A 50,223-nucleotide genomic window follows, 5' to 3' on the forward strand; every position below is an offset into this window, starting at 1 on the left:
GTTGGGTCCGATGCAGTTCTTGCCGGGGACGTGGGGTGTGTATGGGGCGGACGGTAATGGGGACGGGGTGGCCGATCCGCATAATGTGTTCGACGCGGCGTTGGCGGCGGGGAAGTATTTGTGTTCGGGGGGTTTGGATCTGCGGGAGCCGTCGCAGGAGTTGCGTGCGGTGTTGCGGTACAACAACTCGATGGCGTATGCGGCGAATGTGCTGAGTTGGGCGGCGGCGTATCGGACCGGGGGTTCGCCTACGCAGGTGCGCATCTCGCCGGACCTGATACCGCCGGGAGCGGCGGCCCCGGTGGATCCTCGTTCCCCGATGACTGCGGTGACCACGGCGGTGCCCGCACCCGTGGAGTCGCCGCGGGCGCCCGCGCCCGCGCCGCGGCAGCAGGCGCCGACGCAGGTGATGCTCACGCTTCCCGGTCTGCCGCCCATTCCGTGCGGCATCTTCTGCCCGCCGCCGCCACCGGTGAATCCGTGCGTCGCGCAACCTGTTCCCGCGCCGATGCCGCAACCGGGGCAGCCCGGCATGGCGCGCACACCGCTCGCGCCCGGGCAACCGTACGGCGCGGCGCCCGGGCAGCTACCCAGCCCCGGCGCGAACAGCCCCGAAGCGGACGGCAACCCGACCGGCAACGCCGGACCCGCCGACGCCCGTGGCGCCGAGTGCACGCAACCCGAGACCGAGGCCGCCACCGGCCCCGCACCTGTCGCCCCGGAGCCGAACACCGGACCGCGCGACTCCGAACCCGCTATCACCACACCGCCCGCGCCGGAACCCGAGCCGGTGCCCGACGCCGAACCCGCGCCCACACCGACACCGCCGCCCGGAATCACCCTGCCGTTCGGCATCGTCATTCCTCTTCCGGGCCCACCCCCGCCCCGCCGGCGGGCTGACTCCGTCCCCTCCGGTAACCCGCAGGTTCTCGCGGCGCGCGCTCTGCGCCCAGCCGACGGTCCATCCACGGTGGGCCGCGGCGCCGGTCGCAGGGGGCGAAGAGGAGTTGGTCCGGGACGGGCGATGCCGCGACGTTCGCAAACGTCTGAGCGCGACGCCATCCGGCCTGATTGCGCCGTAGTTCTGGGGGTCGTCGTGCCGAGGCACAGTGACGTCGCCGTCGCGTGGGAGATCGTCCCGGGAACGGCGTCGAAGGATTTCGTCACGATTGGGCCCATATCGCGACGCTGCCTCGAAGCCGTATCCGGACCGCCCGAACCGACGTATTCTGATCGGTAGCTATCGCGTGGCATCTGCCAGCGGCGCCGAGGAGACCATTCACCTCCGGGCACGCCCGCGCCTACCGGTCAGGGCTTGCCGTCGTGGTCTTCGAGGGCGTCATCTCGTGCGGCGGACGTTCGGCGAGCGTGTGGCCCGGATCCGAACCCGGGCCGATCGTCGGCGACCGCCGTGCCGAACCCCGTCCGAGACCGGTCGAGCAGAGGTGATCCCATGAGGGCCACAGTCGGAATATCAGCAGAACAGGCCGTGGTGCGCGGGGTGATGCTCTCGTCCACGGCGCAGCGAGGCACCAGGCCGGACGTGCTGCGGGAGATCGAGCAGCCGGTCGAGCACTCGACCGCCGCATCGGTGGCCGCCACACTCGAAGCGTTGACGGCCGAGGCCGAGGGCGGCACCGAAATCGATGACGTCGCCGTGGCGTACCGAACCGTTGCGGAGCGGCGAGCAATCGTGTCGCAACTGTCATCGGCATCGTGGCGATCGTCGTCGCTCGTGTCGGCGAAGGCAGCGCTGCTGGCGATGATCGAGGACCTCCCCGGCCTGGCGCAGTACGGCACCGTGCTGGTGCTCGAGCTGGTCGGTTACCACACGTCCTATCTCGTGACCGGTCCGGAACGGAACGGAATTCTCAGCTGCGGCGGGTGGTCGTCCGGTGTCGTCGACGCCGATACCGCGGGCCTGGCGATCGATCGAATCCGGTCGGCGGTGGCGGCGGATGGGCTGCTGCCCGACGCCGTGGTCTTGTGCGGCTCGTCGGCGGGTGACCCGGACGTGGTCGCCGCGGTGCGGCTCGCGCTCGCCGTACCCGTCATGGTGGCGCCCGACCATGCCAACGCCGCCGCCTACGGCGCGGCGCTGGTCGCGGCCGCTCCGTTCCGGAGCGCACCGGCGGCACCGGCGGCGGCCGGTCGCCGCCATGGCGGCCGTGTGATCCTGGCCGGAGCGGCCGCGGCCGCCCTGCTGGGCGGAGCGGCGATCGCCGTCGTGCAGGCGCGCGAGGACCGCCCGGCCGATGCCGCGATCGGCGGGCCCGCGCAGGCGCCCGTTCCCGGCGCTCAGCTCGCCGAACCGAATCCGGCGGCGGTGCCCCCGGCGCCCGCGGCCGAGCAAGCCCCGGTGGCCGTGTTGCCGGAACCGGCAGCCACTCCCGAGCCGTATCCCGAACCGCCGATCCCACCGCCACCTCCGCCGCATCCGGCGGCGGAGGCCCAGGTGCCCATCCCGCCCATCCCGCCTCCCGTACCACCGCCCGCGGAGCAGCAACCGCCGCCGCACCCGCGCAATCCCACCCCGACGGAATCGCTCGAACCGACCGTTCCGGCGCCGGCCACCGCCGCCGCGCCCGACGACACCTACCTCTTCCCGGGCGAGTCCCCACCGCCTCCCTGGAACGCCGACCAGGCCACCGTGCAGGCGTGGTGGGACAACCACTGGAAATTGAAGGAGAGCTGGCTGCACGGCCGCTGATACATATCCCCTGAGACGCGCTCGCGCCGAGCCCGTTCCCACTTCCGGCGCGGGGACCCTCGGCGCGACTCGACTTTCGACACGAATATCGACAACGACACCACGCGCCAGGAGACCTGGCGCAGACCGTCCGGGTCCGGGCGGGTGCGCTGGAGTCACTACCCGGGCGGCAACACGGGACTGCTCACAGCCGGATTCGACGATCCGGCGCGGGCGTGGATCGTCATCGACGTGTCCTGGGATCACCACACCGGCCAGGACCTGTTCGACCAGTGGTGGCAAGCGGCGCCCCTGTGAGGCGGCGCCGGGCACCGGCGGCTCCCGCCGACGGTGGATAAGCTGGCCGGGTGAGCGCACCAACGGCCGACTCGGTCGCTATCGTCGACGATCTGGAGTCCGTCACGACCCGAGGTCCGGAAGACGATCCCGCGGCGATCGGCCTCAGCCGCGCCGACGTGGAGTCCCTGTGGGAGTCGGTGCAGGCGTGGTACCGCCTGGGCAGCACTCCCGCGATCCAGGTCTGCCTGCGCCGCGACGGCAGGATCGCCCTGAACCGCGCCATCGGCCACGGCTGGGGCAACGCGCCGGGTGACGGGCCGGAGGCGACGCGCGTCCTGGCCACTCCCGACACGCCGTTCTGCGGCTTCTCGACGGCGAAGGGCGTGGCCGGTGCGCTGATGTTCATGCTCGTCGAGCAGGGTGCTTTCGCCCTCGACGATCCGGTGTCCGGCTACATCCCGGAGTTCGCGGCGAACGGCAAGGCCGCCATCACGATCGGTCAGGTGCTCTCGCATTCCGCCGGGATCCCTTTCGTCCCGGCTCCGTATCAGGGCGTCGACCTCGTACTCGACGAGGAATTGGCCGTGCGCGCGCTGGCCGATCTGGTCCCGAGCTGGAAGCCGGGACGTTTCCGTGTCTACCACGCGCTCACCCTGGGATTGGTGCTGCGCCTGCTGGTGCGGCGCGCGACCGGCAAGCGGATGCGCGAGCATCTCGCCGAGCAGGTGCTCGAGCCGTTCGGATTCCGCTGGACCAACTTCGGCGTGCGACCCGAGGACCTCGGCAAGGTCGTGCCGAGCGTGAAAACCGGTCCGGCTCCCTCTCGGACGGCGAGCTATCTGGCGCGCAAGGCGGTCGGCGGGCGAATGGACCGTGCGTCGCGCGCGGCGACCGACGCGTTCCTCACCGCCGAGTTGCCCTCGGGCAATCTGATCACCACCGCGTCCGAGTTGTCGCGGTTCTACGAGATTCTCGTCCACGGCGCCCCCGACGGCCGCCGCATCGTCCGGAGGGAGACGCTGGAGGAGGCGGTGCGCCCGGCGCGCTGGATACCCGGTGTCGCCGGACGCGTCAGCCGAGCCGGCTTCGAACTCGGCGGGCGCAGGTCGAAATTCGGCCGTGACACCGGATCGCATTTCGGGCGTAGCGGATTGACCACCCAGTACGGCTGGGCCGACCCGGCTCGCGGGCTGTCCGGTGCGATCCTCACCAGCGGCAAGGCCACCACCGATACCGAGCGACCGTGGCGGCTGGTCGCCCAGGTCTCCGCCACGGTGCCTGCCGGCCGGTAGCCAGGGCGAGGTGCCCGGCCGGATCGATCGCCTCCACCAGTGAGAACACCTTAGCCATCCGAAGGATTTAGTCTGTTAACTCGCTTGTTGCCAACCCGTCGGGTTGTGCTAGCGCTAGCGGAACAGACTGACCCGTCGGCTCTTTGGCGGTGAAAGCGTTGGTGTTGATGAGGATTGACCATGACGTGGCGGTGAGCGGATCCCGTCACGAGATGTTTCCCGACGAACGCGGGCGGTTCGGCGTGTTCGGCGGCAGATTCGTTCCCGAGGGCCTGATGGCCGCGCTACTGGCCTTGGAGGACGCCTACCGCCTCGCCTGCGCCGACCCGGATTTCGTCGCCGAATACCGGGAGCTGTTGCGCGACCGCGTCGGCAGGCCCACGTTGCTGCACCGGGTACCGCGGTTCGGGGAGTTGCTGGGTGTGCCGGGCGCCCGGGTGTATCTCAAGCGCGAGGACATGGCCCACACCGGCGCCCACAAGATCAACAACGCGCTCGGGCAGGCGTTGCTGGCCCGGCGGATGGGCAAGAAGCGGATCGTCGCCGAGACCGGCGCGGGGCAGCACGGCGTCGCGGTGGCGACGGTGTCGGCGATGCTGGGATTGACCTGCGTGGTCTATATGGGCACCGAAGACATGCGGCGCCAGGCGTCGAACGTGGTGCGGATGAAGCTGCTCGGCGCCGAGGTCCGGCCGGTGGACAGCGGTTCGCGGCGGCTGAAGGAGGCGATCAGCGAGTCGGTCCGCGATTGGGTGGCCGATGTGGACACCACCCACTACCTGTTCGGCACCGCGGCGGGACCCGCGCCGTATCCGCGGATCGTGCGTGATTTCCAGACGGTGATCGGGACGGAGACCAGGTACCAGATCGCACGCGCCGAGGGCAGGATGCCCGATTACGTGCTGGCCTGTGTGGGCGGCGGCAGCAACGCCATCGGGGTCTTCCATCCGTTCGCCGACGACCCTCGGGTGGCGCTGATCGGTGTGGAGGCCGCCGGGCTCGGGGTGGAGACCGGCGAGCACGCGGCGACCCTCTGCATGGGCAGCCCGGGTGAGATCGACGGCTCCTACAGCTATCTGTTGCAGGACGAGGACGGCCAGATCGCGCGCACCCACAGCATCGCCGCCGGACTGGACTATCCGGGCGTCGGTCCCGAACTCAGCCACCTGAAGGACAGCGGCCGGGTGCTCTACCGGGCCGCCACCGACGCGGTCGCCCTGCGCGGCATGCAGGCACTCAGCCACACCGAAGGGATCCTCGCCGCACTCGAATCCGCTCACGCCGTCGGCTATCTGATGGAGATGGCGGCGCGCGGCGAGATCCCCGCGGACTCGCTGATCGTGCTGTGCCTGTCCGGCCGTGGTGACAAGGATCTCGCCGTCGCCGCCGACCGGCTCGGTGTGGCGTGACCGCTGCTATCGTCGGAAACGCCCATGGCGCCGGAGAGGGACCGCGCGCTACACCCGCGCCCGAGGACGAGCCCTCTTGAAGTATGTGCCCCGCCTGCTGTTGTTCCTGGCGATTCCCGCCGTGCTGTTCCTACTGCCCTGGTGGACGCTGGTAGCCGCACCCACCGCGGAATCCGGCCCGCTGTTCTGGCTGGGTTCCGCGCTGTTCCTGCTCGGATTCGTCGGCTTGCCCGCGTCGATGTTCCTCGGTCACGGACCGGCCCAGTCGGATGCGGCCTCGATCGTCGGCGACACGTTGCTCGGCGCGATGTGGGTGCTGTTCAGCTGGTCGGTACTCGGCAATCTCGCGCGCGCCGGACTGACGGTCGCCGGGGTGGCCGACCCGGCTCGCTCCCGGATCGTCGCGGTAGGTGTGCTCGCGGCCGCGACGGTGCTGGTGGTGTGGGGTGTGGTCGAGGCGCGCCGGGTGCCGCGGGTGCGCACCCTGGAGGTGTCCATTCCGGGTCTGGGCCCCGCGCTGGACGGACTGCGCATGGTCGTCGTGACCGACACCCATTACGCCGCGCTCGACCGGCTGCGCTGGTCGGAACGCGTGGTCGAGGTGGTCAACGCGCAGCGGCCCGACATCGCCTGTCACGCGGGCGACCTCGCGGACGGATCGGTGGTGAAGCGGCACGCGCAGGTGGACCCGCTCGGCAAGGTCGAGGCCGAACTCGGCCGGTTCTACATCACCGGCAATCACGAATACTTCGGTGACGCCCAGGGCTGGATCGACCACATGACCTCGCTGGGCTGGCAACCGCTGCACAACCGGCACGAAATCGTGCGCCGCGGCGACGATCAGCTGGTGATCGCGGGCATCGATGATCCCACCGGCATCGCCTTGCCCGGGCACGGTCCCGACCTGCCCGCCGCGCTCGCGGGAGCGGACCCGGACGCGCCCGTCGTCCTGCTCGCCCACCAGCCCAAGCAGATCGCGGAGGCCGCGGCGGCGGGTGTGGCGCTGCAGATCTCCGGTCACACCCATGGTGGCCAGATCTGGCCCTTCCACTATCTCGTTCGCCTCGATCAGCCCGTCGTCGCCGGGCTGAGCCGCCACGGCGAGCGCACGCAGCTCTACACCAGCCGGGGGACGGGCTTCTGGGGGCCGCAGCTGCGGGTGTTCGCCCCGAGCGAGATCACGGTGCTGATCCTGCGTTCGGAGCCCGCGAGCGCCTGAGCGCCCGTGGCTGCCGGGGCGAGCTCGTCAACGGTGGCCGCGGTCGGCGCCTGCTCGACCGGCGGCGTCGGACGCGGGCGCCGGCGCAGGCGGATGGCCGGGACTCCACGCCTCGACGACCCCCGGAATGCCGTCCTGGACGACATAACCGGCTCGTGTGTGGATGGGCGCGCCGGGATGGCGGACGTAGGGAACGACGCGAAAGTCGTTGCGCCATATCCGGTGGTCGAGTTCGACCCGGACATAGCCGCGTTGCGCGTTGAAGAACTTGACGTCCGGGTTCGCCGCGAGCAGCCTGCGGCCTTTGTCGCTCAGGTCGGTTCCGTCGCCGTTGCTGGTGATCGAGGTGCCGGTGAATTCCGCCGCCACGACCGGTGATCCCGCATCGGTGTAGTCGCGCCGCAGGTCGGCGGCCTGGTTCTCGTGCCGGTCGCCGGTGATCACCACCAGGTTCGCGGCACCGCGGGTCGCCGCGGCGTCCAGTACGGCGTTGCGGTCGGCGACGTAGCCGTCCCAGGCGTCGGTGGAGACGCTGACCTGCGGGCCCGGGTCGGAATCGTTCTGGCTCATACCCACCTGGTTGCCGAGGACCTGCCAGCGCGCGGGGGAGCGGGTCAGGCCGTCGATCAGCCAATCCCGTTGCTGCGCACCGAGGATGGTGCGGCCGGGGGAGAATCGATCGGTGCAGCCGCCGACCACGGCGCCGCCGCATGCCTGCGGTGTGCGGTATTGGCGGGTGTCGAGCATGGTGATCTCGGCCAGATCGCCGAACCGGAAGCGGCGATGCAGCCGGATGCCCGCGGCGGACGGCAGCTGTGCCAGGCGCAGTGGCTGGTGCTCGTACATGGCCTGGAAGGCGGCGGCGCGGCGGCGGCGGAACAGGGCGGGGACGCGCCAGATGTCGAGACCGATGCCGGGCGCGCCTGCGGCCCAGTTGTTGTCGACCTCGTGATCGTCCATGGTGACCAGCCACGGGAACGCCGCGTGCGCGGCGCGCAGCGGCGGCTCCGATTTGTACAGCGCGTAACGCAGCCGGTAGCCGGGCAGGTCGACGGCCTCGTCGCGGAAGTTCGGCCCCATCGTGACCCCCGCCCGCCCGCGCACCCACGCCCGCTCGTAGATGTAGTCGCCCAGATGCACGACCAGATCCAGATCTTCCCGGCTCAGGTGCTCGTAGGCGGTGTAGTAGCCGGAACTCCACGACTGGCAGGAGGCGAAGGCGAAGCGCAGCCGCGCCAGGGCCTGCCCAGGCGCCGGGGCGGTGCGGGTGCGCCCCACCGCAGACATCGCCGAGCCCACCCGGAACCGATAGAAGTACCAGCGATCCGGCGCCAACCCGTGCACCTCCGGATGCACGCTGTGGCCGAGTGCGCGGGTGGCCACCGCCGACCCGCGCGCCACCACCCGGCGGAACTGCTCGTCGTCCGCCACTTCGTAATCGACCGTGACCGGATCCACCGGCATGCCGCCGAGGCCGTCCGGCGCCAGCGGGTCCGGTGCCAGCCGCGTCCACAGCACCACACCGTCGGGTGCGGGATCGCCGGAGGCGACGCCCAGCGCGAATGGATCGCCGAGCCGGCGCGGGGCGGGAAACCGTGCACTGCTCGCCGCCGCGGTCCCCGCCAGTACCGCGACCGACCCCGCGGCGCCGACTCGGAACAGTTCCCGACGTGAGAGAGCCATACATCAGCGTAAGGCCGCGCCCGAGGACGGGAAGGGGCCGCGAGCGGCGCTCCGGCGTCAGAGCAGCCCGCCCCGGCGCGCGTGGTCGAGGGCCTCGACCCGGGAATTGGTGCCCAGCTTGCCGTAGATGCCGCGCAGGTGCGTCTTGACGGTATTGACCGAGACACCCAGGTCCGCGGCGATCTGCTGAGCGGTGCGGCCGGAGGGCAATTGCTTGAGCACGGTCATCTCGGTGTGGGTCAAAGCCGGGTAGGCGGGCCTGCGGCGCGCCGCGGGGTGACGCCGGATCGTCGCCGCGAAGCTCTCCGCCCGGCCGAGCCGGCCCGCGTAACTGTCCAGCAAGGGCATCGCGGCGGGCACGTCGAGGAACGGCCGCAACAGCCGGTGGGGCGTGGCGGAACCGAGCGCGTTCTCCAGTGCGGTGAGGGCTTTGGCCGGCGCCCTGGACTCGTGTTGCGCCGCGGAGTACAGCAGCCATCCGGTGACGGCGCTGACCGGACGCAGGTCGCCGGCACGGTCGAGCAGCGGTTCGAGGACGGCGCAGGTCGCCTTGCGGCGATCGGCGGCGGCGTGCAGCGCCGCATCGGCCAACCGCATCTCGGGAAGCTCCCCGACGATGCCGCGGGCGCGTTCGACCAGCAGTTGCGCGGTCCTGGCGTCGTGCACGCGCAGCAGCGCCCACACCACCGGCAGGATCAGGCTGCCCGTCGTGGCGGGCACCGTCTTGTGCTCCAGCAGGACCAGCAGGCTGCGACGCAGCGCGTCGACCGCCGCGGACTGCTCCTGGGCCCGCTCGAGATCCAGCAAGCGGCCTATGACGTGGCCGCGCCATCCGGCGGCAGGGCCGCATGATCCGTCGTGATCGGCCCGCTCGGTGAGAACGGACGCGATCTGCGCCGCCTCGGGCGTCTCGCCTTGCAGGTAGGCGCCGTAGGCGGCCACCGACGTCGCCTGGACGGCGTCGGTCGTCCCCAGCAGCCCGTGTTCCTCGGCGATCGCCAGCGCACGTGCCGCGCGCTCGCGCATCGCGGTGGCGGCGTCGACGGCGTCGGCGGCGAAGGCCAGCCGGGTCAGGGCACGCAGCACCAAGCGGGGGCGGCCCGCGTGCTCGGCGAGTGCGAGCGCCGAGTGCAGCAACTGTTCGCCGCGAGCGACGGCGCCACCGGCGACGACGGCGGTGGCGATCTGGATCTCGGTGTACGCGTCGAGATCGGGGTCGCCGGTCGGCGAGACGCGGTCCGGGAAACCGGGGAGGTCGGCCCCGGTGGTCGCCGCGACGTCGATCGTCGCGGCGAGGGTGAGTGCGTCGAGCCGTTCGGGCGAGGCGAAGGAGATCTTGGCGGCGCGCCGCGCCGCAGCGGTGTCCAGGCACGCCACCGCGGTGGCGGTGCTGCCCGTGACGAGGGTGTCGACGACGCGCACCAGCCACAGGAACGGATCATCGAGCAGAGCGGGCGCCGAACGGGCCAGTTGATCGAACAGCGTCGCGCCCCTCCCGTCGAGAACCATGCGCAGCGCACACGTGGACAGGAATTCGCCCAGCTGATCGCGGTCCGCGCCCGCGAGCTGATGCGCAAGCGCGGCGGAGGGCAGCCCTGCGGACCGCAACCAGCGGGCCGCCCGGCGATGCAGTTCCGCGCACAGGTCCGGTCCGAGACGGCGGGCTTCGGTGAGGAAGTGGGCGCGTACCAGCGGATGACAGGAGAACCAGACCTCGCCGTCGCGCACGTCGGAATCGAGCGGGAAGTCGATCCGATCGAGTTCGTGCAGACAGTGCCCCGCGCCACCGCCGAGGAGTTCGTCGGCGAGCTGTTCGGTGAACGAAACCGGGATGCTGGTGTAGGTGAGGAACCGGCGCAGTGCGGGCGGCAGCGCCTCGATGAGCTCGCTCATCAGGAAATCGGCGACCGCGCGCGCCGGGCGCGCGAGAACGGTGAGCGCAGCGGATCGGTCGTCGGATCTCGCGGCCAGATGGGTCGCGGCGATGCGCACGAGGGCGGCCCAGCCCCGGGTCAGGGCGTGCAGGGTCGCGAGTTCGTCGCCGGTGAGCTCGCAGCCGTGGTCACGGCACAGCGCGTCGATCTGCGCCGGGGTGAAGGCGAGTTCACTCGGACCCCACCGGGTCAGTCGCGAATGCAGCTCGAGCACGTGCCAGCGCAGCGGCGGAGCGAAGCGGGCGCACAGCACCGTCGTCACGTTCGGCGGGGCATGCTGCAGGAAGTGCTCGATACCGGCGAGCGCGAGCGGATCGGTGAGCAGATGGGCGTCGTCGAGCACGAGAACCGTCGGCGTCGTGCGCGCGGCCAGCGTGTCGGCGAGCGCCGCTGCCTGCGCGGCCGGCGGGCCGGGGCAGGTCGGGTTCGCGATCTCGAAGCGGGCGTGCAGCACGGTCCACAGCGTCGTCGCGTCGTCGAGCTGCTCGGTGACGGTCACCCAGGCCACATCGGAGGTACCCGCGGCGTGCCGGGCGGCCCAATCGGCCACCAGTACCGACTTCCCGGCCCCGGCCGGTGCGCAGATCAGCAGCACGTGTCCGTCGCGGGTGCTCGACACGCCGTCGGCGGCGGCGTACAGATCGAGCCGGGGGATCGGGGTGAACGGCAACGCGGGTATCTCGGTGACGGATTCCGCCGCGGCGGGGATGGGGCGTAGAGCGGGGACGTGCGAGGTGGTCACCGTGCCTCCCGGGCCGTGTGCTGACAGATCACTACCACGCCTCGGTAGCGGAACTTACCCGGTGTGTAGTCCGCCTGATCGGATCGTGTGTGGTCGTTATGGAATTTTCATTTCGGGTGGCCGCGAAATATCGGAGTCACCCGAAACGGGTGAAGTGCCGGACGGTGGGACTGGTGGACATTCGGAAGACGCCTGTCCACTATTCCCCGAGAAAGGGGGCGACCGATGACGCACATGACCGAACCGGAGCCACACCCCGTCCGCCGTGGCATCGCGGCGGGTACGTCCATAGCGGCCGCGATCCTGTTGCTGACCGTCGGTGTGCTGTCGATCTTCGAGGGGATCTCCGCCGTCGCCGCGGACGACCTGATCGTCGTCGGCGCCGACTACGTCTACAAGTTCGACACCCCGACGTGGGGCTGGATCCACATCGTCATCGGCGTTCTCCTGGTCGTCGCGGCACTGGGTTTGATGACCGGCGCCATGTGGGCGCGGGTGGTGGCGATCTCCCTGGCCGCCCTGTCGATCATCGCGAACTTCATGTGGGTGCCGTACTACCCGGCATGGTCGCTACTGGTGATCGCGTTGAACATTGTCGTGATCTGGGCGGTCGCCAATTGGCGGCCGGAAGCCATCTGAGCGGACCGACATTCGCGGCCGCGCGCCTGCGCTCTCGGCCGGTACGAACTCCGCCGAACCGGCCTTCGGAGCGCCTCGCACCTGAAGCATGGCGCGGTGCCGGTCAGCGGGTTCCGGCTGGAGTGGGAGCCGGCTCGGCACTCGCGGTAGGGCGATACTGTTGCGGCCGCAGCATTCCGGCGAGCAAACTTGGTGATCTCTCGCAGAACTCGGGGTTTCCGCTGCCACCATAGGTGAGGTTGTGGTATCCACCTTCGAGATCGCACTACGAACTCGAAGGGACGCCAATGCCCAGCAAGCCCCCGCTCGTTCTTCTGCACGGTGTCACGATGTCCGAACGGGTGTGGGACGACGTCACCCCCTTGCTCGCCGCCCGGCACGAGGTGATCACGCCCACCGCACTCGGCCATCGGGGCGGGCCGCCCGCCCTGCGGCGCCCGGCGCGGGTCGAGCATCTGGTGGACGACATCGAGCAGCGGCTCGACGCGCTGGGGCTGCGCCGGGTGCACGTCGCGGGCAATTCGCTGGGTGGCTGGGTGGCGATCGAATTGGCCCGTCGCGGTCGAGCCGAGTCCGTCTGCGCGCTCTCACCGGCGGGGTTCTGGGAAGCCGGGGACGGAAGCCGGTCGGCCGCGACCCGCCGCATCGCCCGGGAGGCGGTCACCGGGCGGCTGCTGGGTTTTCTCGCCCCGTTGGCGCTGCGCAGTGCGGCGGCCCGGCGAATCGCTCTGCGCAACATCGCCGTGCACGGTGATCGCATCAGCTCGGCGCAGGCCCTGACCTGCTTACGCGACCTGCTGGGATGCACCGTCACCGCCGATCTGCTCGGCACCGACGAGCAGATCGCCGCGCTCGACCCGTTGCCGTGCCCGGTCACGGTGGCCTGGTCGGAACACGATCGTGTTCTTCCCGAACACGTCCACGGGCCGATCGCCCGGACGCGGCTGCCCGAGGCCGTGTTCGCCATCCTGCCCGACACCGGTCACGTTCCGATGATCGATGACCCGCGGCTGGTGGCACAGACGATCCTGACCACCACCAGCGTCACCACCGCTGAGGCGCCCTAGGCCTTGCGCGTTCCGCGGCGTAGCGCCCACGGGACGGCGACGGGCTCGCCCGGTCACACGTCGAGCAGGTGCGGCAATCCGGCGCGATACCGATCGGCGTCGATGCGTTTCCACGGTTCGAAGACCGGCAGGGACGCCAGCGGGAAGACCGGTACCCGGGGGGCCGGGTCGTCGGCGGCGTCGAGGATCGCGTTGGTGGCGGCGCGCCCGGATTCGTTGGCGCCCTCCATCGTGGCGAGGTCGATGTGGTTGCGTACGTGATCGCCGCCGAAGAACAAGTTCGGAACGGCGCAGTGGGCCTGCGGCCGGTGGTCGTAGGAGCCGACGGTGTTGACCAGCAGCGGAGTCTCGTTGTGCACGCCGTTCGCGGTCCAGGTGACTCCGGGGTCCAGATGCCAGGAGCGGATGTCCTCGGGACGCAGCCATCCCGTCCCGGTGTTGAGCCACTCCGTGAGCTGTGTCCACACCTCTTCGGCGATCTCCTGCGCGGAGCATTGTTTGGCGGGCCGGTGGAAGCGGATGCCGGGGGAGTCCCAGTCGGAGATGTCCACCGAAAGGCATTCGCGCACCGTACCGTCGCCGTAACGGGTGGCGAAGTCGCCGACCCACATGGGCGCTTGGCGCAAGGCGGTGAGCGCCCACGGGGAGCCGAGGGCGGCGATATGGCCTTCCGGCAACTCGGTGGGGTTGGCGAGGTAGTACTGGATACCGACCATCCAGTCGGTCCGCAGCTCCCGCATGCCCGCCAGATGCGGGTCGGCGTCGAGGATGTCGTCGGTCAGCAGCGTGACCGCCTTGTCCACCGGCATCGCGCACAGATACCAGTCCGCGGTGACCACGGTGGAGCGGCCGCCGGGATCCGTCAGTGTCGCCGAGGCGATCCGGCCGTCGCGAAGCTCCAGCCGTGTCGCCCGCAGGCCCGGCACGAATTGCACGCCCCGCGACCGCAGATATGTGACCCAGGGGTCGATCCACGCTTCGTTGGTGGGACGGTTGAGAATACGGTCGATACCGGCGGAGTACTGCGGGATCGCCCCGGTCCCCGCCAGCACCAGGGCCTCCCCGATGGTGCCGATCGTGCGCGCCGAACTCAGCTGGGGTTTGGCCGCCACGGTGATCCGGGTGAGGGCGCTGACCAGGTATTCGCGATAAGCCGGTGACTTGCCTTCGGCGCGCAGGATCTGCTCCCACGTCACGTATTCCCACTGCCCGAAACGCCGTTCGGTGCAAGAGGTGAACCAGACGGACATCTGTTTGGCGAAGAATGCGAGCTCGGCCGGTGGCAGTTCCGGAATGAAGCCGAACGCGCCGATCAGCGTGCTCTGCAACCGCTGCGGGTTGATCTGGTCGAGGCCCCCGAATTCGACCGGCGCGTAGATCGGCGGCCTGCCTCGGAAACCGGCGACGGTGCCCTCGACGCGGACGAGGTTGCCCGCGACGCCATCGGGATTGCCGGGGAAGGGAATGCGCCGCATGGTGTCCGGAAGGTTCTGATAGCAGCCGGGAAAGAACCGGAAGCCGTGCTCGCCGGGCAGGTCCGAACGGCCGTCGGTGCCGGTGCCCGGCACACCCATGCTGCGCGCCTTACCGCCGAGGAACGCCGGTTCGTACACGGTGACCGCGTATCCCCGTTCGATCAGTTCGTGGGCCGCCGACAGCCCGGCGACGCCACCGCCGAGCACCGCGACCGATTTTCCTCCGGTGCGCAGCGCGGGCGTTCGGCGTGGTCCGGGCGGTGCGGCGTGCGCCGGGGCGGCGGTGAGGGCCAGTCCGGCCGCGAGCGTGCCGCGCAACAGGTCGCGGCGGGTGAGGTCGATGGTCGGCCGAGGACGCGGGTCATGCATGTCGATCTCCTGAAGATGCCGCGAGAACGCGCCGCGGCGGCCGGGACTGGGTGGCGTCGGAGGGGTCGGGGCGCGTGAAGGCGCACGCTTCCCTCCGTTCGGAGACTGTGTCGCGGCATTCGTCCACCAGATTCGCCAGGACCGGCCAGGGGGCGCGCCACGATGCGCGCAATGCTCCCGCCGTGAGCGCCGCCGCGCGTGCGGGAGTGAAGACGTCTTCGGGAGCCACGGTGCGCGAGAAGATCTCGGTGACCGCGTCGGCGAGCGCGGGGTCGGCCGCGGCCCTGCGGTAGAGCTCGATTTCCAAGGGACGCATCGCCGTACCCCGGGCCAGCCGATTGGTCCACTGGTAGACGCTCAGGCATTCGTGATCGCGCGACCGTTCCCACGCGGCCAAGGCGGTGTCGAGGTGCTCTGTGTCGTCGAGGGCCGCGGCGGCCAGTTCGCCGAGCAACCGGCCGTAGCGCAAGGCATCCCGGATGCCTTGCGCCGTCACCGGATCCTTGAAATGGCCCGCGTCCCCCGGCAGCGCCCAGCCCGGCCCGGTCGAGCGCCGGAAGTAGGACGCCAGTCCGGTGGCCGAACGCACCCGCCCGACGCGGCGGCAATCACGCAGGCGCAGTTGAAGTCCGGGCAGGCGCTCGATCGCCTCCTGATACCTGCGCTCGGCGCGCCCGCCACCCGGTTCGGCGGGCCGCGCGGGCGGCTGGACGAGGCTCAGCAGCAAGCCGTCGTCGCAGGGGAACGCGGTGCCGAGATCGGGACCGTTTCGCCATTGGGCCGCGATGTGCCGCTGGTCGGCCGCGCCGTCGTGCCAGTAGGCGAACAAGCAGTCCCGTCCGCTCGGTGCGGACAGTCGGGGCCGGGTGGCGCCGACGAGCCGGGCCACCGTACTGCGGCGGCCGTCCGCCCCGACGACCAGGCGGGCACGCACCTCGTGTTCGCCGCTTCCGTCGGAATAGCGAACGCCGGCGCAGCGATCCCCCGACCACAGCAGATCGGTGACCCGCGCGCCCTCGCGGATTCGTGCTCCCGCGTCCACGGCGGTGGCCACGAGCGCGGCGTCCAGCCCGGTCCGCCGCACGCACATCGCGTAGTCGACACCGTCCGCCGGCGTGAAGGACGACCGGACCGCATAGCCGCCGGCGTCGGCGAAGGCCGTGGTCAGCGGGGGCGCGCCGAGCCGGAGGACGCGGTCGAGGGCGCCCGTGCGATGCAGTTCGGCCAGGCCGCCGGGCCACAGCAGGTGCGTCGAGAGGGTGTCGGAGGGAAAGCGCGCCGAGTCCAGCGCGAGCACGTCGCGCCCGGCTCGCGCCAACGCGATGGCGGTCGCGGAGCCCGCGCACCGCGCGCCCACCACGACCACGTCGGTGTTCTCGATTGCCGGGGGAGAAGAACCGCGCATGCCCGAACACCTCGGTCACATAGTCTCGGACACTGTGTCCGATCGATGGTGAGCGGTGGGTGCCCGAATGTCAATATCGGTGCCGTGTCGGCAGAATGGGGGAACGCACCCGACCGGCACAGCCGAGCACGCGGCCACCGCGCCGCAGAGAGGACCCGGATGCCCTCGCTGACCCGTGTCCCCAGAAACGCACGCAAACCGGTCGACGATCGGCGCGCGGACTTCGAGCGACGCGTCCTCGCCGCAGTGGAGGAGCTGCTCGCCGACGGCACGCCCTACACCGAGATCGCCGTCCACCGGATCGCCGCCGCCTCGCAGTCGGCGAGGTCGACGTTCTACCGGTATTTCCCGGACAAGAGCCGGCTGCTGATCCGCATGGCCGAATTGGCCACCGCGGATCTGTTCGAGGCCGCCGAGCGCTGGTGGATCACCGAGCACACCGGGCGGCAGGCCGGTGTGGTGGCGGCCGTGCGCACCATGATCGCGGGGTTCCGCGAGCACCGGTCGCTGCTGCTGGCGCTGAGCGAAGTCGCCGCATACGACCGCGACGTCGGCGCGTATTGGCGCGGCCGGGTCGCCTCGTTCGTGGCGGTGGTGCGATCGCGGCTGGAGACCGACCGCGCCGCGGGCCGGATCAGTCCGGCGATCGATCCGCAGGCCACCGCCGTCGTGCTGACCTCGATGGTGGAACGCGCGATCGCGGTGAGCTTCTCCTCCGGCTCCGGGGTCACCGACGACGCGCTGGCGGAGGCGCTGGGCCGGGCGATCTGGTTGACGGTGTACGGCGACGCCCCGTCGGGCTGACGGAACACCCGGCGGCACAAGCGGATCCATTGCTACAGTCGCGCCCATGACACAATCCGGACAGCCCCTGCGGATCGGCATCCTGGGCGCCGCCCGCATCGCGCCCGCCGCCGTCGTGCGACCCGCCGGGGCGAACGCGGACACGGTGGTCGCCGCCGTGGCTGCCCGCGAGCCGGAACGCGGGCGGGCGTTCGCGCGCGAACACGGCATCACGCAGGTCTTCGACAGCTATGCCGCGCTGATCGCCGCGCCCGACATCGACGCGGTCTACAACCCGCTGCCGAACGGTCTGCACGGCCGGTGGACGAAGGAGGCGCTCGCCGCGGGCAAGCACGTGCTGTGCGAGAAGCCGTTCACCGCCAACGCCGCCGAGGCCGAGCAGATCGCGGCACTGGCCGCGACGTCGGACCGGGTGGTCATGGAGGCCTTCCACTACCGCTACCACCCGATGACCAGGCGGGCCGAGGAGATCATCGCCTCCGGCGAACTGGGCGAGCTGGTGCGGGTGGACACCGCGATGTGTTTTCCGCTGCCGCGATTCTCCGACATCCGCTACGACTACGCCCTCGCGGGCGGGGCGCTGATGGACGCAGGCTGCTACGCGGTGCACATGGCCCGGGTCTTCGGCGGCGAGAACCCGGAGGTCGTCGCGGCCACCGCGAAGTTGCGCGGCCCGCACATCGACCGCGCGATGAGCGCCGAACTGCGCTTCCCCTCCGGGCACACCGGGCGGGTGCGCTGCTCGATGTGGTCGTCGGACCTGCTGCGCATCGGGGCGCGCGTGCTGGGCGAACGCGGTGAACTGCGGTTGCTCAATCCGGTGGCGCCGCAACTGCCGCGCAGGCTGTCGGTGCGTTCGCAGGGCGGCAGGCGCACGGAGAAGCTCTCGCGCCGCAGCACCTACGCCTATCAGCTCGACGCCTTCGTCGCGGCGGTGCGGCACGGGGAGCCGGTGCTCACCTCCGCCCAGGACGCGGTGGCGACGATGACCGTCATCGATGCGATCTACGCGGCCGCGGGCCTGCCGTTACGGCAACCGGCCTGACGCGGCGGCCGCGATCGCCTCGGTGTAGACCGCCACCAGTCGTTCGGTGAACCGCGACTGCAGGGTCCGGCCCGCGTGGCGTGCCAAGACCTGGCGCATGGCGGCGAGCCGGTCCGGCTGAGCCGCCAGCAGCCGCAGCGCTTCGGCGAGCGCGGCCGTCGAGGCGTCACGGGCCCGGAATTCGCCGCCCTCGGGCACGGTTTCGGTGACGTCGGGGTCGCAGTGCAGCACGGGAAGACCCACCGCGACCGCCTCGAGCAGCACCATGCCTTGCGTGTCACACCCGGCGGAGGGGAACAGCAGCACATCGTGGGCACGCATGGCCGCCAAGCACTGCGCCTGGCTCACCTCGCCGTGCAGCCGAACCCGCTCGTGCAGCCCGAGCCGGTCGACGGCCGCGCGCAGGCGCGCATCCAACGCTCCCGCACCGTAGATGTCGAGGGTGCAGCCCTCGGCCCGGTGCACCGCCTCGATGGTGTCCAGCGGCCGCTTCTCCGCCGAGAACCTGCCGCACCACAGCACGCGCAGCAACGGATCCCGGCCACGGGGCCGCTCGGGAAGGGCGCGTACCAGATCGTCGTCGACTCCGTTGGAGACCACGTGCATCGGCCGGTCCACCCCGTGCGCGGCCAACCGCTGGGCGAAATGCCGTGTCGGCACGACGACGTGGTCGGCGGCCCGTGCCTGCGCGACCAGCGGCCGCCAGGCGTGGCGTGCCGTGCGGCTTTCCGCCGACTTCGGCATCGTCCCGCGCAGGCCGAGGAAGCTGCCGTGCAGCACGCGCATGCTGAGCGCGGCGAGATAGGGGAACGGGGAATTGCGTTCGATGAAGGAGTCGTCGCGGCTGTGCATGGACTGCACCGCGGGAAGGCCGTGGCGGCGCGCGGCGCGCAATCCGGCGATGCCCGCTCCGTAGGTGGTCTGCGCGTGCACGACATCGAAACCGCGCTCGGCGAACACCGCGTCGATGAGGCGGGCATTCTTTGTGGTCGGCAGGGCGACCGGATAGCCGTTCACGGCCAATCCGGCCGTGGTGGCGAGCACGACGATCCCGGGATCCGGCGGTACGGGATCCGGCGGGGGGATGGTGAACACGGTGACGCGATGCCCCAGCCGTTCCAAGGCCGTGCGCTGCGCGCGCATCGAGGTCTGGATTCCCCCGAGGGTGGCCGGATGGAAGTCCGCGAACATCGCGATGCGCAACGAGCGGTTGTCCGCGCTCACACGGTGCCCCGTCCGGCCGCGGAAGGCACACAGCCGTCGAGGAATTCGAGGATGTGCCCGTACACGTCCAGCGCGGCGCCGCGACCGAGGAAGGTGTCGAGGTGGCCGTAGGAAGGGATCTCGATGTAGCGCACGTCCAGCCCGGGGTGGCGGGTGGTGAGCACGTCGTGGCACAGCTTGTTGGAGTCGAGCCAGACCTCGTTGCGGCTGCCCGACAACAGCAGCACCGGGCAATCGATCCGGTCGGCGTGGTCGAGGGCGTTCTCCGGCAGCACGCGGTAGCGGTCGTCGTTGTCGTTCCAGCGTTGCACCGCGTGCGCCAGCTCCATCCGCCGCAGCTGGGGCAGCACATGAACCGGGATCGGCCCGAACAATTCCGCCAAACGGTCGTGAGTGCGCGGATCGAGGTGGTCGTGGACGAACAGCTGCGCGCCCATGCCCCAGCTGCCGTGCACCATCCGGCAGGTGGGGTCGGTGCATTCCCCTTTCCGGGTGAGCAGGGCGTAGAGCAGCGTTTTGCGCGACCACAGCCCGACTCTGCGGAAGTCGGACTCGAGGTGGTAGACGCGGGAGCCGAGCAGTTCGCCACCCACGAGCACGCGCATCCGCACCGCGTTGCTCACTTTCGGGGTGAGGAACACGCCCTGGGCCACGACGCCGGCCAATCCGGGCAGCAGTCCCGCGGCCATGCTCATCGACAGCGCCAAGGCCCCGACGCAGTGCGCGACCACGAACAGCGGCCGGTCGCCTATGCGCAGGCGGATCTCCTCGACGGCTCCGGGGATGTCGTAGAGCGCCACGTCGTCGAAGCTGAAACGCGGCCCGGAGGCGTTGTAGGGCAGACGGGAGCTGCCGCGCCAGTCCAGCAGCCACGGTTGGTATCCCGCGTCGAGCAGCGCGTCGACGACCGTGCGGATCTCCGGCGCCAGGAACATCTCCGAGGAGACGCCGTGGCCGTGGACCAGCAGGACCGCGGGCCGGTCGGCCTCGGCGGCCACGACGCGGCGCAAACCCAGGCGCAGGCCGTCGGCGGCACGGAACGGGATCTCCTCCAGCGCCGGGGCGGCACCGGGCCGGATCGGGGTGAGCATCAGCGCGACTCCTTCGCGTTCCGGCGCAGATCCAGCAGCTCGGTGCCCACGCGTAACGCCGGTTCCAGCAGGCCCTTACCGAGCTGGGATCCGAACCAGCTCAGCCACAACAGTTTCGCGGTCCGCCGCTGGCGCTCGGACAATCGCGGATCGACCTGGATGCCGTCGATCTGATCGCGCAGGTAGGTCTCCAGCGGCACGGCGACTTCACCGGTGAGGCTCGCCGGTTCGCCCTCGCGGCCGAGTTCCACGGTCAGCGTGCGCGCCTGCCTGATGAGGGTGCGGCGCGGCTCGGCGTATTTGTAACCGGACAGCCACCACCGCCCGCCGTCGGCGTCGCGCAGCGACAGCCGGTAGTGCATCAGCGGATGCCGCAGTCCGTGCCGGATCGGGATGCCGTCGTGCGGGCGCACCGACAGCACACCGGACACGGTGAGGGGTTCGTCGTGCAGGCGTGCGCACCGTAGTTCGCCACCGACATCGACCGTGCGCCCGGCCACCAGCTGGTGGGTGCTCGCGATGGACAAGCGCAGATTCAGGGTGCAGGACGTGTCGGCCGCCGCGTCGACGGCTCCGAGGGTGCCGGCCAGAGTTTCCGCGAACCACAGATACGGTGCGTCCTGCGGCTGCGGCAGCCGGGCCAGACCGGTGCCCGCGAGCATTTCCAGCGTCTTGCGTTGCGACTGCGCGCCGTAGCGGACCGGCTGGGGCAGGTTGTGGGCGCGCAGGAAGGCGCGGGTTCGGTCGTCGGTGGCGGCGGGGACGGAGGCCATCGTCTCCAGCGGGTGGCGCGCGACCGGGCTCTGCAACACCTGCGCCAGCGATTCCAGCTCCGGGACCGGCTCGGTGCGGATCCGTTCCACCACCTCGTCACACCAGGCGGCCCAATGCTGCACCCGCATGTCCATGCCGATCGCCGCCGACTCGCCGAGCATCTGCTCCAGCGTGGTCGGCGTGCCGGTGAGATGGTAGTTGTGGCCCCACGCCCCCGGCGCGCACACGATGGCCGCCGCGACCTTGCTGACCCAATCCACCGGGGCGACATGGAGATTGCGCAGCGCGGGGACGGTGCCGAACCGCGACAGCGCCGCGATGATGCCGCTGTTGAGGTCGCGGGGGTTGTGCGCCCCGGTCTCCCGGTGTCCGCCGATTCCGCCGGGTCGCAGCACCGTGACCAGCAGTCCGTGCTCGCGCGCCCGCCGCATCACCGCCTCGGCCGCCCACTTCGTCCGGTCGTAGCCGATCACGAGCTTGCCGATATTCGCCACCGGATCGTCCTCGCCCATCGAGGCGATGCCGAGTTCGTTGAACACCGCGATCGAGGAGATGTGGTGCAGCGGTTTCGGTCTGCCGGTCGCGGCCAGCCGGGCGAGGGTCAGCGGGCCGAGCACGTTGCCGCGGCGCAGGGATCGGTAGCCGCGCAGGAAGTCCACCGCGGCGCCGACGTTGACGATCGCGTCGACCTCGTCCGCCAGCGCGGTCCAGCGTTGCTCGGACAGGCCGAGGTTCGGCTCCCGCAGGTCGCCGGTCAGCACCGTCACCCGCCTGCGCACCTCCGGTGACCACGGCAGCAGGAACCGCGTCAGCGCGGCGGCCAGCCGGTCCAGGCCGTCGGTCTCGTCCCGCGCGCGAACCAGGCAGACGATGTGGGCGTCGCTGCCGCGCAACAGGTCCAGCAGCAGATGGCTGCCGAGGAAACCGGTGGCGCCGGTGAGCAGCACACGGCGTGGGACCACCCGCTCCGGCGGGTCGGCCAGCGGTAACCGGTCGGCTCCGGCGACATCGGACATCAGCTGCGCGAACTCGTCGTCCACGGAATTGGACGCCGGCGTGATGGTCTCGTGGTCCCTGGCGTCCGGACCGGTGCCCAGCCAGCGCCGCGCGAGCCTGCGCGGACGCGCGTCGGCGAACACGTCGTCCAACTCCAGGTGCACGTCGAGCTCGCGGGCGAGCGCCGCCACGAACTGCACCGCCGCGACGGAGGTGGCGCCGCCGTCGAAGAAATCCGTGTCCGGGCCGACGGTTTCGGCGGTGAATCGGTTCGCCACCTGGGTGACCGCCGCCGTGAGCGACTCCGGATCCCACTGTCCGCGCCGTTCGATCGCCGCCGTGGCGGGGGGTGTGTCGCCACCCGCGCGGGCGAGCAACGCGGACACGTCCAGGCCGCCACCGCGCTCGATGGCCTCGGCGAGGTCGCGCCGGTCGGCTCGCTCGAGACGCGGCGGGTGCTCGCCGTTCGGACTGCGCACGGGAAACTCCTTGTCGGCCATGGTCATCGCGCCCAGGACCGGAACGTCCGCAGGCGATCGGGCGGCACCTCGACGTCGAGCCGCTCGTCATCGGTGGCGCCACCGCCGAGCGCGGCGGCCAACCGGCGGGCGGGCACGTTGCGCTCGGTGCGGTGGACGGTCATGCGCACCGTCGCGCAACCCAGCGCGGCCGCGCGGTCGGCCAGCCAGCCCAGCAGGTGTTCCTCGACGCCGCGGCCGAGGGCGCGGCAGCTGAGATGCCATCCGCGCACACCCAGCGCGGTCCCCTCGGCGCGCAGCGCGAGCACGGCGATCGTTCCGTAGTCGCCGAACCGGTCGCGCGCCGCCGCGGTCCACACCTCGCCGTCCTCCTGCCAGCGGTCGACATCCTGCTCGGTGCTCGGGCCCAGAACGAATTGGCTGGTGCGCCGGATCAGCTGAACGGCGCGCGCCCGGCTCCGGCCGGAGAGCCGCTCGACGGTCACCACCAGGTGCAGACTCTCGAGGAACCGCGCGAAGTCCAGTTGTTCGCGGGCCAGGTCGCGTTCGTGTTCCCGCCGGTAGAACTCCGCCCGCTCGGCGTCCTCCGCGGTCACCGCCACCGGCGTCACCGGCCACAACCGGGTCAGGAAGGCCTCCAGTTCCTCGATCGGCGGACAGGTCACCGCGAGCACTTCCGGCAGACGGGAACGCATCTTCGCGATCTCCACCGGGTTGTCGTCGAGATAGACCACGTCGTCGGATGCCAGACGCAAGGTGCGCGCGGCCTCCTCGAGCCGATCGGCCTTGCTGTCCCATCCGGTGGAAACGATGGCGAAGTCCGCGGCGCGCAGCGGACTGTCCGGACGGTCCAGGACCGCGTGCACGGAATCGTCGTCGTTGTTGCTGATCAGCACCAGCAGGGTGCCCGCGGCACGCCACTGCCGCAGCCGCCGCGCCAGCGTGATCCGCGGCGGGTCGAAGGTGACCGCCGCGGGCCCGATTTCGCCCACGACGCCGCTCCACAAGGTGTCGTCGCCGTCCACGGCGATGACTTTCGGGGCGGGCAGCAACGCCACGCGCGCGACGGCGGCGAGCGTCAGCGCCACCGCCGCCTGGAACTCCTCGGTGAACGGCAGGTGCGCCAGCGCGTCGGTCTGCTCGTCGAAACGGTGCGCCACCGGGTGGTCACGGGTCCAGTCGGCTTCGGTGAGGACCGCGACGCCGGGAATCTCCCGCAGCCGTTCGGCGGTCAGCCGCTCCCACCGCAGCAGACGCTCGTCGAGGTCGGGGGCGGGAAGCAGGCCGACGATGATCGGCACCCGGGCACGCTCGGCGGCCTCCCGGACGGCGGCGGGGTACTGCGCCGCCAGTTCGGCGAGCGAGTCGTCGGTGAGCGGACCGAATCGCTCCAGGTCCGCCGCTCGCAGCAGCACGATGCCCAGAGCGGTCGACGGCTGGGCGAAGACCCCGGACGGGTCGCGCAATCCGGCCAGGACGTGATGGTAGGGCGCTTCGAGCACCGTCAGCCCGTCCGCGCCGTGGGCATGCGCCGCCGCGCTGTACAGATCCGGCAGCTTCCCCAGCGCGAACGTGGCCCCGAACGCGACGCCTCGCGGTGTGTCGGTGCGCGGTGGGCGCGCCGGCAGCCCGGAGTGCTCGACCACCTCGCCGAGCAGTGCCAGGTAGTCCTGCCCGAGACGGGTGCAGGTCGCGTCGTCGATGATGTCGGCGTTGTAGGTGAACCAGACCTGATCCGCGTCGGCCAGCACGGCCACCATGAGGTCGAGATCGGAGTACCCGGTCCCCACCGGAACCAGGTCCGCGCGGTGGACGGCGGAATTGGCCCGCAGATAGTTGAAGTACACCTCGACCAGCGGCGCGTTGTCCCGGTACAGGCCCTCCGCGGCGAGCGTGGTGAGCACGTCGGAGAAACCCGCTCCGGGCACCAGCAGCCGACGCAGCCGGTCGCCGGTCCGGCGCAGCAGGTCATCGATCGACTCGCCGGGCTCGACGGTCGCCGGATAGGGCACCGGCACACCGAAATAGCCGACGGCTGTCGGCGCGTCGGCGTGGATGCGGGTGTCCACCGGGACGGCGAGCGCGAAACGATCGGTGTCCTGGCGCCGAGCCAGCAGCACCGTCAGCGTGCCGAGGAACAACGCCGCCGGCGTGATGCCCAGCTCCCGGGCCCGCCGCGCCGCGCGGTCCTGCAGCCCCGCGGGCAGTTCCAGCAGCACCTCCCCGGCTCGGTGACTGCGCTGCGCGGGCCGGGCGCGGGCGAGGGTGAGGTCGAGGCGGCGGCAGCCGGCGAACTCCCTGCGCCATGCGGGATCGGGCTCGGCCTGCGGTGCCTGCGCGGCGAGCAGATCGTGGATGTCCTTGTTGGACAGGATTTCCGGGTGGTCCGCGCCGGACAGCTCGGCACCGATCTCCCCGGCGACCAGCATCATCGATTGAACATCGCACATGCCGTGGTGGGCACCGAAGATCAGTGTCTGTTCGCCGGACTCGGACGTCAGCAGTTCGAACCGCCACAGCGGCCCCCGCGCCAGGTCGAACGGTTCGCGCATCAATTCACGGAACCGGGTGCGCGCGACGGCGTCGTCGAGCCGGTCGACGGCCGAACTGCGCAGCAGCGGCCCGCCCGGCCGCGACCGCACCTGCAGCCGGGTGCCGTGCTCGTCGCTGGGCACGATCACCGTGCGCAGCGCGGCGTGGCGTCCGGCGAGGCGGGCGAGCATCGCCTCCGCTTCGGCGTGGCCGATCGCCCTGGGCAGGCGCATGGCCAGCCCGCCGGTCTGGGCGACACTCGGAATGCCCTGCTGGGCGGTGCGCAGCAGCCGCATCAGGTCTCGGGTGACGGGCAGGGTGACGACCTCGGGGACGTCCTGCTCGGCCGGACGCGCGGCAGGTACGGCGGTGTCCGTGTGCGCCGCCTCGGCGACGAGGTATTCGGCCAGCGCGGCCGCGCTCTGGTTGGCGAGGATCTCGCCGAGCGGGACCAGGATGCCGGTATCGTCGCGCAACCGGTTGCGCAGTTCCACCGCCATCAGCGAATCCATGCCCAGCCCTTGGAACGACCGGTCCGGTGCGATGGCGTCCGCACCGGTATGCCCCAGCACGTCGGCGGCGACGCGCGCGACCACGTCCACCGCGACCGCGGTCGCCTCACCGGGCGGCAATCCGCGCAGCCGCTCGGCGAAGCGCGACCGTACCGACGGGTCGGCGACGTCGCGGTGCGCGGCGGTGCGGCGCGCGGGCGGACGGATCAGCCCGCGCAGCAGCAACGGAACGTATGGCGCGCGCCGCATCGCGTCGGCATCGATCCGCATCGGCGCCAGCACCGGCTCGGCCCGCCGCAGCGCCGCGTCGAACGCGGCCAAACCGTCCCGCGCGCTGAGCGGGCGCATGCCGGAGCGTTCCATGCGACGGATGTCCGCCGCCGCCATCACCTCGTGCATGTCCAGGCTCCACGGCCCCCACGCCAGCGACTGCGCGGTGCGCCCTCGGGCGACGCGGTGGGTGGCGAGGGCATCGAGGTAGGCGTTGGCGGCGGCGTAGTTCGCCTGACCGGGATTGCCGAGGACGCCCGCCACGGACGAGAACAGCACGAAGCACGACAGGTCCATGCCCGCGGTCAGCTCGTGCAGGTGATGCGCCGCGTCGACCTTCGGCCGCAGTACCGCGGCGAGCCGGTCGGGAGTCAGCGAGCCCAGCGTGCCGTCGTCGAGCACCATCGCGGCGTGGACGACGCCGCTGAGCGTGTGTCCGCGCAGCACCTCGGCCAGCGCGGCGCGATCGGCCACGTCGCAGCGGGCGAAGACGACGTCCGCTCCGAGACCGGTGAGGTCGGCGCGCAACTCGCCGGCACCGGGACCGTCGGCGCCCCGGCGGCTGACCAGCAGCAGCTTGCCGACCCCGTGGGCTCGCACCAGATGCCGGGCCAGCAGCGAGCCGAGCCGTCCCGGCGCTCCGGTGACGAGCACGTACCCGTCGCCGAACTGCACGCTGCCCGGCGCGGCCTCGGCCATGGGCGCTCGCGCGAGCCGCGGCGCGGACAGGGCGCCGTCGCGCACGAGAACCTGTGCCGCCCCGCAGGCCAGGACGGTCGCGATATCGACCTCGGCGTCGGCGCTGTCGACCAGCACGATGCGATCCGGGTTCTCCGACTGCGCCGCCCGCGCCAGGCCCCAGACCGCCGCTCCCGCGGTGTTCGGGACGTCCTCGCCGGGCAACGCCATGGCCCGGCGGGTGCGCACGACGATGGTCGCGGCCGTCAGGCGCGGATCGTCCAGTGCCGCCTGCAAGGCTTCGAGCGTGCGCCGGACCGCGGCGTGCACGGCGTCGATCGAATCACCCTCGGCGACATCGATGAGCACCGCCTCCGGCGCCGGATCGTGCGGGCCGAGCAGCGACCAGGGCACGGCGTCGACCGGCCGCACCGCCGTCGGCGCCGCGAGCGCTGACCACTCCGGCCGGAACAATGTGCGATGCGCGGCGGACAGCGCCCCGTCGAGCACCTGCGCGGCGGGCGCGGGCCGCAGGATCAGCGACCGCACCGACACGACCGGGCGGCCGGTGTGATCGTTCGCCAGGACACGCACCCCGTCCGAGCCGTCACGGGTGATCCTGACGCGCAACGCCGTCGCGCCGGAGGCATGCAAGCTCACCCCGGCCCAGGCGAACGGCAGCAGCGCTGAACCACTGTCGTCCGCGCCCAGCAGTAGCGCCGCGTGGAGGGCGGAGTCGAGCAACGCGGGATGGATCTCGAACCGCGCGGCGTCGCCGTGCGCGGATTCCGGAAGCGCCACCTCGGCGAAGACTTCCTCCCCGCGCCGCCACGCCGCGCGCACCGACCGGAACAGCGGCCCGTACCGGTGCCCGCGATCGGACAGCCGCGCGTACATGTCGGCCACGTCCACGGCCGTCGCAGCCGCCGGAGGCCACTGCGCGGTGTCGCCGCCGATGGTCTCGGCTCCATGCGTCGCCGCCAGCACCCCCCGGGCGTGCAACGTCCACGAGGTGTCGAGATCGCGTTCGAGGCGGGAGTGGATCGACACCGGGTGGTCACCGTCGGGGCCGGCGTCGGCGACCACCACTTGGATCTGCACCGCGGCATCCTGCGCGAGCATCAGCGGCGCGTGGAGCACGAGTTCGCGCACGTGTCCGGCGGCCACCTCGTCACCGGCGCGGACCGCGAGCTCGACCAGCCCGGTCCCGGGCAGGACGACCGCGGCGGGCGCGGCGTGCTCGGCCAGCCACGGATGCGTTCGCAGGGAGATCCGGCCGGTCAGCGTCACGCCGCCGGAATCGGGGTGCGGCACGACCGCGCCGACGAAAGGATGACCCGCGGGCCGCAACCCCAGTGCCGCCGCGTCCTCGGACACCGACTCGGTCCAGAACCGCCGCCGGTCGAAGGCGTAGGTCGGCAGCTCGACGCTGCCGCGCGCGGGCACCAGGCGTGACCAGTCCAGGTCGCGGCCCGCCACCCAGAGCGCGGCCTGGGCGCGGGCCAGACTGCGTGGCCCGTCCTCGTCGCGCACCAGCGAACCGACCGCCACGACCTCGCCACCGATGTCCTCCGCGACCGCCCGCACCGCCGTGGTCAGCAGCGGATGCACACCGAGCTCGACGAAATACCGGAACCCGTCGCCGATCATGCGCTCGATCGTGCTGGCGAACCGGACCGGTTCGCGCGCGTTGCGGTACCAGTAGCCGCCGTCGGCGGAGTCGTCCACCATCTGTTCGCCGAGCACGGTGGAGTACCACGCGACGTCCGGTGGAGCGGCGCTCAACCCGGTGAGTTCGTCCAGCAGTCGCTGCCGGATCGGTTCCAGCAGCGCCGAATGCCCCGCCAGCGCCGGTCCCGCGGCCAGCATCCGCACCTCGACCTGGTCGTCCCGCAGTGCACGCACCAGTGTCTCCACCGCCTGGCGGGCTCCCGCCACGATCGTCGAGCCGGGCACATTGATCGCCGCGACCGACACCGCCTCGTCGGCCGCCAAGCGTTCCGCGAGCCGGTGCGCGGGCAGGCCGACCATCGCCATCGCGCCTTCCTCGGTGATGCCCGCCATCAGGCGGCTGCGGGCCACGACCACGCGGGCGGCGTCGTCGAGGCTCAGCGCGCCCGCGACGTAGGCCGCGGCGATCTCGCCCTGGCTGTGCCCGATCACGGCATCCGGTGTGACGCCCGCGTCCCGCCAGGTGGCCGCGAGCGCCGCCATGGTCGCGAACAGCAGTGGTTGCACGAGGGTGAAGTCGCCGAGTTGCGCCGCGGTGAAGGTGAACAGCCCGGTCGCCAGCGACCATCCGGTGCGGTGCCGGAACGCTTCGTCGCAGCGGGCGAACTCGGCGCGGAACACCTCCGACCGGGCCAGCATGTCGCGCGCCATCCCCGCCCACTGCACGCCTTGCCCGGGGAAGACGAACGCCGTCTTGCCCGCGGTGAGCGCCGCGTCCGTGGCGGCCACGACATCGGGCGCTGCCCGTTCCTCGACCAGATCGCCCAGGCCGGACAGCATTTCGTCGCGTGTGCCCGCGACCACGACAGCGCGCCATTCGAACGGTGTGCGCTGCAACGCCAGCGAGCGCGACACCGGGGCGGGGTCCAGCGCGGGGTCGCCGGTGACGTGCCCGAGCAGGCGACGCGCCTGACCGTGCAGCGAGGCCCGGTTGCGGGCCGAGATCGGCAGCAGCGCGACCCGGCGGTCGTCCGCAGTGTCGTCGAACGAGCCGGAGGCTTCGTCGACGGCGGGCGGGTCCTCGAGGATCAGGTGGGCGTTGGTTCCGCTGAGCCCGAACGCGCTGACGCCCGCGCGGCGCGGCCGGGCGCCCCGAGGCCATGGTGCCGAATCGGTGTGCACGACCAAACCGCTACCGGCCCAGTCGATGTGCGATGTGGGCGGCCCGTCGTGGGCCATCCCCGGTATCCGCTCGTGCTGTAGCCCGAGAACCAGCTTGATGACCCCGCCGATCCCCGCCGCGGCCTGGGTGTGGCCCACATTGGACTTCAGCGAGCCCACGCCGAGCGGGCGCCCGGGTTCGCGTCCGGGACCGAAGACGCGCGCCAGGGCGCGGGCTTCGATCGGATCGCCGAGGGCGGTGCCGGTGCCGTGCGCTTCGACGTAGTCCACGTCCGCGGGCGTCAGCCCGGCCGAGCGCAACGCCGCCTTGATGACCTGCTCCTGCGCGAAACCGTTGGGAGCGCTGATGCCTTGGCTGCGGCCGTCCTGGTTGACCGCGGAGCCGCGGAACACCGCGAGCACCCGGTCGCCGTCGCGCCGGGCGTCGTCGAGCCGCTTCAGCAGCACCAGCCCGGCGCCCTCGGCCCACACCGTGCCGTCCGCCCCCGCCGAGAACGGCGCGCACCGCCCCGACGGCGACAGCACACCGAGTTTGCACAGTTCCACGTGCGCGGTCGGGCTCATCAGCAGCGTGGTGCCGCCGGCCAGGGCCAGATCGCATTCGCCCGCGCGCAACGCCTGCGCGGCCAGGTGCATGGCGACGATCGAGGAGGAGCACGCGGTGTCGAGGGTGACGGCCGGACCGTGCAATCCGAGTGTGTACGCGATCCGTCCGGATGCCACGGCCGGCGCCAGCCCGGTGCCGACCTGCCCGTTCAACTGCTGCGGCGCCGGGTCGGCGAGATAGCCGGTGCTGTACACCCCGAAATAGACACCGGTCATGCTGCCCTGCAACCGCCTGGGGTCGCGACCGGACCGTTCGATCGCCTCCCAGCTCAGTTCCAGCATGAGCCGCTGCTGCGGGTCCATCACCGCCGCCTCACGCGGGCCGATACCGAAGAACGCGGCGTCGAACTCGTCCACCTGAGTGAGGTATCCGCCGCGGAAGGTGTACGCCTTGCCCTCGGCGGCCGGATCCGGGTCGTAGAGCCCGTCGACGCTCCAGCGCCCGGGCGGCACCTCGGACAGGCCGTCGCGTCCCTCGTCCAGCAGGCGCCACAGCGATTCCGGATCGTCGGCGCCGCCGGGGAAACGACATGCCATCGCGATGATCGCGATGGCATCGTCGGTGCGCCCGGACGGGACGGGCGTGGCTTCGGTGCCGGTGCGTGCCTGCGCCAGGAGAGGCACGGCGGCGGGGTCGCTGTCGGTGCGCGGTCGGTCCGGGACGGGCGCGGACCCTGCTTCGGCGGGGTGCAGCGCCGCCACCACTTGCGCGACGGTGGGGTGCTCGAAGAACAGGTTGGTGTCCAGGGTCCGCCCGACCTGGTCGGACAGCTCCACGACGAGTTCGACCAGATCGGCGGAGCCGAGGCCGAATTCGACCAGCGGCCGGTGCACGTCGATGCGCGCCGGATCGAGATACGCCAGCCGGGCGATGATGTCCACCAGTCGGCTCCGCATGGCTTCGGCGCTCATCACCGCACCGCCCGGTGCGGGAGGCGGGACGCCGATCTCGTCGAATTCGCCTCGGAGGGACAGCAACGGGGACAACGCGTCGTCGAGATAAGCGGCGCGGCAGGCTTGCCGCTGCACCTTGCCACTGCTGGTCTTGAGCAGGGCGCCGGGCCGGATCAAGACCACCGATCGCAGCGTGAGTCCGTGCTCCGCGCCGATCGCCGCGCGGATCGCGTCCTCGGCGTCGGCGAGTTCGGCCGGATCCTCGGTGCGTACCTCCGCGACCACCACGGGCAGTTCCCCGTCGAGGCCCTCGTCCACGGAGAACGCCGCGACGCAGCCCGCGCGCACGGTGTCGTGCGCGGTTTCGGCCGTCAGCTCCAGATCCTGCGGGTAGTGGTTCTTGCCGTCGATGATCAGCAGATCCTTGCGCCTGCCCGTGACGAACAGCTCACCGCCGGACACGAAACCCAGATCCCCGGTACGCAGGAAAGCGCGATCATCGTTGCCGAGCCGGGCGTGGAAGGTCTCGGCGGTGGCCGCTTCGTTGCCGAAATATCCGGCGGCGACACTGGTCCCGGACACCCAGATCTCGCCCTCGGTGCCATCGGCGCACTCCGTGCGGCGCTCGGGGTCGGCGATGACGATCGACAGCCCTTCGGCCGGGCGTCCCACGCCGGCCAGCTCGGAGCGCCCGGGCGGCAGGACCACCGTCGGGGGCGCGCCGAGTTCAGCGGCGCTGACGATGAGCGTCGCCTCGGCCAAGCCGTAGACCGGCTGGAACGATTCGGCCCGGAATCCGGCGCTCGCGAAGCTGTCGGCGAACCGGCGCACGGTGGCCGGGCGCACCGTCTCCGAGCCGTTGAACGCTACCTTCCAGCCGCGCAGGTCGAGCCGGTCGATCTGCGCGGAGCTCATCCGGCGCAGGCACAGTTCGTAGCCGAAGTTGGGACCGCCGCTGGTGTGCGCGCCGAACTCCGAGACCGCCTGCGGCCAGCGTTCGGGGCGTTGCAGAAAGTGCCGGGGAGACATCAGCACCGCGTTCGCGCCGACGAACATCGTCTGCAGCACCGGCGCGATGAGCCCCATATCGTGGTACATCGGCAGCCAGCTGACGAACAGCGCGTCGGTGAGCGAGGCCAGCAGCTCCGGCGTATGGCCCAGTGCCGTGGCGATGGCACGCTCGTTGTGCAGCAGGTTCGCGTGGGTGACCACGACGCCGCGGGGCGCGCTGGTGGAACCCGAGGTGTATTGCAGGAAGGCGACCGAGTCCGGGCCGACGGCGGGCTGTCGCCACGCCGCGGCCGCGTCGTCGGGGATCTCGTCGGTCGCCAGCCACGTGAGCGCACCCAGCTCGGGAACGTCCGCGACCGCCGCGGTCGAGTCGAGGCGGACCTGGCCGGTGGTGAGCACCGCGCCGACGTCGGCATCGGTGACCATGTGCCGCAACCGCCGCAGCGACCGGGCGTCCAGTTGCGGCAGTGGCGCGGGCACGGCGACGACGTTCGCGGCCAGGCAGCCGAAAAAGGCCGCGATGAAATCCAATCCCGACGGATACAGCAGCAGGGCCCGGCGGATGCCGCCGTCTTGCAGCGTGGCGGCGATGGCCCGCGCCCGGGCCGATACGGCGGCGTAGGTGATCTCGTCGATGGCGCCGTCGGCGTCACCGGTGCGCAGGAAGCGGTACGCCGTGGTGCCGGTCAGGGTCTCGCCGCGGGCGAGCAGGACATCGACGAACGAACGGTAATCGGTCATGCGGTAACAACCTTCGGAACTCGACTGTCACGGTGGTCGTGCGCGCGCCGGACGCCGCCGCGATCGCGCGCGGCGCCCGCCCGGCGTCTCATGGTCGGGGTGTCGCGGCGGCCAGTTTCTCGGCGGCGTCGACGGCCGCGAGCACACCGTTCTCCTGCGCGACCGTGCGGCCGATCTCGGCCGCTCGCTGCCGCACCGGCGGCGTGAGGGCCTGCGCCAGCGCCTGGTGCAGACGATCGGGGGTGATCGTGCGATAGGGGAACGTCGCGCCGATACCGAGCGCGGCGATCCGCCAGCCGTAGAAGAATTGATCGCTGTGCACCGGGATCACCACGGCCGGAATCCCCGCCCGCACCACGTCGTGGGTATTTCCGCTGCCGCCGTGATGCACCACCGCGGCGCAGCGCGGCAGGACGCGGTCGTAATCGAACGAATCGATGATCAGCAGGGCGCGGTCGGCGCTGAACCCTTTCGGGAATCCCTCGCCTTTCACGGTGACCAGTGCCCGCGCCCCCAAGCGCGCGCACACCGTCGCGATCATCTCGCGGCATTCCACCGGATCGAGCACGGGCATTCCGGTCATGCAGAAATAGATCGGGGGTTCCCCTTCGTCGAGCCAGGCGTCGAGTTCCGGGTCGACGACCGCTTCACCCCAGGCGTCGCGCAGCAGCGGGGGCAGAATGGAGGCGCCCACGATCGTGGCGCGTTCGGGCCAATCGTGCGGCTTCGGCAACAGCACGGGGCTCACCATGTGGACGAGCGGTATCCGTTCGGTCCGCAGCCGCCGGAAAGGATTGCGCGGCCTGCCCGCCAAACCCATCTGACGGCGCAATTGACGGTCGACCTTGCGATACAGGAACGTGTAGGACAATTCGAAAAGGCTGTAGGTCGCCCGTGACAGAATCCGGGACGTGGTCATGTTCTTCGCCATGAACGACGACGGGAACTCATCGGTGCGTTCGAGCGGGTAGGGCAGGCAGCCGATCACCGGGGTACCGGTCTTCTCGCGGAAATCCATCGCCCACGGCAGCGTCGACGCGCACGCGACGACGACATCGGCGGACGCGCAGGTTCGCGCGAGCACCTCGTGCATCGCCACACCACGTTCACCCTCGATGATCCGCACCGTGTCGAGCATGATGCGAATGAACGGCAGCGTCTTTCCGGAGGCCAGTGCTCGCTTCGCCGCGGTCGTCTCGAGCAGTTCCGCGGCGTCGAAGGGGATCACCCGAGGCTCGAAGCCCGCCTTGCGCACGATGTGCGCTTGATTGCGGGTGGCGGTGATTTCCACTTCGTGCCCGCGGGCGCGGAATTCGTGCGCCAACGCGAGATACGGTTGATGATCGCCCCTGGTACCTGCGGGCAACAAGGCCACACGCATACTATCGACTTCCGCTCGTGCACTGGGCTCGTCCGGCCGGATTCCACGAATCGGCCGATATCTGGTTCGTTGCAGGGATCCGCCTCCCGCGGACGTCCTGCTCGCTCGACAGAGTTCGGAACGGTACTCGGCCCCCCGCCGTTCTCAACGGGCCGACACTGTTCGCAGAATCGGGAGATGATCCTTTCGTCCGAAGGTGAGCCGACCGGCCGCGTCACACCCGGCGTGATCGGCTCCCGCGAAACCGGCGCAGGCCAGTATTCCGGCTCGACCGGGCGCCGTCCAGACTAGGCGCGGGCCGAATCGTTGCCTTCTCACCGGTGGGAGTGGTCCGACCGCGGTGGCGCGCGTCGGCTCGGTGAAAAATCCGCGGCGGCAGCGGATTCCGGCGCGCGGGGATGCTCGGGTGCGGAGCGCGAACGACTATTTCGGTGCCGTGTACCAGCCCGGCGCCTGCCGGTGACCCGCCGTCATGTGGGTCGCAGCCGGTGACCGCCGCCACGGCGCAGGCAGTGCCCCCGGAATCCGGGGCATCGCCGGAAATGTCCGTGCCACAGCGAGCCTCGTCCGGGTCGATCCGGGTGCGGAATTTGCGGCTTCGCCCGATGCGCGGGCAATATGTGGAGGCTCGACGGTTGTCGGCGTGCGTCGCTGGCTGCGACTCATCCCGTGCCGCGGAAGGGACCCCGCCGTTCCAGGGGCGGAGCCGATCTGTTATCTACTGGCTACGATTGTTTTTTCGACTGCACGCGCTCGGTAACCGTGAAGGGATTATCTCTATGGCACGCAAGGTCGTCGTGACACTGGTCGATGACTACGACGGCAAGTCTCAGGCCGAGGAAACAGTGTCTTTCGCCGTGGACGGCGTGGCCTATGAGATGGACTTGTCGGCGGACAATGCCGGTCAGTTACGTGGATTCTTCGAGCAATGGGTTCCATATGCCCGCAAGGTCGGTCGCGCGCGCCGCGGCCGCGGCGGTGTTCTGCGACCGGCGACCGATCGGGAACAGGCCACGGTGATCCGGGAATGGGCGCGCAAGAACGGCATCGATGTGTCGGCGCGTGGACGGATCTCCGCCGAGGTCGTCGAGGCGTACAAGAAGGCGAACGGGTAATTCCGGAACGTTCATCGATCGGTGGCCTGAAGTGCCCGCGCCGCAGCGGCGGCGCGGGACGGCCGCAGTGCGTACTTTTCCGCGCGATGCCGCGATAACAGCGCCGCGCCGGGGTAAGCGACCGGTATGACGGTCATGTTAGGCGCCCCGAAGCAGAAACTGCCCCGCCCGCGTGGCGAGTTGTCGGAAGCGGTGGTGCAGCTGCTGCGCGGCGCACCGGGTGGCTCGGTGCCGGAGCCGGGTCCGGCGGACCCGTACGGCGAAGACCTGCACCTTGCCCTGCACACCTGCTACGAGCTGCACTATCACGGTTTCCCGGCGGTCGACGCGGGATGGGAATGGGATCCTGGCCTGCTGGGTCTGCGTGCCGCGCTGGAGCAGCGGTTCCTGGGGGCGCTGCGCGAGGACGTGCCCGGCGGCGGGGATCTCGACGCGGAACTCGACCAGTTGCTGGTCACCCCGGCCGACCCGGACGGAGTGAGCCGTTTCCTGCGCGACGAGGGCGAGTGGTGGCAGATGCGCGAGTACTTCGTGCACCGTTCGATCTATCACCACAAAGAGGCCGATCCCTACGCATGGGTGATTCCCCGGCTGCGCGGCCAAGCCAAGGCATCGCTGGTGGCGGTCGAGTTCGACGAGTTCGGGGCCGGGCACGGCGAACGCGTGCACGCGCAGCTCTACGCCGACCTGCTGGCCGGCGCCGGCCTGAATCCGGACTATCTGCATTATCTGGACGTGGTTCCCGCGCCGATGCTCGCGCTGGTGAACATGATGTCGCTGTTCGGGCTGCACCGGTCGTGGCGGGGCGCGCTGGTGGGCCATTTCGCCACGGTGGAGATCACCTCCCCGCCCGGCGCTCAGCGGTTGGTGCAGGCGCTGGAGCGCTTGGACGCCGATCCTGCGTGCGTGCTGTTCTACCGTGAGCACGTCGAAGCCGACGCGGTGCACGAGCAGATCATGCGCACCGGGGTGATCGGCGACCTGCTGCGGCGGGAACCCGAGCTGACCGAGTCGGTGGCGTTCGGTATCCAGGTGACGAATCTCCTGGAGGACCGATTCGCCGATCATGTGCTGGAATCCTGGCGCGCGGGTCGCGGATCGTTGCGCGATGGCGGGCGCGGACGTGGCGGCGCGCACGATTAAGCAGCGCGCGGCGGGCTATTCGCCGAACGTGATGTTGATTCGACCTCCCGGCGTCTATTCGCCGCAGCTGGACACCTGGCTGCTCGTCCGTGCTCTGGCCGAAGCGGGCGTTCCGCGCGGCGGACACGCGTTGGACGTGTGTACCGGAACGGGCGCCTTGGCCGTCGCCGCCGCGTACACGGGCGCCGCGCGGGTGACGGCGGTGGACGTGTCCCGTTCCGCCGTCGTGTCCGCCTGGTTGAACTGCCGGCTGCGCGGCATCGACGCGGAGGTATTGCGCGGTGATTTCAGCGCGGTCCTCGGCGGGCGCAGTTTCGATCTGGTGCTGGCCAATCCGCCCTACGTCCCCGCGCCCGAGGGCACCGACAGCCGCGGCCTCGCCCGGGCCTGGGACGCCGGGGCCGGAGGCAGGGCGATCCTCGACCAGTTGTGCGCGGCGCTGCCCACTCTGCTGAAACCGCGCGGGGTAGCGTTGATCGTGCATTCGGCGCTGAGCGATCCGGATTCGACCTTGGCGCAACTGCGTGAGCGAGAACTCAAGGCCGCGATCGTGGCACGGGCGACCGTGCCGTTCGGGCCCGTGCTGCGCCGCCGCGCGCAGTGGCTGGAATCGGCCGGGCTGATCGGGCCCGGTCAGCGAATGGAAGATCTGGTGGTGATCCGTGCCGACCGCATCCGGCAATGAGCAGTGGCGGCGAGTGACGCTCACCGCCGACGGTCCCGCCCTGATCGAGGGCCCGGTGGAGTTCGTCACCGCGGACGGGCGGACGGTGCGCTCCGACCGGTTCCTGGTGGCGCTGTGCCTGTGCAAGCGCTCGAAGAACTATCCGTTCTGCGACACCAGCCACCGCAGGCATCGCCGTTCGTCGTGACCGCGGGTCACGCCGGGGAACCGTCCGAACCCAGCGAGCGGACGGTGTCGAGCAGTGATTCGGTGGCGCAGGCGACGGTCTGCTCGAGGACCTCCACCGGTTCGCCGTCGAACTGACGGTGCCACGCGCGCACGCCGTGCTCGGTGGCGATCGCGAACCAGACCGAGCCCGGCGGCTGACCGTCCTGCGGGTCCGGGCCGCCTGCGCCGGTGACCGCTACGGAGACAGCCGCTTTCAGCAAGTCGCGGACTCCCGTGGCCATCGCTTCGGCCGCGGTCTGTGACACCACCGGCACGTCGGGCACACCCAGGACGGTGCGCTTGACCTCCGTGCTGTAGGCCACGAGGCCGCCGCGGAACCATTCGGACGAGTTCGGCGCCGCACCCAGCGTGGCAGAAAGCCGGCCGGAGGTCAGCGATTCGGCGACTGCCACGGTGATCTCCGACTGCTGCGCCGATTCGGCCAGCTCGTGTGCGTTCTCGTCCGACTGGGGCATCTGCGTCCTTTCTGCGCTGTCTGCCGCTCACCATACGGCCCGGCCCGTGTCCGACCGCACGGTAGCCACCCGGTTTCGGTGCGGCGGCGCCGGGAATGTCGGCAGAGAACCGGCCCTTGACGCAAGGAGAAAGCGATGACGACCGACGCGATCGTGCTGCTGCGCGACGACCACAAGGCGATCCGGAAACTGTTCCGCGAGTTCGAGAAGGCGGGCGAGGACGCAACGCAGACCAAGGGCAAGGTGGTGAAGAAGATCATCGAGGCGCTCACCGTGCACACGTATCTCGAGAACGAGTGCATGTACCCCGAGGTCCGCAAACTCGTTCCGGAGCTCGAGGACGACATCCTGGAGTCCTACGAGGAGCATCACGTCGCCGACGTGCTGGTCACCGAGCTGTCGATGATGAAGCCCGACGACGAGCACTTCACCGCCAAGACCACCGTGCTGATCGAGAACGTCGACCACCACATCGATGAGGAAGAGAACGAGTGGTTCCCGAAGGTGCGGGAAAGTCTGGGGCGCAAGCAGCTTCAGGAGATCGGCGCCAGGATGCAGGAACTGAGGAAGAAGGCGCCGACCTCGCCCGCCCAGCCCTCGGCGCTGAAGAAGACCGTGGACGCCGTGCTGGCCTGAACAGACGACGGCGCCGGCGCCTCGGGGAGGTGCCGGCGCCGTCGTGCGGGCGGTCAGTCGGCGGGCGGGTACTGCTGCGCGCCCAGCAGCCGGGCCAGGTGGGCGGCGTTCCTGGCCAGCGCGGCGGTGGCGGAGGCCACCGCCTTGGGCACCGAATCGAGATCCTGGTAATCGGTGCCGCCCATGGCTTGATCGTTCCAGTACGTGCAGCCCTGCGCCGGAATGGTGAAGCCGATGTCGTTGAGCCCCTGGAACAGATCGGCGACGATCTTGTGCGCGCCGTCCTCGTTGCCGACCACCGCGACCGTGGCCACCTTGCCGACCATCGCCGGACGGCCCGCGTCGTCGGTCTCGGACAGCTCGGCGTCCAATCGCTCCAGCACCCGTTGCGCCACCGACGACATGTGCCCGACCCAGGTGGGGGTCGAGACCACCAGGATGTCGGCCGCCGCGACCTGCTCGCGAATCGAGGGCCACTGGTCGCCGGGGCCCTCGTCGGCGGTGACGCCGGGCAGCACGTCGTAGTCCACCACGCGCAGCACCGTGCCCTGCACGCCGTGCCCGGCCAGTTCGTCGAGCACTTGGCGGGCGATGAGGTCGCTGCTGGATTCGGCGGGCGACTTCTTCAGCGTGCACACCAGCGCGAGTGCGGTCGGTCCGGCCATGAAGGAAACCTCCTGATTCACCATGTGTCCGGTTCAGTCGCGGGCGACGACCCGGATCGTGCGCAGCCGGGAGTCGGCGGCGTCGGGCACGTTCATTCCCGCGTCGAGCCCGGTGCGCAGGTACTCGACGACGGCGGCATCGATACGTTCTCCCGGCACGACCACCGGGATGCCCGGCGGGTAGGGCGTGAGCTGCTCGGCGGCGATCCGGCCGACGGCGTCGTGCGCGTCCACCGTCTGCACCGGGCCGAAGAAGGCGTCGCGCGGCAGCATCACGGTCTCGAGCTGCAGGTCCTCGGGTGAGGGGAGGTCGATGCGCGGCGGCTGGGGATCGGTGAGCTGGTCGCGCCAAGCGGCGATGCCGTCGACGAGGGTGTCGACGGTGTCCTTGTCGTCGGCCATCGACAGCGTGGCCAGCAGGCGGCGGTGATCGCTCAACCCCATGTCGATGCGGCGGTGCTCGCGCAACCAGTCCGCGGCCTGGTAGCCGCTGGCCCCGGTGCCGGAGACGTCCATCAGGACCTGCAGCCGGTCGAGGTCGTGCGAGGCTTCCGCGCCGAGCAGTTCGTCTTCGAGCACCTCGATGCCCGGTATCTCGGCGAGTTGCCGCCTGGCCTTCTCGGCGACCCGCAGGGCGTCGCCGAGCAATTCGTGGCCGCGCTCGACCATCTGCCTGCGCCAGCCGTCGAGCGCGGCGTAGACCAGCACGTTCGGGCTGGTGGTCATCAGCAGGTCGGCGCATTCGCTGAGCCGGATCGGGTCGATGAGATCGCCTTGCAGGTGGAACACCGAGCCCTGTTCGAAGCCCGCGCCCATCTTGTGCACGCTGACCACGCACAGATCCGCTCCCGCGTCCATCGCCCAGGTCGGCAGATCCTCGTGGAAGGGCAGGTGCGCGCCCCAGGCCTCGTCGACGATCAGGGGCTTGCCCCGCTCGTGGCAGACCTCGGCGATGCCCGCGATGTCCGCGCAGGTGCCGTAGGGACTCGGGCTCACGATCAGCGCCCCCGCGGCGCCGGGGTGCGCGTCCCACGCGTCGCGGACCTGCTGCGGCGAGGGCGGGTGCGCGAAATGGTGCTCGGCATCCCAGCGCGGCGTGATCCAGTGCGGCTGCACGCCGGAGAAGACGAGCCCGGCGACGACGGATTTGTGGCTGTCGCGTGCCACGAGCAGGCCGCCGTCGTGGCCGCCCGCCACCGTCATCATGGCCGCCTTGACCGACAGGGAACTGCCGCAGGTGGAGAAGAACGCCGATTCGGCCCGGACCGCGTCGGCCATCAGCGCTTCGGCCCGCGCGAGATAGCCGCCGCGCGAGAGCCGGTCGTCCAGCCCGGCGGTGGCCAGCACGTCGGAGCCGAAGGCGTCCCGGCCGATCACCTTCAGGACGCGTTCGTCGGTGCCGCGTCCTTGCCGATGCCCGGGCGGCGTGAAGCCGTAGCGGCCCAGCCGGTGATAGTCGGCAAGCGCTTCCAGGAGAGGAGCTCGTGTATGGTCCACGGCTTTCGCCTACCCCGGATCGGTGGCGGCACACATCCGGCGCACCGCCGGCTCATGGCATCCCGCGCACCCTCAACCGCCGCGGTCCCCGATCCGCGTGCCGCGCAATGGGATGTGGCGTCGGGTGCGGGATCGCCGCCCGACGGCGACCACCGTCGGCGACCAGATCCAGGTCCAGGCACCCCTGACGCGCGGCGACCATTCGGTCGCGCCCTCCCGCGCCGGGCGATGCGGTCGCGTCCTGCGCCCCTCCGGTTCGTACGGGCGAACCCGTCGCCGGTCGTTTCGGGCACCGGAGTCCGGGTAGGACCCGGACTGTATCGACTTCGACCGGAGGAGCGCGCGGATGAAGGCAGTGACCTGGCAAGGGCGGCGCAAAGTCGCCGTGGAGACGGTGCCCGATCCGCGGATCGAGGCGCCGACGGACGCGATCATCGAGGTGACCTCCAGCGGAATCTGCGGATCCGACCTGCACCTGTACGAAGTGCTCGGCGCGTACATGAGCAACGGCGACGTCTTCGGCCACGAACCCATGGGACGTGTGGTCGAGACCGGCTCGGCCGTCACCGGCCTGGCCCGCGGGGACCGCGTCGTCATCCCGTTCCAGATCAGTTGCGGCGCCTGCTACATGTGCCGCAGCGGGCTGCCCACCCAGTGCGAGACGACGCAGGTCCGCAAATACGGCTGCGGCGCGGCCCTGTTCGGCTACTCCAAGCTCTACGGGCAGGTGCCCGGCGGCCAGGCCGAGTATCTGCGGGTGCCGCATGCCGACGCCACCCATATCAAGGTGCCCGAGGGACCGGCCGACGACCGCTTCCTGTACCTGTCGGACGTACTGCCCACCGCCTGGCAGGCGGTGGAATACGCCGCGGTGCCCGACGGCGGGTCGGTGACCGTGCTCGGCCTCGGCCCGATCGGGGACATGGCCTGCCGGGTCGCGGCGCATCGCGGCTATCGCGTCATCGGTGTCGACCGGGTGCCCGAACGGCTGGCGCGGGCGGCCGCGCGCGGGGTGGAGGTGATCGACATCGGCGCCGTCGACGAGCCGGTCGGCGACATCGTCCGCGGCTGGACCGACGGCCGCGGCACCGACTCGGTGATCGATGCGGTGGGCATGGAGGCCCACGGGTCGCCGATCGCGTCGGCAGCCCAGCGCTCGGCGGCGTTCCTGCCGGATCCGGTGGCCCAGAAGGTGATGGACACCGCGGGCGTGGACCGGCTCGCGGCGCTGAACTCCGCGATCGACATCGTCCGGCGCGGTGGCACCATCTCGGTGATCGGCGTCTACGGCGGCATGCTCGATCCGCTGCCGATGCGGGTGCTGTTCGACAAGCAGATCCAGGTGCGGATGGGCCAGGCGAACGTCAAGCGGTGGGTCGAGGACATCATGCCGCTGCTGAGCGACGGCGACCCGCTCGGCGTGGACACCTTCGCCACCCATCGTCTGCCGTTGACCGGCGCGGCCGAGGGTTACGCGATGTTCCAGCAGAAGACCGACGGTGCGGTGAAGGTGGTGCTCGACCCGACCGCCGCGAACTGACCGGCGCACCGGCCCCGGCCGAGGTCCGAGACCGCGGCCGCGGACGGTTTGCTCTGTCTTTGCCTGGGTAGCTTGCCGGGTATGAGCTTTTTACTACGCGGAGTCGTCTCACCGTGGTGGCTCGAGGCGCCGACCTCCGTGGCGGCGGAGATGGCCCGCGCTGGCGTGGAGAAGGTCGTCGACCTGGGAACCAAAGCGGCCCAGGCGCCGGTGCAGGCGGTGGCCGCGGGCGCGCGGGCGGGGGCGTCGCTGCTGAACCTGGGAAGCGACGAGGAGTTGCGCGACGAGCTCGCGGCGCTGATCGATCCGCACGCGCTGCGTTCGCGCCGCCGTGTGGCGCTCTACGAGGACCGGGCCACCGTCGAGGTGCGCGGGCTGGACTCCGGTAAGAGCGGAGACGTCACGCAGGCGCTGCACCGGACGCTGGACCGGCGCCGCGATGTGCGCTGGTGGCGGGTGAACGCGGTGACCGGCCGCGTCGTCGCCGCGCTCGAGCACGGCGCGGCCGACCTGCCCGCCCTGGTATCGGCCATCGAGTCCGTCGAGGCCGACACCGCGGTCGACGACCTGGACTGGAGCCGCGGCCGCGAGCACCCCGGGGATCGGGAACCACTGCTCGCGGCCGCGATCCAGGTCGCGGGCGACGTCGGTGCGATCGGATTGTCCGCGGTGGGCGCGGTGCTGCCGTTGCGCGGGCCCGCCCGGATGTTGCGCGCGGCGGCAGCCTTCGTCGACACCCAGCCCCGGCTGCGCAAACGGCTGGAGGAACAGCTCGGCCGTCCACGCACGGACATGGTGCTCACCACCGCCAACGCCATCGGCAACGCCCTGGGCAACAGCGCAGCGGCGGGCACGGCGAATCTGGTCATCGACGCGGTGCATCGCGGTTTCACCCTGACCGAGTCGATGACCAGGTACGCGCAGTGGCGAAAATGGGAGACCGAGATCGACCGCCGCCCTGCGGAAGTGTGCGATCCGCTGGCACCGTCCACCCGCGTGGTCGAGATGCCGCAGGGTCCGATCGAGCGGGTCGCCGACGAAACAGCGGCGGCCGCGCTGGTGGGTGCGGTCACCTCCGTCCTCGGCGGCCGCGGCCTGTTCGGCGCCGCCGACGCGCTGGAACTCGGCGCGCCCAAGGCAGCGCGGGCCAGCCGGGAGGCCTACGGCGCCCTCGTCTCCACGGGGCTCGGCCGCGCGGGCGTGCTGACGCTGCACCCGCGGGTCTGGCGGCGACTCGACCGATTGTCCGCCCTGGTCATCGACGGAGAATCGCTGCTGACCTCCCGCCGCTTGGTACTCGACGCCGAAACGACCGACCAGAGATGGTCGGTCGCCGACGTGTGGAGCGCGGGCCAGCGCCTGCTGTGGGAGCGAGAGGCCGGCGAAGGCGCGGACAATGACGCGCAGCCGGACGACACCGATCGCTACCTGTCGTCGGGGGGCCACCGCACACTGGTGCACCCGGCCACCGGAAAACCCGACGACGGTGCCACGCCCCGCCCCGTGTGGCGCGAACTCCACGACAACGGCAAACCGGTCGGACGAGTCCTGATCGGCCGCGAACTCGACCGGCGGGCACACGCGCTGCTGAGCCGGGCGCGCAGCGCGGGCCTGCGCGTCACCCTCGCCGGGGGCGCCGACGCCGCCGAACTGCGGTCGATGGCCGACGAATTCGTCTCCCCGTCCCATTCGCTCAGCGAGCGGGTGCGCACGCTGCAACAGGACGGTCACGTCGTCGCGGTGCTGAGCCCCCGCGCCCACAAAGCCCTGGCCCGCGCCGATGTCGGGATCGGTCTGGCCGTGCGGGAAGACAACGCCCTGCAGATGCCCTGGACCGCCGACGCGGTCTGCCGCGACCTCGGACAGGCGCACCGCGTCCTCGCCGCCATCGCCCCGGCCCGGCAGGTGAGCGAACGCGGCCGTTCGCTGGCGCTGTCGGCGGCCGCGCTGGGCGGGCTGCTGCTGGCCGTCGCCCCCGACAGCGCGGGCCGGGCCTCGCCCATGACCGCCGCCCACTACACCGGTCTGCTCAGCGGCGCCTACACCGGATGGCGAACCGCGCGCACCGAGCCACCGGCCGCCCTCGCCCCGCTGCTGCCCTGGCACGCCCTCGAACCCGACGAGGTGTTGAGCCGGTTGCCGCAGCCCGGGCCGGTGCAGGAACGAGCCCAGCCGGACACCGCCGCCCGCATCCCCGGGGTGCGCGTGCTCACCTCGGCGGCGTCGTTCGCGGGCCAACTGCGCCGCGAACTGGCCGACCCGCTGACCCCGATCCTCGGCGTCGGCGCGGCCGCCACCGCCGTGCTCGGCGCCCCGTCGGACGCGGTGCTGCTGTCGTCGGTCCTCGCGGTGAACGCGCTGGTGTCCGCCTGGCAGCGGCAGCGCGCCGAGGGCGCGTTGCACCGGCTGTTCGAGGGCGAGCAGCTCACCGCCCGGGTGATCGATCGCGCCGAACTCGACGCGGCCGAACCGCGCGAAACCCGCGTGCCCGCGAACCTGCTGACACTGGGCGATGTCATCGTGCTGCGCGCCGGGGACGTGGTCCCCGCCGACGCGCGGCTGCTGCGCGCGGACGACCTCGAGATGGACGAATCCGGCCTCACCGGCGAGTCGATCACCGTCGACAAGCAGGTCTCCGCCACCCCGGGCGCGTCGGTGGCCGACCGCGCCTGCATGGTCTTCGAAGGCAGCACCGTGGTGAACGGCACCGGGCGGGCGATCGTCGTGGCCGTCGGCCACGACACCCAGGCGGGCCGCGCCGCCGCCGGCGCCATCCCGCCCGAGAAGGCCGGTGTGCAGGCGCAGCTGCGCCGCTTGACCGACCGCGCCCTGCCGTTGACCTTGAGCGGCGGCGGCGTCGTGACCGGGCTGGGCATCCTGCGCGGCAGGCCCCTGCGCACCGCCATCGCCGACGGCGTCGCGGTCGCGGTCGCCGCGGTCCCCGAAGGACTGCCGCTGGTGGCCACGGTCGCTCAGCTCGCCGCCGCCCGCAGGCTGTCACGGCACGGTGTGCTGGTGCGCGCCAGCCGCACCGTCGAGGCCCTCGGCCGGGTGGACACCCTGTGCTTCGACAAGACCGGCACCCTCACCGAGGGGCGGCTGCGCCTGACCACCCTCGCCGATCTCGACGACCAGTGGGCCCCGGACGCGGGCTCCGAGGACGCGCACCGTCTGTTGCGCGCCGCGGCCCGCGCCTGCCCCGATCCCGCCGAGGGACCGATCGCGCACGCCACCGACCGCGCCGTCGTCGACGCCGCGGCCCGGATACTCGGCGACGACGCCCGGCAGTGGGATGCGATCGAGGAGATCCCGTTCGAATCCAACCGCGGATACGCCGCCACCCTCGGCCACACCTCCCGCAAACTGCGGCTGATCGTGAAGGGCGCACCCGAAGTCGTGCTGTCGCGCTGCACCAAGGTGCGGGTGAACGACACCGACCACCCCTTCGACGAGCGCATGCGCGAACGCGCCGAACGAGCGGTGCGCGATCTGGCCGAACAGGGCCTGCGGGTGCTGGTGGTGGCCCGGCGCGACCTTTCCACCCCACCCGACGACGTCGAGGCGGCGGTCGTGGAACTCACCCTGCTCGGGTTCCTCGGCCTCGCCGACGCCCCACGACCGCAAACGCTGCCGCTGGTCACCGCGCTGCAACGCAACGACATCAGCGTGCGCATGATCACCGGCGACCACCCGGTGACCGCGGCGGCGGTGGCCCGCCAGCTCGGCATCGAGGCGGGCCAGGTCGTGACCGGCGCGGATCTCGACCGCCTCGACGAGACCGCCCAAGCCGAGCTGATCGAACAGGGCACGGTCTTCGCCCGCGTCGATCCCGAACAGAAGGTGCGCATCGTGGCGGCGCTGCGCCGCGCGGGTCACGTCGTCGGCATGACCGGCGACGGCAGCAACGACGCCGCCGCCATCCGCACCGCCGACGTCGGAATCGGTTTGGCCGCACAGGGTTCCATCGCCGCGCGCAATGCCGCCGACATGGTGCTCACCCGCTCCGACCCCCTCGTGCTGTTGCATGCCCTCGTCGAAGGGCGCGGCATGTGGCAGCGGGTCACCGACGCGGTCGGCGTGCTGGTCGGCGGCAACGCGGGCGAAGTGGCCTTCACGCTGTACGGGACCGCCGTCAGCGGCCGAGCGCCGCTGGGCACCCGGCAGTTCCTGCTGGTGAACATGCTCACCGACATGTTCCCCGCGATGGCGCTGGCGCTGTCGCGGGACGGGGACGCGGTCGATCCCGACGACACCGACGACCCGAAGGCCCAGGCGGAGCGGGCGGCCGAACGCCTGGCCGAACTCCCGCGTGCGCACCTGGGCACGGATCTGCTGCGCACCCTCGGCGTCCGCGGTGTCGCGACGGCCACCAGCGCGTCGGTCGCGTGGACCCTCGGCCGCGTGACCGGCACGCAGCGGCGCGCCGCCACCATCGGCCTGGTCGCGCTCATCGGCACCCAACTGGGCCAGACGCTGGTCTCCGGTTACCGCAGCCCGCTGGTGTGGCTTACCACCGCCGCGAGTGGCGCGGTGCTCGGCGCGGTGGTGATGACACCGGGGCTGTGTACCTATTTCGGTTGCCGCCCGCTGGATCCCGTCGGATGGGGGATCGCGACCACCTGCGCGACGACCGCCACCGCCGCCGCCGTGCTGCTTCCTCGGTTGCTGCCCCAGCCGCAGTCCCCAGCGCCGGTGGCGCGCTGATTGGCGCCGCACCGCCCGGGTACCCGCCTGGCGACGGACCCTGCCACCGGCACAGGACAGGAGGACCCCTATGGCTCGACAGGTCGGTGACTACGTCGTACAACGTCTGCGGGAGTGGGGCGTGGAGCAGGTCTTCGGTTATCCCGGCGACGGGATCAACGGCCTGATCGCCGCTTTCGGCCGCGCGGACGACGATCCGGCGTTCATCCAAGCCCGCCACGAGGAGATGTCGGCGTTCCAGGCCACCGGATACGCCAAATTCAGCGGCAAGGTGGGCGTGTGCACCGCGACCTCGGGCCCGGGGGCGATCCATCTGCTCAACGGTTTGTACGACGCGAAACTCGATCACGTCCCGGTGGTGGCGATCGTCGGGCAGACCGCGCGCAGCGCGATGGGCGGCAGCTATCAGCAGGAAGTCGATCTACAGAACCTGTTCAAGGACGTCGCGTCCGACTACTTGGTCGAGGTGAATGTCGCCGCCCAATTGCCCAACGCGCTGGACCGCGCCTTCCGGGTCGCGATCGCGCGGCGGGCCCCGACCGCGGTGATCCTGCCGTCGGATCTGCAGGAGCAGCCCTACGAGCCACCGCAGCACGCCTTCAAGCAGGTGCCGTCGAGCCCGCCCGGGCAGGCCGCGGCGCGCGTGATTCCCGCGTACGAGGACATCCGGCGCGCCGCGGAGGTGATCGACGCCGGATCCAAGGTCGCGATCCTGATCGGGCAGGGCGCCCGTTCGGCCGCCGAGGAGGTCGTGGAACTCGCCGAGCGCACCGGCGCGGGCGTGGCGAAGGCTCTGCTGGGCAAGGACGTCCTGCCCGACGATCTGCCTTTCGTCACCGGTGCGATCGGATTGCTCGGCACCAGGCCCAGTTACGAACTCATGCGCGACTGCGACACGCTGCTGATCGTTGGATCGAACTTCCCCTACAGCCAGTTCCTGCCCGAATTCGGGCAGGCCCGCGCCGTGCAGATCGACATCGACGGCACCATGATCGGCATGCGTTACCCGACCGAGGTGAACCTGGTCGGCGACGCGAGATCGACGTTGGCGGAACTGATTCCGCTCGTGCGGCGCAAGGACGACCGCGGCTGGCGGGAGAAGATCGAGAAGAACGTCGCCCGCTGGTGGCAGACCATCGAACGCCAGTCCCTGCTGGACGCCCACCCGGTCAACCCCATGCGGGTGGTGTGGGAATTGTCCGAGCGCATTCCCGACGACGCCATCGTCACCGCCGATTCCGGGTCCTCCACCAACTGGTATGCCCGCTGCCTGCGCTTGCGCGGCCGGATGCGCGGGTCGCTGTCGGGCACCCTGGCGACCATGGGGCCGGGCGTGCCCTACGCCATCGGCGCCAAGTTCGCCCACCCCGACCGGCCCGCGATCGCGCTGGTCGGCGACGGCGCCATGCAGATGAACGGGATGGCCGAACTGCTCACCATCGCCCGCTACCGCCCCCGCTGGAGCGACCCGCGCCTGATCGTCTGCGTCTTCCACAACAACGACCTCAACCAGGTCACCTGGGAGCTGCGCGCCATGGGCGGCGCCCCGAAATTCGAGCCGTCGCAGGCCCTTCCCGACGTCTCCTATGCCGAAGTCGCCCGCAGCGCGGGCCTGACCGGCATCACTGTGCGGACACCCGAGGAACTCGGGCCGGCTTGGGACCGCGCCCTGCACGCCGACGGCCCGGTGGTGCTCGACGTGCACTGCGACCCCGACGTGCCGCCCATCCCGCCGCACGCCACCTGGGATCAGATGAAGGACACCGCCGAAGCCGTGTTGCGCGGCGACCCGGACGCCTGGCATCTGATCGCGCAGGGTGCGAAAACCAAGGTCCAGGAGTTCATTCCGTAGCGACAGAAACGAGTGTGCGATGACCGAACAGGATGTCGTCGAGCTGCTGACCGCCCAGCACGAGGAGATCTTCGCGTTGCTGGCGCGGCTGAAGGCGGGCGAGGACGGGAAACAGGATCTGTTCACCGAGTTGGTGCGGTTACTGGCCGTGCACGAGAGCGCCGAGGAGGAGGTCGTGCACCCCGTCGCGGCGCGGGCCCGTTTCGGCGCGGACGCCGACATCGTGCAGCCGCGGCTGGAGGAGGAGAACGCGGCCAAACGCGCCCTGGCGGACCTCTACGACCTGGGGGTGGACCATCCCGATTTCGACGCCCGGCTCGCGAAGTTCGCCGACGCCGTGGCCGAGCACGCCGCGCACGAGGAAACCGAGGAGTTCACCCTGCTGCGCGCGCAGTTCTCCACCAGCCAGTTGCGGCGGATGGCGGGCTCGGTACGCGCCGCCGAAGCCGTGGCCCCCACCCGCCCGCACCCCCACGCGGGGGAGTCCGCGGTCGCGAACCTGCTGGCCGGCCCGCCGCTGGCGGTGTTCGACCGCGCTCGTGACGCGGTGCGCGACTGGCGGCAGAACCAGGACACGTGAATCACCCCCAGCCCACGAAGCGGAGAAGGAGAACACCGACATGGGGTTTCCCGCGCAGCAGCAAGAAGTTCCCGGCATCCAGGCCCGGATGACCCCCGTACCGGACTGCGGTGAGGACAGCTACCGCGGCTCCGGCAAACTGACCGGCAAGGCCGCCGTCATCACCGGCGCCGACAGCGGAATCGGCCGGGCGGTGGCGATCGCCTACGCGCGCGAGGGCGCCGACGTGCTGATCTCCTACCTCGACGAGGACGAGGACGCCAAGGAAGTCGCCGACCTGGTGACGCAGGCCGGACGCAAAGCCGTCCTGGTGCCCGGCGACCTGTCGGAGGCCGCCCATTGCCGCGCCGTCATCGATCGGGCCGTGCGGGAATTCGGGAAGATCGACATCCTGGTGAGCAACGCGGCCTTCCAGATGACGCACCAGACGCTGGAGGAGATCAGCGACGAGGAATTCGAGCACACCGTCAAATTGAACATCAACGCCTACTTCTACCTGGTGAAGGCGGCGCTGCCGCACATGCCTGCGGGGTCGTCGATCATCGGCAGCTCCTCGGTCAACTCCGACATGCCCTCGCCGACACTGGCCCCGTACGCCGCGACCAAAGCCGCCATCGCGAACTTCTCCGCCAGCCTCGCGCAATTGCTGGGCGAACGGGGAATCCGGGTCAACAGCGTGGCGCCGGGACCGATCTGGACCCCGCTGATCCCCTCCACCATGCCGGTCGAGAAGGTCGCGCACTTCGGTGACGACACGCCGTTGGGCCGTGCCGGTCAACCGGCCGAATTGGCGCCCACCTACGTCATGCTGGCCTCCGACGACGGCAGCTACGTCTCCGGCGCTCGCATCGCGGTCACCGGTGGCAGGCCGATCCTGTGACGCTTCGCGCACGCTGACCCGCCCGGTCGGCCGTGACGGCCGACCGGCGGCGGGGGCGGATCACAGCATCGACACCACGATGCCGACCGCCACGGCGAGGAACAACAGGATCACCAGCGCCCCGATGAG

31 protein-coding genes and 2 pseudogenes are annotated in these 50,223 nt (G+C 71.1%); 19 read left to right on the forward strand and 14 right to left on the reverse strand.

Features of this window, described 5'->3' with window-relative positions; all coding sequences use genetic code 11:
* A pseudogene (locus ON29_RS36220) lies at nt 1-855 on the reverse strand (hypothetical protein); the annotation flags it as partial.
* 598 nt (nt 856-1,453) lie between these two features.
* Between ON29_RS36220 and ON29_RS30510 the strand changes: the two are divergent.
* The 5 genes from ON29_RS30510 to ON29_RS30525 all read left to right on the forward strand — a co-directional run bounded on the left by ON29_RS30510 (nt 1,454) and on the right by ON29_RS30525 (nt 6,909).
* Nucleotides 1,454-2,710 (forward strand): hypothetical protein, encoded by a 1,257-nt coding sequence (locus ON29_RS30510; protein ID WP_157172949.1) that lies wholly within the window; start codon nt 1,454-1,456, stop codon nt 2,708-2,710.
* Between the two features lie 144 nt (nt 2,711-2,854).
* Entirely contained in the window at nt 2,855-3,007 is a 153-nt protein-coding gene (locus tag ON29_RS36225; RefSeq protein ID WP_157172950.1) for a hypothetical protein, read from the forward strand.
* 50 nt (nt 3,008-3,057) lie between these two features.
* Nucleotides 3,058-4,281, forward strand: a complete 1,224-nt coding sequence (locus tag ON29_RS30515; RefSeq protein WP_040871639.1) for a serine hydrolase — start codon at nt 3,058-3,060, stop codon at nt 4,279-4,281.
* A gap of 167 nt (nt 4,282-4,448) precedes the next feature.
* Nucleotides 4,449-5,690: a tryptophan synthase subunit beta gene (trpB, locus tag ON29_RS30520; protein WP_051175781.1), complete on the forward strand. Its 1,242-nt coding sequence runs from the start codon at nt 4,449-4,451 to the stop codon at nt 5,688-5,690.
* Between the two features lie 76 nt (nt 5,691-5,766).
* Complete coding sequence (locus ON29_RS30525; protein WP_085994974.1) at nt 5,767-6,909, forward strand: metallophosphoesterase; 1,143 nt, start codon at nt 5,767-5,769, stop codon at nt 6,907-6,909.
* A gap of 27 nt (nt 6,910-6,936) precedes the next feature.
* Here the strand turns inward: ON29_RS30525 and ON29_RS30530 are convergent, their stop codons facing one another.
* Complete coding sequence (locus ON29_RS30530; RefSeq protein WP_040871640.1) at nt 6,937-8,592, reverse strand: alkaline phosphatase D family protein; 1,656 nt, start codon at nt 8,590-8,592, stop codon at nt 6,937-6,939.
* Between the two features lie 57 nt (nt 8,593-8,649).
* On the reverse strand, nt 8,650-11,268 hold the full coding sequence (locus ON29_RS30535) for a LuxR C-terminal-related transcriptional regulator (protein WP_040871641.1): 2,619 nt from the start codon (nt 11,266-11,268) through the stop codon (nt 8,650-8,652).
* A 225-nt stretch (nt 11,269-11,493) separates the two neighbouring features.
* Between ON29_RS30535 and ON29_RS30540 the strand changes: the two genes are divergently transcribed.
* Both ON29_RS30540 and ON29_RS30545 read left to right on the forward strand, forming a co-directional pair.
* Nucleotides 11,494-11,907: a DUF7144 family membrane protein gene (locus ON29_RS30540; RefSeq protein WP_040871643.1), complete on the forward strand. Its 414-nt coding sequence runs from the start codon at nt 11,494-11,496 to the stop codon at nt 11,905-11,907.
* Between the two features lie 287 nt (nt 11,908-12,194).
* Nucleotides 12,195-12,974, forward strand: a complete 780-nt coding sequence (locus tag ON29_RS30545; RefSeq protein ID WP_040871644.1) for an alpha/beta fold hydrolase — start codon at nt 12,195-12,197, stop codon at nt 12,972-12,974.
* Nucleotides 12,975-13,027: 53 nt separating this feature from the next.
* Here the strand turns inward: ON29_RS30545 and ON29_RS30550 are convergent, their stop codons facing one another.
* Both ON29_RS30550 and ON29_RS30555 read right to left on the reverse strand, forming a co-directional pair.
* Nucleotides 13,028-14,818, reverse strand: a complete 1,791-nt coding sequence (locus ON29_RS30550) for a hydroxysqualene dehydroxylase (protein WP_040871646.1) — start codon at nt 14,816-14,818, stop codon at nt 13,028-13,030.
* A complete protein-coding gene (locus tag ON29_RS30555) occupies nt 14,811-16,223 on the reverse strand; it encodes an NAD(P)/FAD-dependent oxidoreductase (RefSeq protein ID WP_063825390.1) in 1,413 nt (470 codons plus the stop codon). Before ON29_RS30555 ends, ON29_RS30550 begins: the two co-directional genes overlap by 8 nt.
* 159 nt (nt 16,224-16,382) lie before the next feature.
* Between ON29_RS30555 and ON29_RS30560 the strand changes: the two genes are divergently transcribed.
* Complete coding sequence (locus tag ON29_RS30560) at nt 16,383-17,027, forward strand: TetR/AcrR family transcriptional regulator (RefSeq protein WP_040871647.1); 645 nt, start codon at nt 16,383-16,385, stop codon at nt 17,025-17,027.
* 46 nt (nt 17,028-17,073) lie between these two features.
* Nucleotides 17,074-18,072 carry a Gfo/Idh/MocA family protein gene (locus ON29_RS30565; protein WP_040871648.1) on the forward strand — a complete coding sequence of 333 codons (999 nt, stop codon included), beginning with the start codon at nt 17,074-17,076 and terminating at the stop codon, nt 18,070-18,072.
* On the opposite strand, the gene ON29_RS30570 is transcribed toward ON29_RS30565, so the two are convergent.
* From ON29_RS30570 to ON29_RS30590, 6 genes and pseudogenes are all read right to left on the reverse strand, one after another.
* The gene (locus ON29_RS30570) at nt 18,055-19,296 is read right to left on the reverse strand and encodes a glycosyltransferase (RefSeq protein WP_245549262.1); all 1,242 of its coding nucleotides are present in this window, start codon (nt 19,294-19,296) and stop codon (nt 18,055-18,057) included. The two genes, ON29_RS30565 and ON29_RS30570, sit on opposite strands and share 18 nt — an antisense overlap.
* Nucleotides 19,293-20,387, reverse strand: coding sequence for an alpha/beta hydrolase (locus ON29_RS30575; protein WP_051175778.1), 1,095 nt, complete (start codon nt 20,385-20,387; stop codon nt 19,293-19,295). Before ON29_RS30575 ends, ON29_RS30570 begins: the two co-directional genes overlap by 4 nt.
* Nucleotides 20,387-22,636 carry a thioester reductase domain-containing protein gene (locus tag ON29_RS30580; protein ID WP_040871672.1) on the reverse strand — a complete coding sequence of 750 codons (2,250 nt, stop codon included), beginning with the start codon at nt 22,634-22,636 and terminating at the stop codon, nt 20,387-20,389. Before ON29_RS30580 ends, ON29_RS30575 begins: the two co-directional genes overlap by 1 nt.
* A gap of 23 nt (nt 22,637-22,659) precedes the next feature.
* A complete protein-coding gene (locus ON29_RS34145) occupies nt 22,660-30,702 on the reverse strand; it encodes an HAD-IIIC family phosphatase (protein WP_444543625.1) in 8,043 nt (2,680 codons plus the stop codon).
* Nucleotides 30,703-30,789: 87 nt separating this feature from the next.
* Nucleotides 30,790-32,733: pseudogene (locus tag ON29_RS37985) on the reverse strand (AMP-binding protein); the annotation flags it as partial.
* A gap of 88 nt (nt 32,734-32,821) precedes the next feature.
* A complete protein-coding gene (locus ON29_RS30590; RefSeq protein WP_040871650.1) occupies nt 32,822-34,114 on the reverse strand; it encodes a glycosyltransferase in 1,293 nt (430 codons plus the stop codon).
* Between the two features lie 779 nt (nt 34,115-34,893).
* Between ON29_RS30590 and ON29_RS30595 the strand changes: the two genes are divergently transcribed.
* The 4 genes from ON29_RS30595 to ON29_RS30610 all read left to right on the forward strand — a co-directional run bounded on the left by ON29_RS30595 (nt 34,894) and on the right by ON29_RS30610 (nt 37,244).
* Nucleotides 34,894-35,229, forward strand: a complete 336-nt coding sequence (locus ON29_RS30595) for a histone-like nucleoid-structuring protein Lsr2 (RefSeq protein ID WP_040871651.1) — start codon at nt 34,894-34,896, stop codon at nt 35,227-35,229.
* 126 nt (nt 35,230-35,355) lie between these two features.
* Complete coding sequence (locus ON29_RS30600) at nt 35,356-36,372, forward strand: iron-containing redox enzyme family protein (protein ID WP_040871652.1); 1,017 nt, start codon at nt 35,356-35,358, stop codon at nt 36,370-36,372.
* Nucleotides 36,338-37,057 carry a HemK2/MTQ2 family protein methyltransferase gene (locus tag ON29_RS30605; RefSeq protein ID WP_306307230.1) on the forward strand — a complete coding sequence of 240 codons (720 nt, stop codon included), beginning with the start codon at nt 36,338-36,340 and terminating at the stop codon, nt 37,055-37,057. Before ON29_RS30600 ends, ON29_RS30605 begins: the two co-directional genes overlap by 35 nt.
* The gene (locus ON29_RS30610; RefSeq protein WP_040871653.1) at nt 37,035-37,244 is read left to right on the forward strand and encodes a CDGSH iron-sulfur domain-containing protein; all 210 of its coding nucleotides are present in this window, start codon (nt 37,035-37,037) and stop codon (nt 37,242-37,244) included. Before ON29_RS30605 ends, ON29_RS30610 begins: the two co-directional genes overlap by 23 nt.
* Nucleotides 37,245-37,251: 7 nt before the next feature.
* On the opposite strand, the gene ON29_RS30615 is transcribed toward ON29_RS30610, so the two are convergent.
* On the reverse strand, nt 37,252-37,740 hold the full coding sequence (locus ON29_RS30615; protein ID WP_040871654.1) for a CinA family protein: 489 nt from the start codon (nt 37,738-37,740) through the stop codon (nt 37,252-37,254).
* Between the two features lie 135 nt (nt 37,741-37,875).
* Between ON29_RS30615 and ON29_RS30620 the strand changes: the two genes are divergently transcribed.
* Entirely contained in the window at nt 37,876-38,376 is a 501-nt protein-coding gene (locus ON29_RS30620; RefSeq protein ID WP_040871656.1) for a hemerythrin domain-containing protein, read from the forward strand.
* 53 nt (nt 38,377-38,429) lie between these two features.
* Here ON29_RS30620 and ON29_RS30625 read toward each other — a convergent pair whose 3' ends face one another.
* Nucleotides 38,430-39,041, reverse strand: coding sequence for a flavodoxin family protein (locus ON29_RS30625; protein ID WP_040871676.1), 612 nt, complete (start codon nt 39,039-39,041; stop codon nt 38,430-38,432).
* 33 nt (nt 39,042-39,074) lie between these two features.
* A complete protein-coding gene (locus ON29_RS30630; protein WP_040871657.1) occupies nt 39,075-40,538 on the reverse strand; it encodes an aminotransferase class I/II-fold pyridoxal phosphate-dependent enzyme in 1,464 nt (487 codons plus the stop codon).
* 346 nt (nt 40,539-40,884) lie between these two features.
* Here ON29_RS30630 and ON29_RS30635 point away from each other — a divergent pair, with 346 nt between their 5' ends.
* From ON29_RS30635 to ON29_RS30655, 5 genes are all read left to right on the forward strand, one after another.
* Nucleotides 40,885-42,078, forward strand: coding sequence for an alcohol dehydrogenase catalytic domain-containing protein (locus ON29_RS30635; protein WP_040871659.1), 1,194 nt, complete (start codon nt 40,885-40,887; stop codon nt 42,076-42,078).
* Nucleotides 42,079-42,159: 81 nt separating this feature from the next.
* A complete protein-coding gene (locus ON29_RS30640; protein ID WP_083864170.1) occupies nt 42,160-46,782 on the forward strand; it encodes a cation-translocating P-type ATPase in 4,623 nt (1,540 codons plus the stop codon).
* Between the two features lie 70 nt (nt 46,783-46,852).
* Entirely contained in the window at nt 46,853-48,634 is a 1,782-nt protein-coding gene (locus ON29_RS30645; RefSeq protein ID WP_040871660.1) for a thiamine pyrophosphate-requiring protein, read from the forward strand.
* A 19-nt stretch (nt 48,635-48,653) separates the two neighbouring features.
* Complete coding sequence (locus ON29_RS30650; RefSeq protein ID WP_040871661.1) at nt 48,654-49,214, forward strand: hemerythrin domain-containing protein; 561 nt, start codon at nt 48,654-48,656, stop codon at nt 49,212-49,214.
* A gap of 40 nt (nt 49,215-49,254) precedes the next feature.
* Complete coding sequence (locus tag ON29_RS30655; protein WP_040871663.1) at nt 49,255-50,094, forward strand: SDR family oxidoreductase; 840 nt, start codon at nt 49,255-49,257, stop codon at nt 50,092-50,094.
* Nucleotides 50,095-50,223 lie beyond the last annotated feature (129 nt).

The organism is Nocardia exalbida NBRC 100660, assembly GCF_000308575.1.
Classification (GTDB): domain Bacteria; phylum Actinomycetota; class Actinomycetes; order Mycobacteriales; family Mycobacteriaceae; genus Nocardia; species Nocardia exalbida.

Coding starts and splice junctions, on each gene's coding strand:
- ON29_RS30510 (WP_157172949.1), top strand. CDS start 1,454: ATGAGGGCCACAGTCGGAATATCAGCAGAACAGGCCGTGGTGCGCGGG.
- ON29_RS30540 (WP_040871643.1), top strand. CDS start 11,494: ATGACGCACATGACCGAACCGGAGCCACACCCCGTCCGCCGTGGCATC.
- ON29_RS30600 (WP_040871652.1), top strand. CDS start 35,356: ATGACGGTCATGTTAGGCGCCCCGAAGCAGAAACTGCCCCGCCCGCGT.
- ON29_RS30635 (WP_040871659.1), top strand. CDS start 40,885: ATGAAGGCAGTGACCTGGCAAGGGCGGCGCAAAGTCGCCGTGGAGACG.
- ON29_RS30605 (WP_306307230.1), top strand. CDS start 36,338: ATGGCGGGCGCGGACGTGGCGGCGCGCACGATTAAGCAGCGCGCGGCG.
- ON29_RS30620 (WP_040871656.1), top strand. CDS start 37,876: ATGACGACCGACGCGATCGTGCTGCTGCGCGACGACCACAAGGCGATC.
- ON29_RS30575 (WP_051175778.1), bottom strand. CDS start 20,387: ATGCTCACCCCGATCCGGCCCGGTGCCGCCCCGGCGCTGGAGGAGATC.
- ON29_RS30555 (WP_063825390.1), bottom strand. CDS start 16,223: ATGCGCGGTTCTTCTCCCCCGGCAATCGAGAACACCGACGTGGTCGTG.
- ON29_RS30655 (WP_040871663.1), top strand. CDS start 49,255: ATGGGGTTTCCCGCGCAGCAGCAAGAAGTTCCCGGCATCCAGGCCCGG.
- ON29_RS30545 (WP_040871644.1), top strand. CDS start 12,195: ATGCCCAGCAAGCCCCCGCTCGTTCTTCTGCACGGTGTCACGATGTCC.
- ON29_RS30550 (WP_040871646.1), bottom strand. CDS start 14,818: ATGCATGACCCGCGTCCTCGGCCGACCATCGACCTCACCCGCCGCGAC.
- trpB (WP_051175781.1), top strand. CDS start 4,449: ATGAGGATTGACCATGACGTGGCGGTGAGCGGATCCCGTCACGAGATG.
- ON29_RS30650 (WP_040871661.1), top strand. CDS start 48,654: ATGACCGAACAGGATGTCGTCGAGCTGCTGACCGCCCAGCACGAGGAG.
- ON29_RS30565 (WP_040871648.1), top strand. CDS start 17,074: ATGACACAATCCGGACAGCCCCTGCGGATCGGCATCCTGGGCGCCGCC.
- ON29_RS30645 (WP_040871660.1), top strand. CDS start 46,853: ATGGCTCGACAGGTCGGTGACTACGTCGTACAACGTCTGCGGGAGTGG.
- ON29_RS30615 (WP_040871654.1), bottom strand. CDS start 37,740: ATGCCCCAGTCGGACGAGAACGCACACGAGCTGGCCGAATCGGCGCAG.
- ON29_RS30640 (WP_083864170.1), top strand. CDS start 42,160: ATGAGCTTTTTACTACGCGGAGTCGTCTCACCGTGGTGGCTCGAGGCG.
- ON29_RS30625 (WP_040871676.1), bottom strand. CDS start 39,041: ATGGCCGGACCGACCGCACTCGCGCTGGTGTGCACGCTGAAGAAGTCG.
- ON29_RS30590 (WP_040871650.1), bottom strand. CDS start 34,114: ATGCGTGTGGCCTTGTTGCCCGCAGGTACCAGGGGCGATCATCAACCG.
- ON29_RS30595 (WP_040871651.1), top strand. CDS start 34,894: ATGGCACGCAAGGTCGTCGTGACACTGGTCGATGACTACGACGGCAAG.
- ON29_RS30530 (WP_040871640.1), bottom strand. CDS start 8,592: ATGGCTCTCTCACGTCGGGAACTGTTCCGAGTCGGCGCCGCGGGGTCG.
- ON29_RS30560 (WP_040871647.1), top strand. CDS start 16,383: ATGCCCTCGCTGACCCGTGTCCCCAGAAACGCACGCAAACCGGTCGAC.